The sequence below is a fragment of the Dyella sp. 05T440 genome, assembly GCF_056395965.1.
Map to the genome: position 1 here is coordinate 1 of NZ_JBFTKN010000018.1, position 57,671 is coordinate 57,671.

At 63.4% G+C, this 57,671-nt stretch carries 49 protein-coding genes (1 of these 49 running past the window's edge); 12 read left to right on the forward strand and 37 right to left on the reverse strand.

What is annotated here, in order from left to right; all coding sequences use genetic code 11:
• Positions 1–504 precede the first annotated feature (504 nt).
• The 11 genes from AC1DE1_RS18740 to AC1DE1_RS18790 all read right to left on the reverse strand — a co-directional run bounded on the left by AC1DE1_RS18740 (position 505) and on the right by AC1DE1_RS18790 (position 14,989).
• On the reverse strand, positions 505–1,983 hold the full coding sequence (locus AC1DE1_RS18740) for an efflux transporter outer membrane subunit (RefSeq protein WP_477176880.1): 1,479 nt from the start codon (positions 1,981–1,983) through the stop codon (positions 505–507).
• Positions 1,970–3,166, reverse strand: a complete 1,197-nt coding sequence (locus AC1DE1_RS18745) for an efflux RND transporter periplasmic adaptor subunit (protein ID WP_441604998.1) — start codon at positions 3,164–3,166, stop codon at positions 1,970–1,972. The genes AC1DE1_RS18740 and AC1DE1_RS18745 overlap by 14 nt, the downstream gene beginning before the upstream one ends.
• Positions 3,159–6,368 (reverse strand): efflux RND transporter permease subunit, encoded by a 3,210-nt coding sequence (locus AC1DE1_RS18750; protein WP_477179259.1) that lies wholly within the window; start codon positions 6,366–6,368, stop codon positions 3,159–3,161. Before AC1DE1_RS18750 ends, AC1DE1_RS18745 begins: the two co-directional genes overlap by 8 nt.
• A gap of 157 nt (positions 6,369–6,525) precedes the next feature.
• Positions 6,526–7,959, reverse strand: coding sequence for a sensor histidine kinase (locus AC1DE1_RS18755; RefSeq protein WP_441605000.1), 1,434 nt, complete (start codon positions 7,957–7,959; stop codon positions 6,526–6,528).
• Positions 7,956–8,654, reverse strand: a complete 699-nt coding sequence (locus AC1DE1_RS18760) for a response regulator transcription factor (RefSeq protein ID WP_441605001.1) — start codon at positions 8,652–8,654, stop codon at positions 7,956–7,958. Before AC1DE1_RS18760 ends, AC1DE1_RS18755 begins: the two co-directional genes overlap by 4 nt.
• A gap of 112 nt (positions 8,655–8,766) precedes the next feature.
• Positions 8,767–9,624 carry an RNA polymerase sigma factor RpoH gene (gene rpoH / locus AC1DE1_RS18765; protein ID WP_046971328.1) on the reverse strand — a complete coding sequence of 286 codons (858 nt, stop codon included), beginning with the start codon at positions 9,622–9,624 and terminating at the stop codon, positions 8,767–8,769.
• Between the two features lie 184 nt (positions 9,625–9,808).
• Complete coding sequence (gene ung, locus AC1DE1_RS18770) at positions 9,809–10,510, reverse strand: uracil-DNA glycosylase (RefSeq protein WP_477176877.1); 702 nt, start codon at positions 10,508–10,510, stop codon at positions 9,809–9,811.
• Complete coding sequence (locus AC1DE1_RS18775) at positions 10,507–11,349, reverse strand: response regulator (RefSeq protein WP_477176876.1); 843 nt, start codon at positions 11,347–11,349, stop codon at positions 10,507–10,509. The genes ung and AC1DE1_RS18775 overlap by 4 nt, the downstream gene beginning before the upstream one ends.
• Before the next feature lie 139 nt (positions 11,350–11,488).
• Positions 11,489–12,475, reverse strand: coding sequence for a permease-like cell division protein FtsX (gene ftsX / locus AC1DE1_RS18780; RefSeq protein ID WP_477176875.1), 987 nt, complete (start codon positions 12,473–12,475; stop codon positions 11,489–11,491).
• Positions 12,472–13,149: a cell division ATP-binding protein FtsE gene (ftsE, locus tag AC1DE1_RS18785; RefSeq protein WP_441605005.1), complete on the reverse strand. Its 678-nt coding sequence runs from the start codon at positions 13,147–13,149 to the stop codon at positions 12,472–12,474. The genes ftsX and ftsE overlap by 4 nt, the downstream gene beginning before the upstream one ends.
• Positions 13,150–13,267: 118 nt before the next feature.
• Complete coding sequence (locus AC1DE1_RS18790; RefSeq protein WP_477176874.1) at positions 13,268–14,989, reverse strand: DEAD/DEAH box helicase; 1,722 nt, start codon at positions 14,987–14,989, stop codon at positions 13,268–13,270.
• 492 nt (positions 14,990–15,481) lie between these two features.
• Here AC1DE1_RS18790 and trxA point away from each other — a divergent pair, with 492 nt between their 5' ends.
• Together trxA and rho are read left to right on the forward strand one after the other, a co-directional pair.
• On the forward strand, positions 15,482–15,832 hold the full coding sequence (gene trxA, locus AC1DE1_RS18795) for a thioredoxin TrxA (protein ID WP_121883921.1): 351 nt from the start codon (positions 15,482–15,484) through the stop codon (positions 15,830–15,832).
• A gap of 192 nt (positions 15,833–16,024) precedes the next feature.
• Complete coding sequence (rho, locus tag AC1DE1_RS18800) at positions 16,025–17,782, forward strand: transcription termination factor Rho (RefSeq protein ID WP_477176873.1); 1,758 nt, start codon at positions 16,025–16,027, stop codon at positions 17,780–17,782.
• 78 nt (positions 17,783–17,860) lie between these two features.
• On the opposite strand, the gene AC1DE1_RS18805 is transcribed toward rho, so the two are convergent.
• Complete coding sequence (locus AC1DE1_RS18805) at positions 17,861–18,121, reverse strand: GlsB/YeaQ/YmgE family stress response membrane protein (RefSeq protein WP_441605008.1); 261 nt, start codon at positions 18,119–18,121, stop codon at positions 17,861–17,863.
• Positions 18,122–18,584: 463 nt separating this feature from the next.
• Between AC1DE1_RS18805 and AC1DE1_RS18810 the strand changes: the two genes are divergently transcribed.
• Positions 18,585–19,361, forward strand: coding sequence for a hypothetical protein (locus AC1DE1_RS18810; protein ID WP_477176872.1), 777 nt, complete (start codon positions 18,585–18,587; stop codon positions 19,359–19,361).
• Between the two features lie 88 nt (positions 19,362–19,449).
• On the opposite strand, the gene AC1DE1_RS18815 is transcribed toward AC1DE1_RS18810, so the two are convergent.
• The 4 genes from AC1DE1_RS18815 to AC1DE1_RS18830 form a co-directional block, all read right to left on the reverse strand.
• On the reverse strand, positions 19,450–20,067 hold the full coding sequence (locus tag AC1DE1_RS18815) for an OmpA family protein (protein WP_441605010.1): 618 nt from the start codon (positions 20,065–20,067) through the stop codon (positions 19,450–19,452).
• A 250-nt stretch (positions 20,068–20,317) separates the two neighbouring features.
• A complete protein-coding gene (locus tag AC1DE1_RS18820) occupies positions 20,318–20,566 on the reverse strand; it encodes a hypothetical protein (protein ID WP_441605011.1) in 249 nt (82 codons plus the stop codon).
• 95 nt (positions 20,567–20,661) lie between these two features.
• Positions 20,662–22,317 (reverse strand): methyl-accepting chemotaxis protein, encoded by a 1,656-nt coding sequence (locus AC1DE1_RS18825; protein ID WP_477176871.1) that lies wholly within the window; start codon positions 22,315–22,317, stop codon positions 20,662–20,664.
• A 134-nt stretch (positions 22,318–22,451) separates the two neighbouring features.
• Positions 22,452–22,847 (reverse strand): GFA family protein, encoded by a 396-nt coding sequence (locus AC1DE1_RS18830; RefSeq protein WP_477176870.1) that lies wholly within the window; start codon positions 22,845–22,847, stop codon positions 22,452–22,454.
• A 126-nt stretch (positions 22,848–22,973) separates the two neighbouring features.
• Between AC1DE1_RS18830 and AC1DE1_RS18835 the strand changes: the two genes are divergently transcribed.
• Positions 22,974–23,816 carry an endonuclease/exonuclease/phosphatase family protein gene (locus AC1DE1_RS18835; protein WP_477176869.1) on the forward strand — a complete coding sequence of 281 codons (843 nt, stop codon included), beginning with the start codon at positions 22,974–22,976 and terminating at the stop codon, positions 23,814–23,816.
• Positions 23,817–24,096: 280 nt separating this feature from the next.
• Here AC1DE1_RS18835 and rsgA read toward each other — a convergent pair whose 3' ends face one another.
• The 4 genes from rsgA to AC1DE1_RS18855 all read right to left on the reverse strand — a co-directional run bounded on the left by rsgA (position 24,097) and on the right by AC1DE1_RS18855 (position 27,187).
• Positions 24,097–25,146, reverse strand: a complete 1,050-nt coding sequence (rsgA, locus tag AC1DE1_RS18840) for a ribosome small subunit-dependent GTPase A (protein ID WP_477176868.1) — start codon at positions 25,144–25,146, stop codon at positions 24,097–24,099.
• A 389-nt stretch (positions 25,147–25,535) separates the two neighbouring features.
• Positions 25,536–26,054: a PH domain-containing protein gene (locus AC1DE1_RS18845; protein ID WP_477176867.1), complete on the reverse strand. Its 519-nt coding sequence runs from the start codon at positions 26,052–26,054 to the stop codon at positions 25,536–25,538.
• Between the two features lie 84 nt (positions 26,055–26,138).
• Positions 26,139–26,492, reverse strand: a complete 354-nt coding sequence (locus AC1DE1_RS18850; protein ID WP_477176866.1) for a YciI family protein — start codon at positions 26,490–26,492, stop codon at positions 26,139–26,141.
• Positions 26,493–26,542: 50 nt separating this feature from the next.
• On the reverse strand, positions 26,543–27,187 hold the full coding sequence (locus AC1DE1_RS18855) for a glutathione S-transferase family protein (protein WP_477176865.1): 645 nt from the start codon (positions 27,185–27,187) through the stop codon (positions 26,543–26,545).
• Between the two features lie 112 nt (positions 27,188–27,299).
• Here AC1DE1_RS18855 and AC1DE1_RS18860 point away from each other — a divergent pair, with 112 nt between their 5' ends.
• A complete protein-coding gene (locus AC1DE1_RS18860; RefSeq protein WP_477176864.1) occupies positions 27,300–27,887 on the forward strand; it encodes a TetR/AcrR family transcriptional regulator in 588 nt (195 codons plus the stop codon).
• Here AC1DE1_RS18860 and AC1DE1_RS18865 read toward each other — a convergent pair.
• The 3 genes from AC1DE1_RS18865 to AC1DE1_RS18875 form a co-directional block, all read right to left on the reverse strand.
• Positions 27,874–28,317: a hypothetical protein gene (locus AC1DE1_RS18865; protein WP_477176863.1), complete on the reverse strand. Its 444-nt coding sequence runs from the start codon at positions 28,315–28,317 to the stop codon at positions 27,874–27,876. The two genes, AC1DE1_RS18860 and AC1DE1_RS18865, sit on opposite strands and share 14 nt — an antisense overlap.
• A gap of 158 nt (positions 28,318–28,475) precedes the next feature.
• Positions 28,476–29,960, reverse strand: coding sequence for a hemopexin repeat-containing protein (locus tag AC1DE1_RS18870; protein ID WP_477176862.1), 1,485 nt, complete (start codon positions 29,958–29,960; stop codon positions 28,476–28,478).
• 569 nt (positions 29,961–30,529) lie between these two features.
• Positions 30,530–31,060: a DUF6630 family protein gene (locus AC1DE1_RS18875; protein ID WP_477176861.1), complete on the reverse strand. Its 531-nt coding sequence runs from the start codon at positions 31,058–31,060 to the stop codon at positions 30,530–30,532.
• A gap of 132 nt (positions 31,061–31,192) precedes the next feature.
• Between AC1DE1_RS18875 and AC1DE1_RS18880 the strand changes: the two genes are divergently transcribed.
• Together AC1DE1_RS18880 and AC1DE1_RS18885 are read left to right on the forward strand one after the other, a co-directional pair.
• The gene (locus tag AC1DE1_RS18880; protein ID WP_477176860.1) at positions 31,193–31,900 is read left to right on the forward strand and encodes a hypothetical protein; all 708 of its coding nucleotides are present in this window, start codon (positions 31,193–31,195) and stop codon (positions 31,898–31,900) included.
• Between the two features lie 220 nt (positions 31,901–32,120).
• Positions 32,121–32,957: a hypothetical protein gene (locus AC1DE1_RS18885; RefSeq protein ID WP_477176859.1), complete on the forward strand. Its 837-nt coding sequence runs from the start codon at positions 32,121–32,123 to the stop codon at positions 32,955–32,957.
• 394 nt (positions 32,958–33,351) lie between these two features.
• Here the strand turns inward: AC1DE1_RS18885 and AC1DE1_RS18890 are convergent, their stop codons facing one another.
• The 5 genes from AC1DE1_RS18890 to AC1DE1_RS18910 all read right to left on the reverse strand — a co-directional run bounded on the left by AC1DE1_RS18890 (position 33,352) and on the right by AC1DE1_RS18910 (position 39,040).
• Positions 33,352–33,606, reverse strand: coding sequence for a DUF2845 domain-containing protein (locus AC1DE1_RS18890; RefSeq protein ID WP_477176858.1), 255 nt, complete (start codon positions 33,604–33,606; stop codon positions 33,352–33,354).
• Positions 33,607–34,054: 448 nt separating this feature from the next.
• Positions 34,055–35,125 carry a DUF4062 domain-containing protein gene (locus AC1DE1_RS18895; protein WP_477176857.1) on the reverse strand — a complete coding sequence of 357 codons (1,071 nt, stop codon included), beginning with the start codon at positions 35,123–35,125 and terminating at the stop codon, positions 34,055–34,057.
• Between the two features lie 113 nt (positions 35,126–35,238).
• The gene (locus AC1DE1_RS18900; RefSeq protein ID WP_477176856.1) at positions 35,239–35,985 is read right to left on the reverse strand and encodes a TSCPD domain-containing protein; all 747 of its coding nucleotides are present in this window, start codon (positions 35,983–35,985) and stop codon (positions 35,239–35,241) included.
• 198 nt (positions 35,986–36,183) lie between these two features.
• Positions 36,184–36,780, reverse strand: coding sequence for a histidine biosynthesis protein HisIE (locus tag AC1DE1_RS18905; protein ID WP_477179260.1), 597 nt, complete (start codon positions 36,778–36,780; stop codon positions 36,184–36,186).
• A gap of 115 nt (positions 36,781–36,895) precedes the next feature.
• Positions 36,896–39,040, reverse strand: a complete 2,145-nt coding sequence (locus AC1DE1_RS18910; RefSeq protein ID WP_477176854.1) for an adenosylcobalamin-dependent ribonucleoside-diphosphate reductase — start codon at positions 39,038–39,040, stop codon at positions 36,896–36,898.
• A gap of 347 nt (positions 39,041–39,387) precedes the next feature.
• Here AC1DE1_RS18910 and AC1DE1_RS18915 point away from each other — a divergent pair, with 347 nt between their 5' ends.
• The 5 genes from AC1DE1_RS18915 to AC1DE1_RS18935 all read left to right on the forward strand — a co-directional run bounded on the left by AC1DE1_RS18915 (position 39,388) and on the right by AC1DE1_RS18935 (position 46,770).
• Positions 39,388–40,758: a Do family serine endopeptidase gene (locus tag AC1DE1_RS18915; protein WP_477178803.1), complete on the forward strand. Its 1,371-nt coding sequence runs from the start codon at positions 39,388–39,390 to the stop codon at positions 40,756–40,758.
• A 259-nt stretch (positions 40,759–41,017) separates the two neighbouring features.
• On the forward strand, positions 41,018–42,199 hold the full coding sequence (locus AC1DE1_RS18920; protein WP_477176852.1) for a LysM peptidoglycan-binding domain-containing protein: 1,182 nt from the start codon (positions 41,018–41,020) through the stop codon (positions 42,197–42,199).
• 11 nt (positions 42,200–42,210) lie between these two features.
• Entirely contained in the window at positions 42,211–42,906 is a 696-nt protein-coding gene (locus tag AC1DE1_RS18925) for an HAD family hydrolase (RefSeq protein WP_441605042.1), read from the forward strand.
• Between the two features lie 465 nt (positions 42,907–43,371).
• Positions 43,372–44,751, forward strand: a complete 1,380-nt coding sequence (locus AC1DE1_RS18930; protein WP_477176851.1) for a leucyl aminopeptidase family protein — start codon at positions 43,372–43,374, stop codon at positions 44,749–44,751.
• A 291-nt stretch (positions 44,752–45,042) separates the two neighbouring features.
• Complete coding sequence (locus AC1DE1_RS18935; RefSeq protein ID WP_477178804.1) at positions 45,043–46,770, forward strand: M1 family metallopeptidase; 1,728 nt, start codon at positions 45,043–45,045, stop codon at positions 46,768–46,770.
• 263 nt (positions 46,771–47,033) lie between these two features.
• Here AC1DE1_RS18935 and AC1DE1_RS18940 read toward each other — a convergent pair whose 3' ends face one another.
• The 9 genes from AC1DE1_RS18940 to mrdA form a co-directional block, all read right to left on the reverse strand.
• Positions 47,034–49,298: a carboxy terminal-processing peptidase gene (locus tag AC1DE1_RS18940; RefSeq protein WP_477176850.1), complete on the reverse strand. Its 2,265-nt coding sequence runs from the start codon at positions 49,296–49,298 to the stop codon at positions 47,034–47,036.
• A gap of 17 nt (positions 49,299–49,315) precedes the next feature.
• Complete coding sequence (lipA, locus tag AC1DE1_RS18945) at positions 49,316–50,317, reverse strand: lipoyl synthase (RefSeq protein ID WP_441605046.1); 1,002 nt, start codon at positions 50,315–50,317, stop codon at positions 49,316–49,318.
• A 10-nt stretch (positions 50,318–50,327) separates the two neighbouring features.
• A complete protein-coding gene (gene lipB / locus AC1DE1_RS18950; protein WP_477176849.1) occupies positions 50,328–50,996 on the reverse strand; it encodes a lipoyl(octanoyl) transferase LipB in 669 nt (222 codons plus the stop codon).
• A gap of 122 nt (positions 50,997–51,118) precedes the next feature.
• On the reverse strand, positions 51,119–51,406 hold the full coding sequence (locus tag AC1DE1_RS18955; protein ID WP_046971362.1) for a YbeD family protein: 288 nt from the start codon (positions 51,404–51,406) through the stop codon (positions 51,119–51,121).
• A 14-nt stretch (positions 51,407–51,420) separates the two neighbouring features.
• Positions 51,421–52,653 carry a D-alanyl-D-alanine carboxypeptidase family protein gene (locus AC1DE1_RS18960; RefSeq protein WP_477176848.1) on the reverse strand — a complete coding sequence of 411 codons (1,233 nt, stop codon included), beginning with the start codon at positions 52,651–52,653 and terminating at the stop codon, positions 51,421–51,423.
• Between the two features lie 58 nt (positions 52,654–52,711).
• The gene (locus AC1DE1_RS18965; protein WP_477176847.1) at positions 52,712–53,659 is read right to left on the reverse strand and encodes a septal ring lytic transglycosylase RlpA family protein; all 948 of its coding nucleotides are present in this window, start codon (positions 53,657–53,659) and stop codon (positions 52,712–52,714) included.
• The gene (gene mltB / locus AC1DE1_RS18970) at positions 53,656–54,684 is read right to left on the reverse strand and encodes a lytic murein transglycosylase B (RefSeq protein ID WP_477176846.1); all 1,029 of its coding nucleotides are present in this window, start codon (positions 54,682–54,684) and stop codon (positions 53,656–53,658) included. The genes AC1DE1_RS18965 and mltB overlap by 4 nt, the downstream gene beginning before the upstream one ends.
• A 155-nt stretch (positions 54,685–54,839) precedes the next feature.
• Positions 54,840–55,910 carry a rod shape-determining protein RodA gene (gene rodA, locus AC1DE1_RS18975; protein WP_441605059.1) on the reverse strand — a complete coding sequence of 357 codons (1,071 nt, stop codon included), beginning with the start codon at positions 55,908–55,910 and terminating at the stop codon, positions 54,840–54,842.
• 44 nt (positions 55,911–55,954) lie between these two features.
• Positions 55,955–57,671, reverse strand: partial view of a penicillin-binding protein 2 gene (gene mrdA, locus AC1DE1_RS18980; RefSeq protein WP_477176845.1) — the 3' portion only. Its footprint extends 293 nt past the window's final position; 1,717 of the gene's 2,010 nt are visible here — the last part of the coding sequence; the start codon falls outside the window, past its right edge; its stop codon occupies positions 55,955–55,957.

Sequence of the window (57,671 nt, forward strand, 5' to 3'; positions counted from 1 at the left end):
AAGCGCACCCTGTGCGCGACAGCCACGCTGCGGTGTACCGCTCCGTAGGTTTGTCGCGCACAGGGTGCGCTCCCACAGACAAGCGGCAGGCGCGGCAAAGGAGGGGGCGATGCCCGAAGCCAATGCGCAGCGAGGCCCCGCTCTAAGTCCTCAGCGATTCGGGCGCGTTGCGCAGCGCTTGGAAGTACCCGCTGTGTACCCTCGGAGGTTGTCCCGCCAGACGCGCCTCGAGCGATCGGGCTTATCCCAGCACGATGCTGCGGGCGTTATCAGGCCATTTTCTTTGGGTTACTTTTCTTTTGGGCCAGCAAAAGAAAAGTGACTCGAGCGGCGGCAGCCGTTCGAAACGCCCGCCGCGTAGGCGGCACCCTGGCCGCAACGCGACAACCAGAAACCGAGGCCCTGGATGACCAGCCATGCGGCTGTTGAAAAGCGCCTCCGGCCTGCGCCGGGATGACGAGCAAAAAATCACCCACACCGAATCGTCGAATCAAGCCTGAAGAATCACTTCAGGCCCTGCGCCTTCGCATCCGCGGTCAGATGATCCGGCGTGATGTCATCGCTCGTCCAGCCACCACCCAACGCCCGCACCAACTGCACGCTCGCCCGCAGCTGATTCGTCTGCAGCGATAACAAACTCAGATGCGCATTGAGCGCATCCACCTGCGCCGTCACCACGTCGAGATAACTATTGGCCCCCTGCTTGTACAACGCAGTGGAAAGCTTCAGCGTCTTGTCCGCGGCATTGGTCGCATCGTTCTGATCCACCAAGGCATTGCCGAAGTTATTGATCAACGACTGGTTGTCCTCCACCTGCTGGAAGGCAGCCAACACGGTACCGCGATACTGCGCACTGGCTTCGTCAAACGCCGCGTGCGCCTGCGCCACCTTGGCGCGACGTAGGCCACCATCGAACACGCTCAGCAACAGGTTCGGACCCAACGCCCACATCTGGCTCGGCGCATTGAGCAGGTTGCCCCAGGCGCCGCTGGAATAGCCGCCGGCCGCGCTCAAGGTCAGCGACGGGAAGAACGCCGAACGCGCCACGCCGATCTGCGAGTTCGCCTCCGCCGTACGGCGTTCGGCCGCGGCGATGTCCGGACGACGCTGCAACAGCGTCGACGGTATGCCGACCGGGACCGTTGGCAGAGCCGGCAGATCGGTCTTCGCATCGATTGCAAAGGTCGACGCCGACTGCCCCACCAACACGGCAATCGCGTGCTGCAACACCTCACGCTGCGCCTTGGCCTGCGAGAGCGCGGATTTGGTGGACGACAGCTGCGTCTGCGCGCGATCCACGTCGAGTCCGGAGACCGCGCCGCCAGCGTGCAGCGTGGTCGTTAGCTGCAGCGCGCGTTGATAGGCGTCCACCGTACTCTGCAACAGGTCGATCTGGCGATCGGCGCCCAACAGCTGCAGATAGGTATCGGCCAGCGTCGCTTCAAGGCTGAGGCGAGTCGAGGCGAGATCGGCTGCCGATGCCTGCACTTCTGCGCGTCCGGCTGCCACGTTGTCGCGTACGCGGCCCCACAGGTCCACTTCGTACGAGGCCTGCAGCTGGACCGAATTCAGGTTGTAGTACTCGGGCGACGTCGTGCCGTGCAGCGGCGAGTTGAGCGACTGGCGATTGCGGGTCGCACCCGCGCCCGCGGAAATCTGCGGAAACAGGTCAGCACGCACCTGGGCCAGCACGTCGCGCGACTGCCGATAACTGGCCAGCGCCGCGGCAAGATCGGCATTGTGCGCAATCAGCTGGTCCTCGAGCCCGTTGAGGCGATCGTCGCCGTACAGCTTCCACCAGCCTTCGCGCGGCAACTGGTCGGCCGGCTGTGCCGGCGTCCACGGGCCGTTTTGCTGCTGATACTGATCGGCCACCGGTGCGTCCGGTGTCTTGTACGTCGGCGCCATCGAACAGGCGCCCAGCACCAACGTAGCCGCCACCGTCACGGCGAGTTTCGTGGCGATGTACTTACGCTTTGTCATGAGGCTTGCCCGCCTGCGGGTTCTTCGCAATGCGCACTTCGTCGCCATCGGCCAGGCCGTCCGGCGGGTTGATGATCACGCGGTCATTGCCGACCAGGCCCGAGCCCACTTCGATGGTCTTGCCGTAGTCGCGGCGGATGGTGACCTTCTTGAAGTGCACGTGATCGCTCGCGTCCAGCGTGGCGACATGCAGGCCCTTGTCGTCGAAGATCAGCGCTTCGGCCGGCACGCGCAGACCCAGTGCGCCCGAACCGATCTTGAAGCTCACGCTCGCATAGCTGCTCGGCAGCAGCTTGCCGTCGGGGTTGTCGACCAGCAGCTGCACCAGGGTGGTGCCCGAGGTCGGCGTGATCGAGCGGGCGTCCGCTTCCACCTTGGCGGTGAACGACTTGCCCGGATACTCCGGCACGCTCAGCGTGGCTTCGTCGCCGCGATGGATGGCCGGTGCATACACCTGCGGCACGCGCACATACACGCGCAGCTTGCTGGTGTCGGAGACGGTGAACAGCGGCGTGCCGGTACCGCTGGTGTCAGCGGTGATCAGCGCGCCCACGTCGGTGTTGCGGGCGGTCACGCGGCCATCAAACGGAGCCACCAGCCTGGCGTACGACTTCAGCGCCTTCAGTCGATCGACGTTGGCCTGCGCCGAATTGGCCAGTGCCTGCTTGGCGGCGAGATCGCCGTTGAACTGGTCGACCGACTGCTGCGAGACCGAATCGGGATCGGTCTGGCGCAGTACCTGCCAGCGTTTCGCCGTGGTGCCGGCGAGCGCGGCATTGGCCTTGGCACTGGCCAGGTCGGCCAGACCCTGCAGCAGTTGCTGGTCGAGATCGGGCGTATCGATGACCCCGAGCACATCGCCCGCCTTCACCTGCGCGCCGATGTCCTTGTCCCACGACTTCAGGTAACCGCTGGTGCGCGCGAAGATCGGAGCGTTGGTGAACGCATCCATCTGCGCGGGCAGTTCCAGCGGCGAGGAGCCGTTGGCGGATTCGGGTTCGGAGATGACGACGGTGGGGATGGCCTGTTCGTCGGTCCACTGGTGCAGGTTGCGCGCCTGCACGATGCGGGTGGTCACGCCGATCACCACGATCGAGCCGAAGACGACGGCAGCGATCACGGCGGCCAGTCGCAGACGACGCGGCGACAAGTGGACCTCAGGAAGCTGGGTATGTTCAGACATGGGCGGGTACTCCGGCATGGTCAGCCGAATCAGCGTCAGGCGCGTGCTTGTAACGCGCATGCACAATGGAGAAAACGACGGGAACGAAGATCAGCGTGGCGGTGGTCGCAAACAGCAGGCCACCGATCACGGCGCGACCCAGCGGTGCGTTCTGCTCACCGCCGTCGCCCAGGCCAAGCGCCATCGGCACCATGCCGATGATCATGGCCAGCGCGGTCATCAGCACCGGACGGAAGCGCACGAAGCCTGCCTCGCGCGCCGCCAGCGTGGCGTCGCCGTGGATGGCCAGGCGCTCGCGGCAGAAACTCACCACCAGCACCGAGTTGGCGGTCGCCACACCCATGCACATGATGGCGCCCGTGAGTGCCGGCACCGACAACGTGGTGTGCGTGACGAACAGCATCCATACGATGCCGGCGAGCGCCGCAGGCAAGGCAGTGATGATCACGAACGGATCGGTCCAGGACTGGAAGTTCACCACGATCAGCAGATACACCAGCACCGCCGAACCCAGCAGGCCAAACAACAGGCCGAAATAGGCGTCGTGCATGGTCTGCACCTGGCCCAGCAGCGCCACGTTCGCGCCCTTGGGCAGGTCTTTCTTGGTGTCGTCCAGCACCTTCTGGATATCACCGGCTACCGCGCCAAGATCACGGCCCTGGATGGCCGTATAGATCTCCACCATCGACTGGATGTTGTACTGGCTCACGATGGTGTTGCGATGCGTGCGCGTGATGTCGGCCAGTGCGCCCAGCACCTGCGGATTGCCGCCACTCTTGGCGGTGATCGGCAGATTGCTCAGCTGCGCCAGCGAGTCCAGCTGGTACTGCGGCACCTGGGCGGAGATCGGATAGGTGACGTTGTTGTCCGGATTCAACCAATACGTCGGCGCCACCTGCGCCGTACCGGAAAGGTCGGCGATCAGGCTGTTGGTCACGTCGCCTTCGGTCAGGCCCAGCAACTGTGCACGCGTGCGGTCCACGTCGATGCGGAACGCCGGCTGCGCCTGCGACTGCTGCAGGCGTGCATCGACCACGCCGGGAATCTGGCGCAGCTTGTTGAGCAGGATGTTGGCGTACGCGAAGTCCTTCTCCAGGCTCCTGCCGCGGATCTGCAGATCGATCGGCGCGGGCGAACCGAAGTTCAGGATCTGGCTGACGATGTCCGCCGGCGGGAACGAGAACGTGGTGCCCGGGAACAACCGCGGCAGCCTTTCGCGCAGGACCTTCACGTACTCCGCGCTTGGGTGATGACCTTCCTTCAGCGAGATCTGGATATCGCCGTCGGACTCACCCACTTCGCCGGTATTGTTGTAGATCGTGTTGATCGAGCTGGAGTACTGGCCGATGTTGTCGATCATCGCGTCCAGTTCGTCCGGCGGTATCACCTGACGAATGGCCTTCTGGATATCCGCAAATTCCGCCGCCGTCGTCTCCACACGCGTGCCCACAGGGACGCGTGCATGCACCAGGATCTGGCCGCCATCGACATCGGGGAAGAAGTTGCTGCCCAGCCCCGGCAACAGCGCGAACGACAACAGCACGAAGGCGAGGAAGCCGATCACGAACACCTTGCGGTTTTCCAGCGCCAGATGCAGCACGCCGCTATAACCGGCACGGAATTTCTCAAAGCGATTGACGAAGCCCTGCTGGAAGCGGCCGAGCACCGTCTTCGGCGCCGGCTGCTCGATATGCTGGCCGTGCTCGTCCACCGTCGCCGGATGCGCCTGCAACAGGTACTTCGCCATGGTCAGCACGAGCGTACGCGACAGGATGAAGGAGAAGATCATCGCGAAGATCACCGCCTCCGCCATCGGCACGAACAGATAGCGCGCCACGCCCGGCAGGAAGAACATCGGCACGAACACGATGCAGATGCAGCACAGCGAGACGAATGCCGGCACGATGATCTGCGCCGAACCATCCACGATCGCGGTGATGACGTCCTTGCCCTGCTCCAGGTGCCAGTTGATGTTCTCGATGGTCACCGTGGCTTCGTCCACCAGGATGCCCACCGCCAGCGCCAGGCCGCCCAGCGTCATGATGTTGAGCGTCTGGCCGATCGCCGACAGCGTGAACACCGAGCCCAGCACCGCCAGCGGAATCGACGTGGTGATGATCAGGGTCGAGCGCCAGCTGCCCAGGAACAACAGGATCATCAAGCTGGTCAGCGCCGCGGCAATGATGCCTTCGCGGACCACGCCATCGATGGAGGCGCGCACGAACACCGACTGATCGCCGATCGGCTTGATGGTCAGGTTGTCCGGCAGCGAATCCTTCATCTCCACCAGCTTCTGGCGCGCGCCCGCCACGATGGCGAGGGTGGAGGTGGAGCCGTTCTTCAGGATCGACAGCATCGTCGAGCGCACGCCATCCACGTGCACGATGTTCGTCTGCGGCGGGGCACCGTCGCGCACATGGGCAACGTCGCGCACATAGATCGTCGTACCGTTGACCATCTTGACCGGCAGGTCTTCCAGTTCGTCCACGTGGGTGGCGGCGTTGTTCAGCTCCATCACGTATTCGTACTTGCCGATCTTCTGCGTGCCGATCGGGCTGATCTGCTGCTGGTTGGCCAGCGCGTTCGCCACGTCCTGGGTGGACAGGCCGCGCGCCTGCAGCGCCGCCGGATCCACGTCCAGCTGCACCTGGCGCGTCTTGCCGCCGAACGGATAGGGAATCGCCGCGCCCGGCACCGTCACCAGCTGCGGACGCAACTGGTTCAAGCCAAGGTCGCCCAGCTGCTGCTCGGACAGGCCCTTGCCGGATAGCGCCACCTGCAGGATCGGCACCGTGGACGCGTTGTAGTTCACGATCAGCGGCGGCGTGGCGCCGGCGGGCATCTGCTTCAGGATCGTCTGCGCAATCGCCGTCACCTGGGCATTGGCCGTGGCGATGTTCACGCCCGGCTGAAAGAAGATCTTGGTGATGCCCATGCCATTGATCGACTCCGACTCGATGTGCTCGATGTCGTTGACGGTCGTGGTGAGCACGCGCTCGAACGGCGTGTTCATGCGGCCGGACATCTGGTCGGGCGTCATGCCGGTGAACTGCCAGGACACGGCGATCACCGGAATATTGATTTCCGGAAAGATGTCGGTGGGCGTTCGTGCCGCCGACATCACACCAAAGATGAGGATGGTCAGGGCGAAAACGATGAATGTGTAGGGCCGCGTGAGCGCGATCCGGACGATGCCAAGCATGCGGGGGATTTCCGTGCGCGAAATGATGCGTCGCGGCAAATTTTCGCATGCAGCGAAAACTCTCAATAGAGCATGGAGGATGAAGATAATTTCATGTTCTACGTGGCGCCTGCATTGCGCACGCAGATGAAACTATCTTCATCTGGCCGATCGGCCCTCAGGCCGTCATCGGCGTGACTTCCGGCACGGAGCGGGACAGGCAGGTGCCGACTTTTTCGTCCGGCGCGAGTGCGTAGCAATACAAAGTCAGTCGCGCACCGTTGCTGCTGGCATCGCCGATGTCGAGCGCATAGCCGTGCAGACGCACGATGGCGCTGACGATGCTGAGCCCCAGGCCCGAGCCGCCGGTAGTGCGACTGTTGTCGCCGCGGTAGAAGCGACGCGTCACCGCGTCGCGCTCGTCGGCCGGAATACCCGGGCCGCTGTCGATCACGTCCACGCGCGGGCCACGCTTGTCCATGCTGGCGCGCAGGCTCACCTTGCCGCCCGCCGGGGTGAACTTGATGGCATTGCCCACCAGGTTCGCCAGCGCTTCGAACAGCAGATGCGCATCGGCGCGCACGGGCTGCAGCGACTGGATGTCGACCTCGAAGGTCTGGCCACGATCCTCGGCGACAGGCGCGTAGAACTCGTGCACCTGACGCAGCACCTGCCCCACGTCCACTTCGTCGAAGCAAGCGGCGCGATGACGGTCTTCGAGTTCGGACACACGCAGCAGCGCGCGGAACCGCGTCAGCACCTCGTCGATATCGACGATGCACGATTCCACCAGGGCCGATTCGGGCTCCCCATCAAGTTGCTGCTGCGTGCGATACAGGCGTGCGCGCAAGCGCGTCAGCGGCGTGCGCAGGTCGTGCGCGATGTTGTCGCAGACGCCCTTCACTTCATTCATCAAGCGCTCGATCTCGCCCAGCATCGTGTTGACGATGCCCGCCAGCTGGTCGAGCTCGTCGCCGCGCCGACTGATCGGCAGGCGCTTGGAAAGATCACCTTGCCGGATGGGATCGGTTGCATCCTGCAGCGCGCGGATGCGCTTCTCCGGACCGCGACGCAACAGGAAACCGCCGAGCAGGCCGGGAATGATGGTCAGTGAGATGCCCCAAAGCAGCGCACGTCGAACGATCGCGCCGATGCCGTCGATGGTGCTGATGTCCTTGGCAATGACGAGGATGTCGCCATTGGGCAGCGTCGAAGCCAGGCCACGTGCGCGCACACGCTCCGCATCGCGGTCGGAACGCGGCAAGCCATGCTTGAGCAGATGCACCTGTCCGTCGCGCAGCAGCGAGGTCGGCAGGTGGTCGATATTGCCCGCCACCGGCTGGTGATCCTTGTCGAACAACCCCACCGACATGATGCCGTGCGGGTCGATCGCGGCAGCCGCATCCACCGTGGTGGCGAGGCGGGCGGGATCGGTCGAGGCGATGTAATGCATGCGCTGCTGCAGCATCTGGTCGATGACGCTGTTGAGATAGCGCGTGGTTTCCCACTGGATCGCACCGACCAGCACCGCGCCCCATACGACGAACAAGGCGCCGTAGATGAGGATCAACCTCGAGGTGGTCGAATGCCAGCTGTTGGGACGTGCTTTCATGACACCACCGGGGCAGTTTCATTGGCGGCCGCGAGCATATAGCCGGTGCCGCGCACAGTGTGGATCAACGCCGGTTGGCCGGCGCCGTCGATCTTGCGCCGCAAACGCGCGATATGCACGTCGATCACATTGGTGCCGGGATCGAAATGGAAACCCCACACCGTCTCGAAAATCATCGTGCGGGTCAGCACCTGCCCGGAATTGCGCATCAGGAATTCGAGCAGGCGATATTCGGTGGGTAGCAGGGTCAGCGGCTGGCCACCGCGATACGCCACGTGGCTGACCAGATCCAGCTCCAGGTCGGCCACGCGCAGGCGCTGCACTGACTGCGGCTGGCGACGGCGCAGCAGCACTTCCGCGCGCGCCGACATTTCATCCGGCGCGAAGGGCTTGGTGAGGTAGTCGTCGCCGCCCGCGCGCAAGCCGCGCACGCGCTCGTCGACATCGCTCAAGGCGCTGATCATCAGCACCGGCGCATCGCTGCCGGCACGGCGCAATTCGGCCACCACGTCGATGCCATCCATGCCGGGCAGCATACGGTCCAGCGTGATCAGGTCGTAGCCGCCTTGTAGCGCATGCGCCAGGCCATCGCGGCCGTTGGCCACCCATTCCGCGAACATGCCGTGCGCGCTCAACTCCGCGACGATTTCTCGCGCGGTGGTTTCGTCGTCTTCGATGACCAGCACTCGGGGCATGACGGCACTACAAACGGGGATCCGGTGGTGAGAACGCGGGGACAGCCGTGTCCTCGCAAAGGCAAACGGCCCCTGGAGGGGCCGCTTGTCATCTTACGCCGACAGAGAAGAATCAGGCCGCGAACAGGCCGCGCATCTTCTTCATGGCGTTGGCCTCGACCTGGCGGATGCGTTCGGCGGAAACGCCGTACTCGTCCGCAAGATCCTGCAGCGTGGCCTTGTCTTCGTTCAACCAGCGGCGCTGGATGATGTCGCGCGAGCGCTCGTCCAGGTTCTTCAACGCCGCCGACAAGGTGTCGAGCTGGTTGTCGGCCTGGTCGGCATCGGCCACGTTGTCGTACGGGTCGGCGCCATCGTCGATCAGGAACGCTTCCGGTGCCGGCTTGGCATCGTCCTCGGCATCCGCCGGGGCTTCGAAGCCAATGTCACGGCCCGACAGACGCGATTCCATCTCGCGCACCGTCGCTTCGGGCACGCCCAGATCCTTGGCCACCGTGCGGACTTCTTCGGCGTTCATCCAGCCCAGGCGCTTCTTGCTCTTGCGCAGGTTGAAGAACAGCTTGCGCTGCGCCTTGGTCGTGGCGACCTTGACGATGCGCCAGTTGCGCAGGATGAACTCGTGCATTTCGGCACGGATCCAGTGCACGGCGAAGCTCACCAGGCGCACGCCCTGATCCGGGTCGAATCGCTTCACAGCCTTCATCAGGCCGATATTGCCTTCCTGGATCAGGTCGGCGATCTGCAGACCATAGCCGCTGTAGCCACGCGCCACGTGCACCACGAAGCGCAGGTGGGACATGACCAGTTTGCGGGCGGATTCAAGGTCTTCCTGTTCGTTGTAGCGGCGCGACAGCGCCTGCTCCTCGTCCTGGCTGAGCACCGGAATCCGATGGACCGCCGAGATATAAGCATCCAGGCTGCCGACGACACTCGGCACCGGCAGGTTGGCGGTCACCAAAGCTTGAGACATGGACGGAACCTCCTGTGAGGGAATCAGCTTAGCACTCGGGTATTACGAGTGCTAAAGGCCCCGAAAGGTTCCGGGACCTTTGATGTACTCAATAGTACAGGAATTTGAGGCACCTGTCCAGCAGGCACCCCGGGGAGGCTCCACTATGCGTATCGGGCGGTTCAGCAGCCGTGAAATGCCTGTTTCAGGCTAGTTCGGCCCGCATCGGCAAAGACCAGTCGATGGGCGGCTCGCCGCGGCTTTCCAGGTACTGGTTCGCCGCCGAGAAGTGCCCGCAGCCGATGAAACCGCGATGCGCTGATAAAGGAGATGGGTGCACGGAGCGCAAAATGCAATGGCGGCTGCCGTCGATCAGCTGGCCCTTTTTCTGGGCGTACGAACCCCACAGCATGAAGACCAGCCCTTCCCGCTCGCGGTTCAGCGCGTCGATCGCCGCATCGGTAAAGCCTTCCCAGCCCTTGCCCTGATGCGAGCCGGCGGTGGCCTGCTGGACGGTGAGCGTGGCATTGAGCAGCAGCACGCCGCGGTCGGCCCAAGGGGTGAGGCAGCCGTGGTCAGGCGCCCGGAAACCCAGGTCGCGCTGGATCTCCTTGAAGATGTTCAGCAGCGACGGCGGCGTGGCCACGCCCGGCCGTACCGAGAAACACAGGCCATGCGCCTGGTTCGGACCGTGGTACGGATCCTGGCCCAGGATCACCACGCGCGTGGCATCAAATGGTGTGTGGTCGAAGGCGGCGAAAATCTCCGGACCCGGCGGATAAATCACCTTGCCGGCCTGCTTTTCGCTGCGCAGGAAGTCGGACAGCGCGCGCATGTCCGGGCGCGCCAGATACTCGCCGATGCGGTCCTTCCAGGACGGCTCCAGCCTTACCGGATGTTCCGTCACGCCGCCTCGCCCCGCTCGCGCAGGTGCTGGGATACACGCAACTGGAACAGCAGCTTGGTCATCAGCAGTTTTTCCTCGATCGGCTTCTCGACCAGATCGTTGGCGCCGGCGCGCAGCAGCGCAGCCTGGTTGGCCGGATTCTCGTCGCCCGTCATCACCAGCACGGGCAGCCTGCCCTTGCTGTACTGATATTCGCGGCGAATACGCTCGAGCAGGTCGCCGCCGGTGAGCTCGCCCTTGAGGCTGACGTCGGTGAGCACGATGTCCGCGCCGACCTTGTCCTGTTCCTTGGCTTTGTCCAGCAACACCAGGGCGTCCTCGACGCTGACCACGTGATAGACGGTCAGGCCGTGCTTTTCGAGGATGCGGCGGGTCGCCAGCGCGACCACGCGGCTGTCTTCCACGTAGAGCACTTCGCCTTCGGCCGAATCGACGGGCTTCACGTAGCCACGGATGAATTCCGCCAGCGCCTGGAACCCCAGCGACTTGTCGAAATAATCGGTGACGTGCTCGCCCAGCGTGCGACTGTGCAGGCGACCGTCGACATCGCCCGAGACGACCACGATGGGCACATAAGCCTGGGCGGCGGATTCGCGCACATGGCGGGCGAGTTCCAGCCCGTCCATGTCGGGCAGGCGCAACGCGATGGTGATGAAGTCGAACGCACCGGCCTCCAACAGTTCTTTGGATTCGGCGCCACTGCCGGCACCCACCACGTCGCTGTCGGGCAGTTCGCTCTTGAGCACGCGGGAGATCAGCTGGCGCACGACTTTAGAGCCATCCACCACCAGCACCCTAGGCGCTGTTCCCACCACTCGACTGCTGAAACTTCCGCTCATCCCCAATCACCCACGTAGTGTCCAGCTGTACCCGCCGACGTCATGCCGGTGCTTCCCCGGTCACCCCGAGCGGGCATGCTGCACCATCCCCACCAAGCTTGCATGACAACATTGCTCCGGGCGTGAGCCGGCGCACGCTTCATGCCGCCTTGCGCAATTGCCAGGCGCTGACCAGGCGGGCGCCCAGCCAGCCGAGCACGGCCGCAGCCACCGGGACGGCAGCCAGCAACCATATCGGCAGCACATCGACCTGCAGCTTGCCGGCATACACCTGACCCAGGCGCTGCACCGGCTCGGCCAGCGCCAGCTCGACCAGCACGGCGAAGCCCACCGCCAGCACGCCGGCGAACAGCCCGTACCAGATGCCCGCATACAAATACGGACGACGCACGAAGGCGCGGCTCGCCCCCACCAGCATCAACACGCCGATTTCCTCGTGCCGGCTGGCGATATCCACGCGCACGGTATTACCCACCACCAGCAGCACGGCCACGGCCAGCAGTCCGGCAAGAATCATCACGATGCGTTCGCCGACGCCGAGCAGCGCTTCGAGACGCTGCCGCCACGTGCCGCCGTCCTGCACCTGATCCACGCCCGACATGCCGCGCATGTCGGCGACGAGGCGATCCACGCTGTCGGCACTCGCGCCCGCCTTGGGCTGCACTTCCAGCACGAACGGCAGCGGGTTGATGTCCAGCGTATGCAGCGCGCCGGAGAAGCCCTGCATCTTGGCCAGCTCGTCCATGCCCTGGTCGGGCGACTTCAGCTTCACGCCGGCGACTTCGCTGCGCTCGCGCAGCTTCTTGGCCATCATGTCGGCGGAGGAGACGCTCTGCCCCGGCTGCAGGAATACGCTGATGGTCTGGTTCTGGCCCAGCGCATCGCCCATCTTCTGCAGGTTACCCAGCAACAAATAGAAGGTGAGCGGCAGCGCCAGCGCAATGGCCATCACGGCAACGGTGAGCAAGGTGCCCACCGGGCGCGACATTAGTCGACGCAGGCTGGCCGCCGCACTCCAGCCGTGGTGTTCGCGCCAGCTCGCCACCGGGCGCGCCTTGGTGCGGATGCCGCGGCTCTGGTCGGAAAGCAGCGGGCTTTCCATCGGAAATTCGGACTGGTTGCTCATAGCACCTCCTGCGCGGCCACATCGGCCACCAGGCGACCGTGATCGAGCACGACCACGCGCTTTTTCATGCGCTTGATCAGTGGCAAATCGTGGCTGGCGATCACCACGGTGGTGCCGACGTTCTGGAACTCGGCGAACAGACCCATGATCTCCACTGCCAGGGTGGGATCGAGGTTGCCGGTGGGTTCGTCCGCGATCAGCAGGGTGGGCTTGGCGACGATGGCGCGGGCAATGCCCACGCGCTGTTGCTCGCCCGCCGAAAGCGTGGCCGGCAGCTGCCGTTCGTAGGCGAGCAGCCCGACCTTCTCCAGCGCGGCGCGCACGCGCTTGCCGCGTTCGTGGGGCGCCATGCCGCCGATCATCAGCGGCAGCTCGACATTGGCAAACACCGTGCGATCCATCAGCAGGCGATGGTCCTGGAACACCATGCCCAGGCGACGGCGCAACTTGGGAATGCCCGCGCGACCGACCTTGGCCAGGTTCTGCCCATCGAGGGTGACCACGCCGTGCGAAGGCCGCTCGATCAGGCCGAGCAATTTGAGCAAGGTGCTTTTGCCGGCGCCCGAATGGCCGGTGATAAAGGCCATCTCGCCTGTCGCCACCTCGAAGGAGAGCTGCGACAAGGCCTCGTGGCCGCCTTCATAGCGTTTGCTGACTTGGTCGAAGCGGATCACCGCGTGTCCCCAATCCCGAATGCGGCAAGGATAAGGGATGCACGCGTGAAGGTCAGTCGCTTTGTATCGCCATGCTGTCGCGGGTTCAGCCCGCGACAGCCTTTGGCAAGCGAGTCGATCAGTGGCCGATGAAGAAACGGCTCAGGCGGCGGAAGAAGCCCTGCTTCTTCGGCGCGTCCTGCGCGTCACCCACCTTGCTCGGCGTGATGGCCACGTGGCGCGACGGACGCGAGTGGTTGTTGTCGCCGTTGCTGCGCTCACGCGGCGGACGACGCTCGCCACGCGGTGCGCGCGTGCCGTCGGCGGCCGTGTTGGTGCCGCCCTCGACAGCCACCGCATCGCCTTCGCGACGACGGTTGCGACCGCCACGACGGCGGCGACGCTTGCGCTCGGCAGCCTCACCGGTTTCCGCCACGGCGGGGGCCGGCGCGGCCGGCTTGGTCACCACGACTTCGGTGCTTTCGCCAGCGGCTGCCTCGACGCGCGGCTTGCGCGGCTCGCGCGGCGGCCGGTCGCCACGCGGGCGATCGCCACTACGGCCACCGCCGCTGCGCGGACCCTTGCGGGGCGAGCCGTCTTTCTCGCGCTGCTCGACCTTGTCGCCAAAGGCGGCGCTGTCGGCAGCGACTTCGGCCATGTACTGCGCGTCCTGCTCACGCGGCTTGGGCATCACCAGCAGCTCTGCCTCGATGTTCGCCACCGGGATGCGCTGGCCGATATAGGTTTCGATATCGGGCAGGCTCATCGCGTACAGATCGCAGGCGAAGCTGATCGCATCGCCCTCGGCGCCAAGGCGCGCGGTACGGCCGATGCGGTGCACGTAGTCTTCCGCGTCCTGCGGCAGGTCGTAATTGAAGACGTGGCTGACCGCCGGGATATGCAGGCCGCGCGCGGCAACGTCGGTACATACCAGGATGTCGAGCTGGCCTTCCTGGAAACGCTGCAGCAGCTTCTGGCGCTTGAGCTGGGGCACATCGCCCGACAGCGCGCCGACGCGGTAGCCATAGCGCTTGAGACGATCGGTGATCTTCTCGGCCGCGGCCTTGGTGTTGACGAAGATGATGCTGCGCTCGGCCTTGGTGCGCTCGAGCAGGTTGAGCAGCAGCGGCATCTTCTCTTCCTTGGCGGGGAAGTAGACCAGCTGGCGCACGCGGTCGGCGGTGACGTTTTCCGTCTCCACTTCCAGCTTCTCGGCGTTGTGCATGTGCTCGTAGGCCAGCTCCAGCACGCGATGGCTGAGCGTGGCGGAGAACAGCAGCACCTGGCGCTGCTCGCGCGCCGGCAGGCGGCGGAAGATGAAGCGCACGTCCTTGATGAAGCCAAGGTCGAACATGCGGTCCGCCTCGTCGATCACCATCACTTCGACGGCGTCGAGGCTGAACACGTGCTGCTTGAAATAGTCCAGCAGACGGCCCGGCGTGGCGATGATGATGTCGCAGCCGTCCTTGAGCTGCTGGCGCTGCTTGTCGTAATCCACGCCGCCGTAGATCAGCGCGGTGCGCAGGCCGGTGTAACGGCCGATCGACTTGGCGTCCTTCTCGATCTGGATGGCGAGTTCGCGGGTGGGGGCGATCACCAGGGCGCGCGGATCGCTGTCCTTGCGCTCGGCCACGGCCGGCGTGGTCAGCAGGCGATTCATCATCGCCACCAGGAACGCGCAGGTCTTGCCGGTGCCCGTCTGCGCCTGGCCGGCGACGTCGCGACCCGTCAGCGCGACCGGGAGGGTCAGCGCCTGGATCGGCGTGCAGCGGGTGAAGCCCGCCTCGTCGAGGCCTTGCTGGAGCAGCGGATGGAGATCGAAATTGGTGAAAAAGGTATCGGTGAGTACAGTTTGGGACATCGTAAAGGGAGCTCGAGTGAGGCAGCGCCCTGGGGCAGCCGCCTGGATCCTTGCCGGTGAGACGCAACAAGGAAGGTGGATAGTCGGCGCGACCGGGACGTGGCGGCAGGCGCAATCCCTTTTGGATGGCGCGTGCCGGCGACACGTATCCCTGGCTGGACACCGTCGGGAGCGATGGTATTCGACGGCTCCGCTGCCATAGGTCAGAGGGATGGGCGGCCTAAACCACTGGCAGCCATAGGAATCTCTCTCACCTATGTCAACGGAGCCATCCATGTCCACCGCGAGGGGACAGCCCGTTCAGCATACCGAACAGGCCTACAGACTCCCTTGAATCGCTTGAATCGTGCCCCGAGTTACGTTGGAATGGAGGCCTGCCGCAACGGCACCAGACTTCCTTACGGCACGACCCCGCGCTTCATGGGCACCCCAGTGTAGCCGATGCTGGGCGCGCGGTCGTGAAGCCCCTACCCGCAGCCTTCGGAGACCCCGGTGAGCGACCTGATTACCCATGTAAGCGATGATGCCTTCGAGCAGGAAGTGCTCAATTCCGACACCCCGGTTCTGCTCGACTTCTGGGCGGAATGGTGCGGCCCCTGCAAGGCGATCGCGCCGATCCTGGATGAGCTGGCCAAGCAGTACGAAGGCAAGCTGCGCATCGCCAAGATCAACATCGACCACAACCAGAAGACGCCTCGCAACTACGGCGTCCGCGGCATCCCGACCCTGATGGTGTTCAAGAACGGCAAGGTCGAAGCCACCCAGATCGGCGCCGTCAGCAAGGGCGCGCTGACCCAGCTGATCGACAAGGCCATCGTGGCCCCGACTGCCAAGGCCGTCTAAGGCCTGTTTGTCCAAGGCCAATAAGGCCAACTCAGAAAACTTTTCTGAACTTTACCGGCCGCGGCGCTTTACGCCGCCGCGGACCGGGTGCTAGATTCGATCCACGTTCGTCGGGACTGTCCTGTCCCCCGCGCCATCCGCGCGACGCAACCCTCCCTCCTTTTTTCAACGGCGCCCCGCAGAGGTTTGCCCGTGTCCGATATCGAAAGCAAAGATTCCAACGACGCCAAGAGCGCCGACGCCAAGCCTGTGGCCGAACCCCGTCCGCGCGCACCGCGCAAGTCCGCTGCCGCCGCTGCTGCCCAAAAGGCCGAGAAGCAGGCCCAGCTGGACATGCCGCCGCTGCCGCCGATCGAGCGAGCCGCACCGCCAGCCGTCGAAGCCTATGCCCCGCCGGCTCCCGCACCCGCTGCCGATTCGGCACCTGGCGACGGCAACCAGCGCCAGCCGCAGGAAGCCCGCGAGGGCGGCCAGCAGCAAGGTGGTCAGCAGCAAGGCGGCAACCCGAATTTCAACAACCGCAACGACCGCAACGACCGTGATGGTCGTGGCCGTCGCCGCCGGCACGAGCGCAACCAGCCTCGCGGCCCCGGCGGTGGTGGTGGTGGTGGCGGCCAGCCGCACGCCCGCAACAACAACGGCCTGCCGGTGGACGACGAGTACGCCGATGCCGGCAGCAACGACCGCCTGATCAACCTGACCGAGCTCAAGCGCAAGAATGCGCTGCAGCTGCTGGAATTCGCCGAGTCCCTCGGCGTGCAGGAAGGCGTGGCGCGCGCCCGCAAGCAGGACGTGGTGTTCAACATCCTCAAGGCACATGCCCGCTCCGGCGGCGGCATCTGGGCCGAGGGTGTGCTGGAAATCCTGCAGGACGGCTTCGGCTTCCTGCGCTCGGCCGACGAGTCCTACCTCGCCGGTCCGGACGACATCTATGTGTCGCCCAGCCAGATCCGCCGCTTCAACCTGCGCACCGGCGACTACATCACCGGTCGCGTGCGTCACCCGAAGGAAGGCGAGCGCTACTTCGCCATGCTCAAGGTCGACGACATCAACGGCGATCCGCCGGAGGCGTCGAAGAACAAGATGCTGTTCGAGAACCTCACCCCGCTGTTCCCGCGCAAGGCTTTCAAGCTTGAGCGCGGCAACGGTTCCAGTGAGGACATCACCGGCCGCATCCTGGACCTGGTGGCCCCGATCGGCCGCGGCCAGCGTGGCCTGATCGTCTCGCAGCCCAAGTCCGGCAAGACGATGATGCTGCAGAACATCGCGCAGGCCATCACGTACAACCATCCCGACGCGCACCTGATCATGCTGTTGATCGACGAGCGTCCGGAAGAAGTGACGGAAATCGCCCGCACCGTGCGTGCCGAAGTGATCTCCTCCACCTTCGACGAGCCGGCCGTGCGCCACGTGCAGGTGGCCGAAATGGTCATCGAGCGCGCCAAGCGCCTGGTCGAGCACAAGAAGGACGTGGTGATCCTGCTCGACTCGATCACCCGCCTGGCCCGTGCCTACAACACCGTGGTGCCCAGCTCCGGCAAGGTGCTCACCGGTGGTGTGGACGCGAACGCCCTGCAGCGTCCCAAGCGCTTCTTTGGCGCCGCGCGCAACGTGGAAGAAGGCGGCAGCCTGACCATCATCGCCACCGCGCTGACCGACACCGGCAGCAAGATGGACGAGGTGATCTACGAAGAGTTCAAGGGCACCGGCAACATGGAAGTGCACCTGAGCCGCCGCATCTCCGAGAAGCGCGTGTACCCGGCCATCGACATCAACCGCTCCGGCACCCGCCGCGAGGATCTGCTGATCGAACCGGACATGCTTTCCAAGATCTGGATCCTGCGCAAGCTGCTGCATCCGATGGACGAGCTGGCCGCGATGGAGTTCATGCTCGACAAGATGAAGAACACCAAGTCCAACGACGAGTTCTTCAATTCGATGAAGCGCTGATCGCCCGTCGATAGTTCTACGCAGAGGCCGCCCCAGGGCGGCCTTTGTTGTTTATGGGCGCGACACGCTACGACGCCCTCAACGCATCCATTGTTTGAAGACGCGCAGCATCAAGAGCAAAGCGATGGCGCCCAGGATGGCCGTCACCACCGATGCGATATACCCATCGCCCACGCTGATGCCGGCGAGATGGGCGAGCCCGCCGCCAAGGCATGCGCCCAGCACGCCGATCAGGATGTCGATAAACAAACCGTAGCCATCGCTCTTCACCAGCACGCTCGCGAGGCAGCCGGCCAAGGCACCGAGGATGATCCATAAAAGCAGACTGTATTCCGCCACGGCCCGGCCTCTGATACGTCAAACCAGCGCAGCGATGTAAGCGCCACACCCGTGGGTGACCTTGCTGCGTGCCGAGGTTGCACCCCTCGAGGCTTTCCGGCGGGAAGCCAAGCGGCGGCCTAGGCTGTTTGACCTATTTTCGCGCCGCACAGACGCGCCACCATGAACCGGCCGCCCGGCGTTACCCAAGCAGATGCATCGTGATGTTGAGCCGGCAGCCGCCGCAGCACGCGATGTCCGAATCTGCTGGGACACTGTGCGGAGCCGGCCACCGATGTGTTCTCGTCCGTTGTCAGCGGCAGCCTGTTGCAAGGCTCGCGTGGCTCGTCACCCGCTCGCTCGCGTCACTCCCCTTCCCCATCGATGTCCTGCGCGCGCATCGCCATGGCGCCGATGCATGGCCGTGCCATTTACCGACTGATCGATCCAACACCCACCGGGGATTTCCCCACAGGAGCACGCGATGAAACGCAGCACGTTCGGGCTGGCACTCACGCTACTGTTTTCATGCACCACGGCGGCACTCGCTGCCGACAATACAAAGACCATGGTCGTGCGCGACTACACCGACACGGTGGCGCCGGCCGACCAGCAAGCCTATGAGGCGGGCATCAAGGCGTACAACCAGTGCCTCGCGCAGCACGGCTTCAAATACAACTGGGGCGCCTGGGTGCATGAAACGGGCGACACGTATTCCTACTCCTATGTCACCGACCCGGTGCCGTGGTCCGCGTTCGATGCGATGCGCGCGGCAGGGAAGGCTTGCGACGGCGCCATCCGCACGGGCGTCAATCCTCACCTGAAGAGCGAGATCAGCGCCTTCATGGAGGTGCATCCGGAACTTAGCCACATGGCCAACGGGCAGACCATCAACCAGCCTTATCTCGAAGTGATCAGCTTCAAGTTGAAACAGGGACACGAAGCCCGCGAAGCCTTCATCGACGTGGTGAAAAAGATCACCGCAGCGGCAGAGAAATCGAAGTGGCCGAACTACTACGCCACCGGCGAAATACGCGACGCGGGCGGCGATGCACCCGACTTCCAAGTGCTGATTCCCGCCAAGTCATGGGAGGAAATAGGCAAGGAACCGGCCACGCCGCTGTGGGCCATGGTCGAGAGCGTCTACGGCAAGCCCGAGGCACAGAGCATGCGCAAGTCCCTCAATGATGCCGTGCAAGAACAGAATTCGCATGTGGACAGCTACAACACCGACCTTACCTACAAGGCATCCGGCAAATAACCAGCCTGTGGTCCGACCGGTAAAAGCAAAGGCCGCCCACGGGCGGCCTTTGTTGTGTTGGCATGCGAGATACGCGAAAGCGCGTGGCTTAGCTGCTTCCTGTGCCCGCTGTACTCGCCGTGGTCCCTGCGCTCCCCGCAAAGTCCGTCACCAGCGAGACACGGCGATTGGGCATGCCCTGGTCGCCTGTCGCGCCCTTCACCACCTGGCGGTTTTTCGCCTTGCCGTAGCTCACCGCACGCACCTGGTCGGCATTGAGGCCGCCGGTCTGTACGAGGTAGTCGCGCACGGCTTGCGCGCGCTTGAGCGCCAGTTGCTGGTTGTAGCCGGCAGATCCGGCGGGGTCGGCGAAGCCTTCGGCGGTGATCACCGCGTTGGAGTGGTGATCGCGCATCACCTTCGCAAAGTCGTCGAGCCGTTGCTTGTCCTCATCACGCAACGTGCTCTGATTGGTATCGAAGTGCGCAATGGTGTCCACGCTGATGCGGCCCGCCATGGCCGTGATCTGGGTGTCGTATTGCGCAAACTTGGTGTGCATCTCCTGCGTGATCGCATCGATCTCTTGCTGTTGCTTCTGATCGTTGCTGCGCAGTTCTGCCACGGTGGCATCAAAGTCGGTTTTCTTGACGTAGCCGGTGCAGCCGCAAAGCGCGACCACGAACAGTCCGACCAGGCCACGACCGATACGAGCGCTGGTACTTGCCATGGGGTTCTCCTCTCGTTAGCGGTGCGCAATCACTCGCCGCATTCACGGCGAGCGCATTCGCTCAAGGAGTATGCACGGCAGGCGTCAAGCTGGCGCCAATGCGTAAAATTACGGGTTTGGACGTCTATTCACAAAACCGGGTCACGCGAAGACCGCAGCCAGGTCTTTCATGGCCGCAGTCCATCTCACCATGCGCCAAAAATCCAAAACACCGCATGAATACGGGCGGCAGAATGGGCACCTACGGGGCTCACGACCGCCCCGCCACCTTGCGGAAACGACGCTCCTGCACGATCCACATGCCCAGGCCATAGCCGGCGCCCGCCAGCGCGCCCCACAGCAGGGCGGACTGCGCAACGGTCAGGCGCGGATGCGGGATCACGTACGTCATGATCAGGAACATGGGGAGGCCATAGAGCAGCACCCCATTCAACAGCACATACCGCAACCGTCCCTGCGCGCGGATCCTGGCCCAACGATCGAATTCCCTGGTCTGCATGCGTGCCCCCGTAAGCCTCGCTCTGAAAGTAGAACGATGCTTGAAACGCGCGAGCGACCCATGGGTTGAATGCGGCCATCGGATTCGTTCAGAACTCAGAACTCGGTCCACACCTGATCAGCTGCAGCCAGGCCCGGCGCTGCGCTCCGTGACCTGAAGGACATCGTTGTCCCGGCTGCCCTTGCGCCAGAGGGTCGCGCCGCCGGCTCGCATGGCGCCGCGACCTGCAGGCTGAAATAGGCCACCTGATGGATCAGCACCTGGGACAAGTCCAGCGTGTTGCGGCTGGCGGCACTGGCCTCTTCCACCAGGGCGGCGTTCTGCTGGGTGACTTCGTCCAGCGAGAGCACGGCGTTGTTTACCTGCCCGATGCCCGCCGACTGTTCTTCCGAGGCCGCGGCGATCACCTCGACGATGGCGCTCACCTCGCGCACTTCGTCCGCGATGTCGCTCAATGCGCTGCCCGTGCGCTGCACCAGTGTGGCGCCCTGGGCGACCTTGTCGGCGACGTCCTGGATCAGCGATTTGATGTTCTTGGCCGCGGCACCGCTGCGCTGCGCGAGCACTCGCACTTCCGAGGCGACCACGGCGAAACCGCGGCCCTGCTCGCCGGCACGGGCCGCTTCTACTGCGGCATTGAGCGCCAGTAGGTTGGTCTGGAAGGCTATCTCGTCGATCAGCACCACGATCTCGCCCACTTGCTTGCTGACTTGCGTGATGGCGGCCATCGCATCGACGGCGGAATTCGCGACGCCGCTACCCTCGTCCGCGCGCTGGCGCATGCGCATGGCCATGCCACGCGCCCGGCTCGCGCCTTCGGCGTTCTGCTTGACCGTGCTGGACAGTTCTTCCATCGATGCGGCCGTTTCTTCCAGCGAGCTCGCTTGCTCCTGCGTGCGCTGCGACAAATCATCGTTGCCGTGCGACAGGTCGCGTGCGGCGGACGTCACCTGTTCGGCGACGTCGCGCACTTGCGTGACGATGTTGGCGAGCTGGCGATCCATGGCGTCAAGCGATCGCAGCGTGTCGCTGAATTCATCGTTGCCTGCGATCACCGTCGCGTTATTGAGCCTGCCTTGCTGGATCGCATTGGCCAGCTTGCGGGCTTGCTCGAGTGGACGCGAGATGGCGCGTATCAGCGCGATGGCCGCAGTAACCAGTAAACCCAGAGCGATCGCCAGCACGGCCAGCGCCAGCTGCCAGGTCTGAGTGAAGCTGGCCGCGGCGGCTTGCCTGGAGTCAGCGGCCTGCTTCGCGTTGATCATCCTCAGGCGATCGATCAGTGCCGTGGCTCGGCCCATGGCGTCAGCCACCTTGGCCAGATGCAGCTGGCGTGCCTGATCGGTCTTGCCGGTATCGAGCATCTCGGCTTCGCGGCTCACCTCAGGCCCGACGTCCGCCATCAAGCTGGCCAACTCTTTGGCTACGGTGCTCTCCTCCGGGCTCGAAACCATGGCTGGGTAGTACGTTCTCCAAGCTGCCGCCAGGCGCTCGTGACCGAGCTTGATTCGCGCCGACGCATCCCGCCGAGAGGGATCGATCAGCGATTGATTGAGCGCCTGGCGATCATCCACGATCGCCGCACGCATGGCACTGACCGTGATGATCGCCATCACGTTGTTTTGATACATGTCGTCGACCATGGCATGCGTCTTGCGCACACCAGCCAGGCCAACCACGCCGACGACGAGCGAGAGCACCAGGGCAAGGCCCATGGTCGCGATGATTTTCAAACGAATGGTGACACGCATGCTGCCGACTCCCCGATGGATGACTCACCCTGTAGGGGAGATCGGCGGAGCAAGGGGCATCCTTGATGGGAGCTTTGATGCGCTACGCGGTAGGCATTTGCCGACGCAGCTCCCGCGGATTTTAAGCTAACGCATCACGCCATGTGTTCGATGCCATCCGGCAACGTGACCCACGGATGCATGCACTCCTCGTACACCGAGATGCTCGGCGCGGGAAAATCGGGATTGGAGAACGCACCCACCGGCACGCCCACCAGACCCTCGACCGAGTCCAGCCGGTAGTACACGGTGGCACCGCACTGCGGGCAGAAGTAGAACGTGGCCGAGCCGCCGGTTTCGCCATGCCGCACATAGGCCGTCGAGTTACCGCGTATCACCACCGCGCTCTCGTGAAAACGCGCCTGCACGCCGAACACGCTGCCGGTGCGCCGCTGGCAGGCATTGCAGTGGCAGATGGAGACGCGCAGGGGTTCCTCGGTGGCCCGGAGCATCAGCTGGCGACAACTGCAGGTGGCAACGCGCTGTGGCATGGCGGGCTCTTTGAGGGCGGTGAAGACGCGGATCGACGCGCGCACTATACGCGGCCCTGTGCGTCCGGGCTGCCCCGCCAACGAACGCTCATGCTACGGTCGGCGCACTACCCGCGGAGCCCTTCCATGTCCCCGTCCCGTGCCTGGCTAGTCGCCATCTTCTCCATCCTGTCCACCATCGCCAGCCTGCCGCTCGCCGCGCAAAGCCTGCGCGTGATGAGCTTCAACGTGCGGGTACCCGTGGCGGCCGATGGCCCCAATCGATGGGAGGCACGACGCGACCTGATGGTAAGCACCATCCGCGAACAACACCCTGATGTGCTCGGCACGCAGGAGCTGCATCAGGAACAGGGCGACTACATCGTCTCCAAACTGCCCGAATACACCTGGTTCGGCATCGACCGCCACGGCGGCCACAGCGACGAGCATATGGGCGTGTTCTATCGCAGGGACCGATTGACCCTGAAGGACTCCGGCAATTTCTGGCTGTCGGATACTCCCGAAGTACCGGGCAGCATCACCTGGGGACATCCCTATCCGCGCATGGTGACCTGGGCTTTGTTCGAAGACAAAACCACGCACCGCTCCTTCTACTACTACAACACCCACCTGCCCTATCAGGAGCAGGACGAACCGGCGCGCGTCAAAGGTGCCAAGGAAATGCTTGGCCGTCTTGCCAAGTTACCGGCGAACGCGCCCTTCATCCTGACCGGCGATCTGAATACCGATGCCAGCAGTCCGACGTATGCGCTGCTGACCAAGGCGTTGGTCGATACGCGCGCTGTTGCGGCCAAGGTTGAAGGGCCGGAGAAGACGTTTCATAACTTCACCGGCAATCCGACGGAACGCATCGATTTCATCCTTGAGCGGGGCTTCAAGCCGACACGCTTTGCCACGCTGACCACTCAGAAGGATGGGCGGTATCCGTCGGATCATTTTCCGGTGGTGGCGGATTTGAGCTGGGAATAACGTCGAGCTCGCACCTTGTAGGAGGGCACCCTGTGCCCGACTGCGGTGCGCCACAGGTGGCCTGTCGCGCACAGGGTGCGCTCCCACAAGGGGATCGCTTGGCCGAGGGCCGCCTCAGCTTTTCAGCGATTGCTGATCTGCGCAGGAATCAGGGCCATGCCACCCAGCTCGAGAAATCCTTGTGGGAGGGCACCCTGTGCCCGACTGCGGTGCGCCACAGGTGGCCTGTCGCGCACAGGGTGCGCTCCCACAAGTGAGCGCTGCTCGCTGGAGCGATCCATCACCGCCCCAGCCTCTCCCGCTTCGCCTTCATCACCTGCTTCGCCATCGCACCAAACTGACGACTTTGCTCACGCTGCTCGCGCAAGGTCTGCCTGGTGCGCATCGCTTCGCGCTGCAGCTTGCGATAGTTGTCGACGCGTCGTGCATCGAGCGTGCCCTCAGCCAGCGCTGCTTCCACCGCACATCCAGCATCGCCGTGGTGATGGCAATCACCAAAACGACATTGCGAGGCAAGCGCCGCGATGTCTTCGAACACCGCATCCAGTTCCGGATGCGCGGTGGCAAGACGCAGCTCACGCATGCCTGGCGTATCGATCACCCATGCCGCGGAAGCGGTGGGAAACATCTCCCTCGCCGTAGTGGTGTGACGCCCGCGAGCATCGTCTTCGCGTATTCCCCAGGTCCGCTGCGAAGCCTCGCCGATCACCCGGTTGGTGAGCGTGGACTTGCCCACGCCGGACGAGCCGACGAAGGCCACCGTCTTGCCCGGTGCCAGCCACGGCGACAGCTGCGACACCGATGCATCATCCAGAGCGTTCACCGCAACAACGGCCACGCCAGGCATCAACTGCTCCGCCTCGGTCACATAGCCCGACACCCCTTCGCCGAGATCCGCCTTGGTCAGCACGATCACCGGCGTCACGCCCGCATTGAGCGCCAGCGTGAGATAGCGCTCCAGGCGCGACGGGTTGAAGTCGTCATTGCACGACGACACCACAAACAGCACATCCAGATTGGCCGCGATCAACTGGCGCTGATGATCGCCACCCGCGGCGATGCGCTCGATCAGCGACTGGCGATTCAGCACCCGCAGCACGCGATCCGCATCGTCCGCGAGCCATACCCAATCACCCACCGCCGCGCCGCTATCGAGATGATGCGGCAGCACCACGGACGCCTGCCCACGCGAGGACAACACCGTCAGCCCGCTGCGATGCACCGCCAGCACACGCGCGGGATAACCTGCCTCGAAATCGGCCAAGGTCAAGGATTGTGCGTACTCAGCGCGCCAGCCGAGCTGGTGCAGCGAAAACGTCTCTAAAGACATGGGAAACACCCTGGAAACAAGGAAAACGACGGCCACGCGTGAGCGGCCGAACGAAGTGCCGGGGTGCGAAACGAGGAATGAAGCGCATGCCAGCCGAGGGCTGGCAGAAACATCAGAAGCGCGTCGACCCGGCAGAGGCTGCAGCTACAACAATCATTGTTCTTTCCTCCTAAGGCTGGGTTGACGGGACGCGCAGAGTAGCCACGCACAGCGGCCGTTGCAAGTACTTATTTTCGTTAGACGTTACGCATAAAAGAGCGCCCACCCCGGTATTGCAACACACGTGCCGACCCTGGGTTTTCAAAAACGCACGCCCGAAAACGCCGAAGGCCAGCTCATCGGCCGGCCTTCTGTATCGATGCTGTGACAGCGCCTCGTGACGCCAAGCGCTACATCTGCTCCACCGGCAACACCCGGCGACGCGAGCGCTCCCGCAGCGAACAATCGCGCAGCGTATCGGCCATCGCCTCCAGATCCGGGATGCCATACAAGTACACCGACGTCATGCCCGCATCCGACGAATGCAGGTGCACGGTGCTATAGCCGAGCAAACGCTGCCCCAGCGGCTTGTGCAGGTCGATGTGGTCAACACGGAACAATTCCAGGTTGTCCTGCATCTTGGAGAACAGCCCGCGCTCGATGCGCACGCGTTGCGTGGTGATGGTGAAACGCGTGGAGAGGCTGCGTATCCAATAGACCAGCAAGGCGATCCCGAGGGTGATGACGATCAGCACGTACTGTCCTGCCGAATACACCACCGCCGGATGTCCCTCGAACAGAGTCCGTTCCGTCGTGGCCTCACGCGCCGCCACATAGGCATCGATATCCGTACCGCAGAATCGGCACTTGTGCGCCGTGGCCATGATCATCTCGCCACAGGCCGGACACGGCTTACGCTGCTCGTCCATCTCACACCCCACTGGTTAGTCCCGTGAGGATTATGCGGCCTGCGGCGGCAAACTGGCTGAGCGAACGGATAACCCCGCCCCGGCTTACCCTGGCAGCGGCAGGCACTCCATGATTTCCACCGAATCGCCCGGGAAGATCGAAAAATGCGGGTGGCCCTCGAACAGCTTGGCCGCCGCCTCCTGCGATTCGGCCCGCACCACGGTGTAACCCGTCATCTGATTGCGGATGCCTTCGATGCCGCTCTTGGATGTACGCAGCGTTTTGCCGAGCGGCGCGCCGACGTCGACAATGGCCTCCTTATGCACCTGCACCCAGGCGCCCCAGGCCTGGATGCCCTGCTGGACCCGCGCCTGTCGCTCCGCTTCGCTGAGCTCATCCCAGCCCGATGCCTTATGCGTCGCTTCCGAGCCGATATAGACCGCGAGAAACTGTTTCATGGTTGCCTCCAGGGTGGATGGACGGATGGTGCCAGGGTCGCGTTGCAGTACTACGCCAGTGCGTCGGCTTTCTTCGCGGTTGTGGCTGGCCAGGGATCGGCCCAGGCCGGCAAGCGCATCAGGCCATCGAGCCAGCGCACCACGTTCGGGTAATCACCAAGCGGCATGTGCGAATGACGCCATTCGCACGCCATCGACGCGAGCTGGAAGTCAGCGATGGTGAGGCGGTTGCAGGCCACAAAGTCGCGGCCCTCAAGGTGCTGGTCCAACACGGCGGCAAACCTCTTCAGCTCGGGAATCACTGCCGCGATCTCGGCCTCGTCAGGCTCGCCGATATGGAAAGTCGCCTTCACCACATGCTCGAAATAGAACGGCGCCACCGCACTCGCCCAATGCTGGTCGTTCCACGAGAGCCAGCGCAGCACTTCGACCTGTTCGGCGGGCTTGTGCGCGGGCCACATGTCCGAACCCTGCTTGATGCACAGATACGCCATGATCGCGGACGACTCCCACAGCACCGTATCGCCGTCGACCAGGGTGGGCACCTTTCGATTGGGATTGAGGGCCGTATAAGCCGGCGTCTTCAGACCGCCGCCCATCAGGTCGAGCTCGATGCACTGCGCCTCGATGCCCAGGTGCTTGACCAGCGCCAGCACACGGCGCGGCGCCTGGGCCTTGATCCAGTAGATCTTCATGCCTTCCTCCGCTGCTTGGTTGGGTTACCGGCGCCCACCTTACCCCGCCGCAAAATATGTTAAAGAACATAATTTGAGGGCCTGCTATACCTGTCCCACGGAGGTTGCAGCCATGCCTTACAGTCCCGAACACAAGGTGCAGACGCGGGCACGCGTGGTCGAATCCGCGCGGCGCCTGTTCAATCGCCACGGCTTCGAACAGGTGACCATCGACCAGGTGATGGCCTCCGCCGGGCTCACCCGCGGCGCGTTCTATCACCACTTCGACAGCAAAGACGAACTCTACGCCGCCGCCGTCGCCAGCTTCACCACCTGCAATCCGTTCGCCGTGAAATCGGCGCAATCGGCGCCGGCCATCGACGATCCCAAACAGATGGCGCGGATGTTGATCGATCTCTACCTCAGCGATGAAGTGCTGGAGAACATCGACATGCATTGCCCGCTCTACGCACTGCCTTCGGACGTGGCGCGTGCCGGGCTGGAACCGCAGCAGGCGTATACCGACCTGATCCGCGGCATGCGGCACATCTATCGCGTGGCGCTCAACGGCGTGCGCGATGCGGACCGGCGCGCCGACGCCATGGTCTCGCTATGTGTGGGCGGCATGGTGCTGGCACGCACCACCAACGATCCGCAGTTGCGCAAGTCGCTGCGTGCTTCGGCGCGGCATCAGGCGCTGGCGTTGCTCAAGACGGAGTAGCGTCGGCGCCGCTGTCCCTGGGCACGTTCGCGTCGATCCAGTGGATGATGAACTCATCGAGCGCGACCCGCTCGGGAACGTCGATACCTGCCTCGCGCACGAACGCGTTCGCCGCCTTGATCAGCGACTGGCGCGACACATTGCTCGCCTGGCGCGCAGCCGCCTGCTTCTGGCGCAACTGCACGATATGCGGCGAGGGTTTCCCCGGCTTGGCGTACTTCTGATAGCGGCGCAGTTCGTCGGCGGCCAACGTGGTATCGAACGCCGCCTGCAAGGTGGCTTTGCGAGCCTGCAGAAGTGCCATCAGAGCTTCCGTACGGGCACCGGCGTTGCCCTGCCCCGGCAGCACGCGTGCGAGTGCATCGGGAGCCTCGGTTCCCTGCAAGGCTGCAAGAAAAGCGGCATAGGGGAAGGGTGCGGTCGTAATCATGGCGATGGCCGGATGCAGATGGCCTCGCACGATACGCGCTTGCGCCACGAACTGCGATGAAGCCGGTCGTATGGCTTCATCCGTCGCAAGCGGCTCGCTTTTAAGGAAACGCCTGATATCGCCGCGCAGGCAGGTCAAGCAAGCCGACCGTCATCGATTCACAGCTTGTGCTGCGCACCCTTGGGCAACACCAGCTTGTGCTCGATCTTGCCGACACGATGGATCACCTTGCCGCCGGCACTGAGTCGGAACGACTGGGTGAAGTTGTGGCTAGGCGTATCGGGCAGAAGGCTATAGGCGCTATTGGCCGCCTCCACGGTCTTGTACGTCCAGTCCACGCACTGCGGCTCGGTGTTCAAGATCGACATCAGATTGGCGGCCGAGTAGGTCATAGTGCCCGCGCCTGAGGAAAGCATGGTGGTGGCGCCGTTGATGTCGCCCACGAAGTTGACCTGAAACGCCACGATGGGCGCGAGATTCTGTGCAGGCTGACCGCTCAGCGATACGGTCTTGTTGCCTATAGTGTGGCCGTGATTGTCGATCAGAGTGAAGGTGACACCGTTGATGTTGTCCGCGGCATCATTCGACAGGCTGATGATGATCTGATAGCCGGCAGGCAAGGTATTGCTCGGCAGATTGGCCAGCCGCTGCAGGATATTGATCACCTGTTGCTGCTTGTTGTGCCAGTTGTCCACGATGCACAACATGCCTGGCGACGTATTGTCGGGAATCAGCAGCACGCAATACTGCTGCGCGCCGTCGTATGCGCCGCTGGCCGAGTACGCGTTCAGTTGAAAGCCGAAGCCATTGCTGCCCGTGATGTCGGTGTCCACGATGATGTGCACCGACAGCCCGCGCAAATGATTGCACGAGACAAACCAGGGAAAACCGGGTATCGCGCGTATCTTCTGCTTGACCGCCTCACTCGCCGACACCCGCGGCCCCGGGCTATACAGGAAGTAATTCGAATTGCTGCCCAGGCCCGCCTGTGGAATGGCTGCATATGGGCCTGCGCTGTTGAGCGCCGCGCTGATGCCGTTGCGTCCGAAATTGCCCCAACCCCAGTTCGGCGAAATGGGTTTCGGATAACCCGCATCCACCGTACCCGCACCTTCATCGGCGCGCGTGACGCGTATGTACTGATCGCCCGCAAAGAAGTAGCAACGCGAGCCGCTGTACAACGCCGCGTCGATGCCGTTCTCGCCGAACGATCCCCAGTTCCACACCGAGATGGGTCGCGGATAACCCGCGTCCACCGTGCCGGGCCCGGTTTCGCCGCGGGTCACGCGTATGTATTGCTTGCCTGAGAAGAAATAGCACTTCGAATTGCTGTATAGCGCCGCATCGATGCCATTGGCCCCGAACGCACCCCAGCCCCAGTTCGGCGCAATCGCCCGCGGATAACCCGGGTCGATCGTACCGGGCCCCGTCACGCCACGCGTGGTGCGAATGTATTGGCTACCCGCAAAGAAATAGCACTTCGAACCACTGTAGAGCGCGGCGTCGATGCCGTTGGCACCGAACGATCCCCAACCCCAGTTCGGCGAAATGCCGCGCGGATATCCGGCATCCACCGTGCCCGGACCGGTGTCGTCACGCACGACGCGGATGTATTGGTTGCCTGAAAAGAAATAGTCGTACACGGCAGCTCTCCAGCTGAGGCGCGCGGCCTCTTGCGAGCAGATATCCCGTTGACCCACGGTCCGCATGCTGCGGAGGAAGAGCGTCGAGCACGCAAACGCCCTGTTCGAATCACGGCGGAGATTAGCGCCGGCGCCGCGCATGCTCCATAGCGCATAAGCGCTGTAGTCAGGCGTTTTACTTAGACCGTTTGATCGGCGAAAACCCCGCGAGGCCATGCGCCGCGAAATGGCCTCGGCATCAGCAAGAACATGCGATGCAACTGCGATGCCTGGCTATACGTATCTCAACGAAAGCGAGTATCTCGGTATCGGTGGCCGTTGAAAGGGTGAGGCACGTCAGTCGCGCACAGGGTGCGCTCCCACAAAGGCTTTTCTTGGTGGGTGGTGTTTCATGGTGGGTGGTGTTTCGTTGTCGGCGACATGTCGATGTGGGAGCGCCTCCCCTGTGGGAGCGCACCCTGTGCGCGACGCTCTTCATCACGCCCCTCGATTCAAATCACGCCCCACACCGGCCACAGCACAACCCAGGGCTGTTACTCAAACGAGAACACCGCACATGCATTCCGCACTCAACCGATCTCGTTACCGCGATGCAGATGAATCCCCAACTCCGGCGCCAACTCCCGCATCGGCTCGATATCCCGACTCAGTGACATCCACCCCGCCACGCTGTCATCGTCCGTATCGCGCACCCATAGCGTGTAACCGTGCGGCGCGAGATTGTCGTAAGCAACACCAAGCAAATCCGCGGTGTCGATATCGGCATGGAACTCATCCTCGTCCGTATCGCCATCCCAATCGATGGTCAGATTCCAGCGCGCCGCCAGCTCATCAATCGCCTGCACCAGCGCCCGCGTGTCGCCGGCATCCACATGGAACGTGGCCCGCCAATCCGCCACCTGCCCCACCACCTGCGCCACATCGATCTCATCCTCCGTCAGCTCCGCCACCGCCTCGCGATACCCCGCGAACTGCTGAAACGCCGCGTCGTCATCGCCAGGATTGATCAACAGCAGAAACTGCCAGACGCGCGCGTCGAGCGAGTCGTCGTCATCGTCGAAGGGCTGGGTGGTGTCGAAATCGTCGTCGGAGGAGTTCATGGCGGGGCCTTCCAAGGTCAGGAAGGCATCATCTCACTCAAGCAGGCTGCCGAGAACTGGCAGACGTAAGCCTTTTGGCAGCTCCACGACATGCGAGACGTGGCATATGCTTCAGGGACCAGAGGGGGAGCTATGGAATCGGCGACGCTGACTTTTTCTGCTTTGAACGAGCGCATTGACGCTTTGCCCGACCACGAGAGCCTGGCAATTGCTCCGAAAAAACGTGAACTTTGGGGTTACGTTATAGGATTCGGCGCCTGGTTCATTGGCCTAGTCGCAGCCAAGGTACTTCCAAGCACCATGACGACTGTCGTCTTCACGGCGAGCATGCTGGCCGTCGAAGTCGTCGCACTGGCTATTGCGCTTTTCCCTCGACGGCCTTGGCGGTTTTCCACCTTCGCTTCGGAGCGGCGCGACTTTGCGGAGCAACTGGACTTTGACCAGGGTCACTATGAAGAGCTCGTTGAGTGGCTAGGCACGTTCCCCAAAGAGCGGCTAGAGGCCATGGCGAAGTACGCAGCACAGCGTCACGAGCGGCTGAAAGACAAGTACCCGCTCATTGCTGGCGGACTTGAGAAGCTAGGCGCCCTTCCGGTCTTAGCAGCACTCTACCTGCAGTTCAAAGACCTCCAATGGCCACCTCACCCGACTTGGCTAGAACTCGTTCTCGGTCCTGCCTTGATCTCGCTCTACTGGGGCAGCTTGCTGCTCGCGAGTGTGCGCTTTCGCGCTCAATTGTTTAGCGTGTTGCTGACCCAGGCAGCTGAGTCCGCGAGCACAGCCAATCAACCTGATTCAGTGGCCGAATACCCGTCGATGAGTGAGCTAGCTATCGTCTAGCGAAATCTCCTCCCAGCTCCGCTGCGCGCCCAGAGCTCACCTTCCGAGGAGTGCACTCCGTTTCTTGAGAGTGACCCAAACAACTCTTCGGCATGTCTTCTCGGCGGTGGATGCACCTCAACGACTTACAACTTAGGACCTATCGTTCCCCTCCAACACCGGGTGCTAGCGTTGCGCGCCACATCAGCGCTTCGCATTCCCACCTAATTGGAGACGGGGCATGACGACCCTCTACGCTTGGGCCACGCCGGCTTTCTCGAGCGACTCGCCCGTCGATCACACATGGGTCACCGACTACGACAACCGGGTTGACCCATACCCGAAGATCGCGGCTGTAGAAAAGGCTCAGGCAAACTACTGGTACTGCTGGGGCAAATTTCATATCCAGGGCAGCAGCTCGGAACAGCCCAACGGATATCTCGGCAGCGCCAGCGGCGACTTCGCATTGGCGCAGTGCCTGTGCCTTCCCAACAAAGAGTCGGACAGTATCCCTCCGCAAACCCGACCCAATGCCTGCGGCACGATTTACTACTACGGCCTGGATGGGGTCTGCCATCAGCTTGCCAATCAGGTGCTCTGGGCCACGGGTGGCACGAGCACGACGCCGTTGACGGTGGCGTTGGCGCGGGGCTACCGTGCCAGCAGCTTTATCTATGGCGCGTACGGCATCCTGCATCACGACTGGAACGCCAATATCTCGCGCTGCGCGGCTCCTCCTTCGTCTCCAAGTGCGGTCAACACCATGGACGCCAACGACGACTTCGCCATCCACGCCGAGCGGGTGCTGGCTTCGCTCAATGCGTCGGAGAAGCTCGCACCCCTGCTGGCATTGCGTGACAGCGCGCGGAAGGAGCAGCTGGCCCAGAGGGAGGCCGTTGTCAAAGGAGAGGTCATGCCATCGGCAGAGGCTCTGAATGCGCGCAACCAGGCCTACTTCCAGCGCGCGGCGGCGTTGCTGAGCAGCACGGAGTTCGAGGCTGTCTTTGGATTCGCACCCAATCGGACGATCGATCTGGTCGATCCGACGATTGCGCGCCAGCCAGCGGGCAAGGCATAACCGGACAAGGGTGCGGGGCGGACTTTCGAACGGGTTTGATGCGGTAAGAAACGTACCGCCGCGTACGTTCAACCGCCGCAAAGCACTCGATTACGCGGCAGCCGGCAGCGAATCTTCTGAAAGTGCACGCCAAACGATATTTCGTTCGATATGCGTCGTGTTTTTACGACTTACTAAGACTCTTCTGATGGTGGCGCAACAATCGGTCGCTTAATCTGAACCTGCTCCCGAGTTGTCAGGACAACCCGGCCAAGCATGCGACCGCCCTACTGGCGGAGCACCAACGGCCCGTCGAGCGACGGGACTGGCTGGACTGATGGGCGGTCGCGTTTGCGCCGCCCATTTCCTTTTTTGGCCTCAGCGAAAGCCCTTGCGTTGCCAGCTTGTCAGGCAATCAATCGTGAACCGTCTCAAAGCTCACGACCCGGCCGCCCACCACGGTGATGACGATCGTTCTGCCGTCTTGCGGGTACTGCCATTCCTCGCCGACCGCGAGCTGGTTGCCTGGGATGGCCCCTCCCTGCCATTGCTTGAATGCGCGCACCCGCGGCTCGCCCATCAACTCCAGTACCCGCGCCGCGCTGTCGCCGACGGACAGTACTTTGTTGCCAACGCGCAGCGATGTCCCAGCGTGAACGGCAGCACTCATGAGTAGCATCAGAATAATCAGGTACCGAAGAAGTCCTTCGGTAGCGCGACATCGCGAATGAAGCGAATCCCTGCTTCGCCGGGTACAGCTTCAGAACCGTCCATATTGTTCCCCTGTAAGTAGTCCGGCGCCGAAAGACCCTCATAGGCTCCGGCAAGTCATTTGCGTCCCCTGACGTGATCGGCACAGGCCGCGCCTAGATCCATATTCCGGTGGGATTCTTCAGTATGGCGGCCGGTTTCGCCATATCACTTGTGGTGGGCCACCGACATTTGCAGGGGTCCTGCTTACGCTCACTTGTGAGGGAGCATTGTTGGCGACCGGGCCGCCTGCACGTTGTATCCGTCGGCACACCCACCATGGCCGAGGTCATCTGCACGGTCACCGGAAACGAGGTTAGGTTCACTTCCAAGACCGTGAGAGGTGAACCTGATCCCGTTCGTCGTCGCTATCTGACGGAGACACTTTTTTTCTTTGAACTCTTCTTTCTTGTTGAAGCAAGCAGCAACCGACGCTCTGTCTCGGCTAGGAAAGCTTTACCCGCACTGGAGACATAACTTCTACGGTAACGCACTCCGGTCACCTTTTCATTCTCAACGAGCCCATGAGTCTGGAGCTTTGGGCACACGTTATGATAGAAGAACAAGGAAGCCTCCGACGCGTCCGACGCGTTAGTTATCCCGTTAATCAATATGTCCTTGTTATTAAAAAATAGATCAAAGAGGCTTTTTGACGCATTCTCTCTCTTGATTAGATTTGGAGGGATCTTTATTTGAATTGATTCAAGGATCTTTCGCGTCTCATCGTATGTAGTGACCTTTCCAACTTTATCCACAGACATCGTCATACTTGACCGCTTTTCGAGTCTATCGATAGTGTCTCTAAGAGAACGATTTTCTTCCGATAACTTTGAAATCTCGTCGAGCAGGGGCTTCGTATCGGCGACTTCCGCGCCTGAAATCCAACCCTTCATATCTCTCGATGACGAGAGGTCCGCCAGACTCTCGTGGACGCTCAACCTAATGTCTTTTTGGTCTTTAAAGAAAGATGAAATATTGCAAAGAACCTTCTCCCTGAAGAGAGCCAGTTCCTTCGGATTATTTCTTTCGATGAATGAACTTCCGCCGTTGCGCACCTTTTGCTCTAGTGCATCTTCGTCAATGACAACCGCAAAGAGAGGCTTGCCTTGTTGAACGGCATAATTATATTCAAGTTCGGTATAGCTAACTCCAGACGTCCGCTCGATAGAACCGTAACGGCCGCCAAGGATCAACATATATACATCGGACTCATCAATCCACTCATTAATAGTGGCCATCTGCGAACGATCCCCGGCGGTAAACAGTTCCATGCCGGCTGGTATATGGCCCGCCTTCAATATGGCAGCCACAGCGGCTTGACGCTCTTCAACAAGGTCCGTAAACGTGCTCGAAATGAATACCTGAAGTTTCCGCTTCAAAGTGCCTCCTAATTTAACTATCGCGCCCAGCCCGGCAAAAGCGGTTTCTTTTACCGGCATTCACCAATTGAACCAATATAATTGTCAGTAGATGTCCAACATTGTATTGACCAGGCTTTTTTGAAATAAAAAAGGCGGCCTTGTGGCCGCCCTCTTCTATATTCAATTAGCTCTCACCCGCACTTGCTATACCCACAATTCAAACAAGTCTGGCACCCATCCATCAGCACCAACGCCTGCGTATTGCACTTGGCGCAAAGGGTGGCCCCCGGAGGGAAGCCGGTGGAGGATTCGGTGGCAGCGGTTTCGGTGGTGGCAGCGGCAGCCTTCTTGCCGCTCGTCACCGCCTCATAGGCGGCGCGCTTCTCGGCGACCAGCTTGCGGGTGGACTCGTCCATTTCCGGGTCGTGGATCAGGCCGATCATCTTCATGTGCTGCTCGATGACGGCGCCGATCTCGGCGACGATGGAGGGCATGTAGACGCCGCCGGCCTTGAAGTAGCCGCCGCGGGGGTCGAAGACGGCCTTCATCTCTTCGACCAGGAAGGTGACGTCGCCGCCTTTGCGGAACACGGCGGAGAGGATGCGGGTGAGCGCCACGATCCACTGGAAGTGGTCCATGTTCTTCGAGTTGATGAAGATCTCGAAGGGGCGGCGCTGTTCGTACGGGGTGCCGACGTTGAGCACGATGTCGTTGATGGTGACGTACAACGCGTGCTCGAACAGCGGTGATTTGATCTTGTAGGTGGAGCCGACCAGCGTCTCGGGACGCTCCAGGCTCTCGTGCATCTGGATGATTTCCGCCTTGGGCGCTTCCTTGGAAGCTGCCGGTGCAACGGCGGGCGCAGCGGCGGACGCGGCCTTGTCCTCGGGCTTTACGACGTTGTAGCCCTTGATCTTCTTTTCGATCTTGATCGCCATGGTGTGTTCTTCCGACGGGATTGGCGGCGCGGCGGTTCGTGGTGCTACAGACCGGCGTCTTGGAGGTGGTCGCGCTTTTTCGCGCTGGAGGCGCTGGATTCCAGCTTCCGCTGGAATGACGAGCTTAAAAAACAATGACGAGCTTTTTGGAACGATCCGGCCCGGCGTGTTCAGCGCCGGGCCGGGTCGCGTTACGGCTTACTTACGGCGTGCGGCTTTCTTGGCGACCTTGCGGACGGCCTTCTTCACGCTCGCCTTCTTGCTGGCAGTGGACCTCTTGACCGCCTTGGCGGCCTTCTTACCGGCGACCTTGCGGACCGCCTTCTTAACGGCGGCCTTCTTGGCCGTCTTTTTGATGACCTTCTTGACGGCCTTCTTGGCAGCGGACTTGCGCACTGCCTTCTTCACGGCCTTCTTGGCGACCTTCTTGGCGGCTGCCTTCTTGACCGCCTTCTTGGCGACCTTCTTGGCGGCTGCCTTCTTGACGGCCTTCTTGGCGACCTTCTTGACGGCAGCCTTCTTGACGGCCTTCTTCACGGTCTTCTTGGCAGCTGCCTTCTTGACGGCCTTCTTGACTGCCTTCTTGGCGGTCTTCTTGCCGGCAGCCTTCTTCACAGCCTTCTTTGCAGCAGCCTTCTTGGCCGGAGCAGCCTTCTTGGCCGCGGCCACCTTCTTCTTGGCGCGAGCCTTCTTGGGCTTGGCTGCCGCGGTCACTTCGACCACGGGAACCTCGACCGGCGCGTCTACGACCTGGGCGGTTTCTTCTTTCACATCAAACTCGGTATCGATGGACATGCGTGTTATCCCCTCCGACGTGGATTCTGGACTTTATGTTGAGCCTTGCCGCAAGGACACTACGGTATTGCTCTTGGCAGTGGGCTGACACCCGAGATCAGGCATCGCGGATAGTTTAGAACTTTCCGTAATACCCTTCCTTCAAGGCATCGAACAGGTTGGCGGCGGTATGCATTTCGCCGTCGTATTCCACTTCTTCGTTGCCTTTCAGTTCGACAACACTACCGTCCTCCAATTCGAAGCGGTAGAGGGTGCTCTCAAGGTCGGCTTCTTTAACGAGCACACCCTGGAACGCCGCGGGGTTGAAACGGAACGTGGTGCATCCCTTCAAACCCTGCTTATACGCGTAAAAATAGATGTCTTTGAAATCTTCGTACGGGTAGTCGGTGGGGACGTTCGCCGTCTTGGAGATGGACGAATCCACCCACAGCTGCGCCGCCGCCTGGATGTCGACATGCTCCTTGGGGGAGATGTCGTCGGCCGAAACGAAGTATTCGGGCAGCTTGGACTTGGCGTCGTCCGAGTAGGGCAAGGCATCGGCATTGATCAGCGCGCGGTAGGCCAGCAGCTCGTAGCTGAAAACCTCGACCTTCTCTTTGGTCTTGCGGCCTTCGCGGATCACGTTGCGCGAGTAGTGGTGCGCAAAGCTCGGCTCGATGCCGTTGCTGGCGTTGTTGGCCAGCGACAGCGAGATGGTGCCGGTGGGCGCGATCGAGCTGTGGTGGGTGAAGCGCGCGCCGGTTTCGGCGAGCTCGGCCACCAGGTTGGGCGCCACGCTGGCAATGCGCTGCATGTAGCGGCTGTACCTGGCGTGCAGCACGCGGCCGGGGATGGAGTCGCCAACCTTGTAACCGTCGGTGGCCATTTCCGGACGCTTGCGCAGCATCTCGCCGGTGACGGTGTAGTCACGGGTGAGCACGGGAGCCGGGCCCTTTTCCTTGGCCAGGTCCAGCGCCACTTCCCAGCCGGCGACGGCCATCTCGCGGGAGACTTCTTCGGTGAAGGCCACCGACTCGGAGGTGCCGTAGCGCATCTTGAGCATGGTGAGCGTGGTGCCCAGGCCGAGGAAGCCCATGCCGTGGCGACGCTTGGAGAGGATCTCGTGGCGCTGCTGTTCCAGCGGCAGGCCGTTGATCTCCACCACGTTGTCGAGCATGCGGGTGAAGATCTTCACCACTTCGCGGTATTCGTCCCAGTCGAAGCGGGCCTTGGGGCCGAAGGGGTCGCGCACGAAGGTGGTGAGGTTCACCGAACCCAGCAGGCACGAGCCGTACGGCGGCAGCGGCTGCTCGCCGCAGGGGTTGGTGGCGCGGATGTGCTCGCACCACCAGTTGTTGTTCATCTCGTTGACCTTGTCGATCAGGATGAAACCTGGCTCGGCAAAGTCATAGGTGGACACCATGATCATGTCCCACAGGTGGCGCGCACGAATGTGCCCGTACACCTTGCAGGCCACCAGGCCGTCGTCGCGGCCCACGTAGTTCTCGTGGGTGGGCCACTCGCGCCAGACGATCTTCTCGGCGTCGGTGAGGTCGACTTCGTCCTTTTCCTTGACGTGCACCGGGAAGACGAGCGGCCAGTCGTGATCGTGCTCCACCGCCTGCATGAAGCCGTCGGTGATCAGCAGCGAGAGGTTGAACTGGCGCAGGCGACCGTCTTCGCGCTTGGCGCGGATGAATTCCTTCACGTCCGGATGGCTGACGTCGAACGTGCCCATCTGCGCGCCGCGACGGCCACCGGCCGAGGACACGGTGAAGCACATCTTGTCGTAGATATCCATGAAGGACAGCGGGCCGGAGGTGTACGCACCGGCGCCAGACACATACGCGCCGCGCGGACGCAGCGTGGAAAACTCGTAGCCGATGCCGCAGCCGGCCTTCAGCGTGAGACCGGCCTCGTGCACCTTCTCCAGGATGTCGTCCATGGAGTCGCGGATCGTGCCGGACACGGTGCAGTTGATCGTGGACGTGGCGGGCTTGTGTTCCAGCGCGCCAGCGTTGGAGGTGATGCGGCCGGCGGGGATCGCGCCACGGCGCAGCGCCCAAAGGAAGCGTTCGAACCAGTGTTCGCGCAGCTCCGGGGTGGCTTCCACATCGGACAGGGCGCGGGCGACGCGCTGGTAGGTTTCGTCCACGCTGCCATCGACCGGCGCGCCGGACTTCGCCTTCAGGCGGTACTTCTTGTCCCAGATATCGTAGGACGCAGGCTGCAGCGGAATGACGGTATCGCGGGTTACGGCTGGTGCACGCGCGGTGCTCATCGGCTTCCTGACCTCTCGGTTTGGCCTCACGGCCCCGTGTTGGTGTTGTTCTATTCGGCTAAGCCGCTCGTATCGGGTCGCGCCTGAAAAGCAAAAGCCGCGCGTAGAGCCCGATCCTTGCGTTCCCTGCCCGACCCTTCGGCTACTCCCCCCTGAGAGTGCCCTGTGACACCAGCTCTTGGGTTTAGGCCCGGCCTAGTCACACAAGATGTTGTGGTCGCGAACGAGGGAAAGTTACCGCTGCCCTTTCGCCTTGTAAAGTAAATTCGTCAATACCAAACGGTGGAACCGCCGACGCCGCGCCGAGTCGAATGACCAACGATTCGACCCACGCACAAGGAGTCCCCATGTTTCTTCGTTTCGTCCGCCGACTGGCCGCCGCGGTTTTGGTGTTGATTGCCGCGACACCCTTCGCCAGTCACGCCGCGCTACCCGTGTCGATCGATGGACAACCACTGCCTTCGCTGGCGCCGATGCTGGAGAAGGTGACGCCGGCGGTGGTGAACATTTCCACCAAGACGCGGGTGCAGGTGCGCGATCCGTACTTCGACGATCCGCTGTTCCGGCAGTTCTTCGGCTTGCAGGGTTCGCCGCGTTCGCGGGTGGAGCAGAGCCTGGGCTCGGGCGTGATCGTGGATGCGGCCAAGGGCTACATCCTCACCAACAACCATGTGGTGGGCGGCGCCGACGACATCACGGTGACGCTGCAGGACGGGCGCGACTTCAAGGGCAAGCTGGTCGGCACCGATCCGGACACCGACGTGGCGGTGGTGCAGATCCAGGGCACGAATCTGCAGGCGCTGCCGATGGCCGATTCCGCGCAGCTGCGCGTGGGCGACTTTGTGGTGGCCGTCGGCGATCCATTTGGCCTGGGGCAGACGGTGACCTCGGGCATCGTGTCGGCGCTGGGCCGTTCGGGCCTGGGCGGCACGGGCTATCAGAACTTCATCCAGACCGATGCCTCGATCAACCCGGGCAACTCCGGCGGCGCGCTGGTGAACCTGCGCGGCGAATTGGTGGGCATCAACACCATGATCTTCTCGCCGTCGGGCGGCAACGTGGGCATTGGTTTTGCCATCCCCACCAATCTCAGCACGGAGGTGATGAAGCAGCTGATTGCCCACGGCAAGGTCAACCGCGGCAACCTGGGCGTGGAAACGCAGGACATCACACCGCGCATCGCCAAGGTGCTGGGGCTCAAGGACAGCAACGGCGCGGTGGTTACGCGCGTCAACTCCGGCTCGGCGGCGGACAGTGCGGATATCCAGGTGGGTGATGTGATCACCGCGCTCGATGGCAAGCCGCTGCGCAACGCGCAGGACCTGCGCAATGCCGAAGGCCTGCTGCCGCTTGGCAGCACGGTGACGCTCGCCGTGCAGCGCAATGGCGCCGTGCGCAACGTCAGCGCCAAGCTGGTGCCGGAGAAACTCGCCACGGTGGATGGGGCCAAGCTCGATGCACGACTGACCGGCGTGACCTTCAGCGAGCTCCCGCAGAACCTGCGCTCGCAAGGCCTGGGCGGTGTGGGCGTGAGCACCGTGCGTGCAGGCAGCCGCGCGGCGCAAGCGGGCCTGCAGGCGAACGACGTGGTGATCGGCATCGGCAACCTGCGTATTCCCGACCTGCGCACCCTGCAGCAGCTGGCCGGCGTCAATCCGCGGCAGCTGGTGCTGGTGGTGTCGGGCGATGATGGCGTGCGCTACGTAGATATCCGTTGATGTCACTCCCCGCCGCGACAAGGCGGCTCATGTCGCAATGGAGCTGCGACAGGCCGCTTTGTCGTGACATGCGGGAACGGGGGATAAACGCGACTGGCGATGCGTGTCCGTCGTCGCGTTTTTCCATGATGCAAGGGCAGGAATTCGCTTGCGGTTTGCCCGCAGGCTGGCTGAAATAGCCGAGTTACACCTTTCTTGCACGCACGCCCAGCTAAGGCGGCCTGCGAACCATCATCATCATTCGAGGTTCCCCACCGCCATGTCATCACGCATTTCCCGCCTGCTCATCGTTGCGATGCTTACCGCATTCGCAACCACCGGCGCCCTCGCGGCCGCCAAGACCACCAAGACCACCAAGAAGCCGTCCACCCCGACCGCACCGGCACTCGTGTGGCGCGGCGACTACGCCACCGCCCGTGGCGTGGTGGAAGACGTGAGCAAGGCCTGGGAAAAGAGCGGCAAGGGCCGCATCGAGATCCAGCCGTTCAACACCGCCTCGGGCCTGGACGCCGTGGCACACGGCCTGGCCGACATCGCCGGCAGCGCGCGCAACAGCGCCGGCGGCACCGAGACCGACCTGGTGTTCACGCCGGTCGCGTTTGACGCGCTGGTGATGATCACCCATCCGTCGAACGGCACGGGCAACCTCACCGTCAAGCAGCTGCACGACATCTACTTCGGCAAGATCACCAACTGGAAGGACGTGGGCGGCAAGGACGCGCCGATCAACCTGTATGCCGTGGCCAGCCCGGGTGACGGCGTGGAATACAGCCTGCGTCGCCTGATCTTCGGTCGCGGCAACCAGCCGGTGGCCGCACCGCGTCTGTACGTCAACACAGCCAAGCTGGAAGAAGCCGTGACGCTCGACCCGAATGCGCTGGGCGTGACGACCCTCTCGGGCGTGGCCAGCAACAGCAAGGTGAAGATGGTCAGCGTGGACGGCGTGCGTCCCAGCCTGTCCACCGTCACCGATGGCAGCTACGTGCTGTACACCCCGCTGTATCTGGTCACCAACAAGGAAAGCCCGAAGGCTGCGCAGATCACTGCCTTCATGGAATTCCTGCACACCGACGAAGTGCGTGCGCTGGCTCGCTCGCACCAGCTGGTCCCGTACACCGATGCACCGCAGCTGGCCCAGAACGACAAGACCCGCCGCGAGAAGCTGCTTGCCGAGAACGGCATCAAGATGGACGTGGTCGCCGATCCGATCCCGACGGCAACGCCGGTGACCGCGCCGACCGCACCGACGGCCGCTGCCGTAACCTCGCCGACGGCTGAAAAGGGTGGCGCTACCGGCCAGACCTACACCGTCTCCAAGGGCGACACGCTGGGCGTGATCGCCAAGAAGTACTCGGTGTCGGTGGCCGATCTCAAGAAGTGGAACGACCTGTCCAGCGACAACGTGAAGATTGACCAGGTGCTGAAGGTCAGCGGCAACTGATCGCACCGCACGTGCGCATCCGCGCCCTGACGCTCGACCTGGACGACACCTTGTGGCCGGTACTGCCGGCCCTGGAGCGCGCGGACCGCGATCTGGATGCGTACCTGCGCCAGCACTATCCCGACGTCGCGCGCGCATGGCCCATCCCGGCCATGCGCGCGCTGCGTGCCGAGGTCGCCGCCGAGCGCACCGACCTGGCCCACGACTTCACCGCGCAACGCCACATCACCATGCAACGGGCCTTCACCGCCTGCGGCATCGACGAGGCACCGCTGGAAACGCTGTGGGAGGTTTATTTCTCCGCGCGCAACAGCGTCGAGCTCTATCCCGACAGCCTGCCCGCCCTCCAGCGCCTCGCTGGACGCTGGCCGGTGGTCAGCCTCACCAACGGCAACGCCGACCTCGATCGCATCGGCATTCGCGAACACTTCGCGCACCACATCTGCGCCCGCGATACCGGCATCGCCAAACCCGATGCACGTATTTTTGTGGCTGCCGCCGAGCACCTCGGGCTGCGGCCTGAAGAAATCCTCCACGTTGGCGATGATCCGGAACTGGACGTCGTCGGCGCCCGCGATGCGGGCCTGCGCACCGCGTGGATCAACCGCCACGGCCATCCCTGGCCCGGCCTCCTCGGCACCGCACCTGACCTCGACCTGCGCGATATGAGCGCGCTGGTGGATTGGCTGGAAGCGCAGGGTCAGTAGCGAGGCGTCGCGACTCTCCCGTAGCGCACCCTTGTAGGAGCGCACTTGTGCGCGACCGTCACGCTGGGGTGTACCGCTCCGTTGGCTGGTCGCGCACAAGTGCGCTCCTACAAGGGTGTGGGAGCCCCATGCGGCGCGACCGCCTTTTCTGTGGGAGCGCACCCTGTGCGCGACAAGCCTACGGAGCAGCACACCCCAGCGTGGTCGTCGCGCACAGGGGGTGTGGCAAGCCCATGCCGCGCGACCGCCTTCTCTGTGGGAGCGCACCCTGTGCGCGACAAGCCTACGGAGCGTCACACCCCAGCGTGGCCGTCGCGCACAAGGTGCGCTCCCACAGAGGTAGGCGCCAGGCGGGGAAGCCAGGCTCCCACCCAAATACCGTCTCGCCCCAGCTCCCAAAAGCGCGCATCATTAACCATCACCAAAAGCCCACCGCGCCCGCACAGCCGCCGCGCAAGGAATTCCATGTCCGTCCTGATCGAACGCAAAGCCGGCGAGCGCCAGAGCATCGCCATCGAGACCACCGACACCCCGCATTTTGCCGCCACTAAACGCCGCCTCAGCGCCGCGCAGCGCCGCTGGGTGGCCGACTCGGGGTTCGAGGCCGCGCCCGGCACGTTTGCGCTGATCGCCGATGAGAGCGGCAAGCTGGTGCGCGTGCTAGTGGGCGTCGACGCCAGTGATGCGCTAAGCGCGCTCGGTGCGCTGCCCCGCACGCTGCCGGAAGCCACCTATCACCTCGCCAGCGAGGGTGTGCTCAAGGACACCTTGCAGGCCGCGCTCGGCTGGGCCCTGGGCGCCTACGAATTCACCCGCTACCGCAAGGCGCGCCGCGCGCCGGCCAAGCTCGCCATCGCCGCCGCGGACCTCGCCACGCTGCAGCCGCTGGCCGAGGCCACCACCCTGGTGCGCGACCTGGTCAATACGCCGACCGAGGACATGGGGCCCAAGCACCTCGCGGACGCCGTGAAGCAGCTGGGCAAGACGCACAAGGCCAAGGTGCGCGAATGGGTGGGCGATGAATTGCTGACCGCCAACTTCCCCACCATCCACGCCGTGGGCCGCGCCAGCCATCGCTCGCCGCGACTGATCGAACTCAACTGGGGCAAGAGCAGCGATCCGAAGATCGCCGTGGTCGGCAAGGGCGTGTGCTTCGATACCGGCGGCCTGGATCTGAAGCCCGCCGACGGCATGCGCTGGATGAAGAAGGACATGGGCGGCGCCGCCCACGCAATCGCACTTGCCGGCCTGATCATGCAGGCGAAGCTGCCGGTGCGCCTGCAGCTGCTGATTCCCGCCGTGGAAAACGCGGTGTCGGGCGCGGCGATGCGTCCGGGCGAAGTCATCACCACGCGCGCCGGCATCACCGTGGAAGTGGACAACACCGACGCCGAAGGCCGCCTGGTGCTGTGCGACGCGCTCACCTATGCGGGCGAGCAGAAGCCGGATCTGATCATCGACTACGCCACCCTCACCGGCGCCGCACGCATCGCGCTCGGCCCCGACGTACCGGCGCTGTTCGCCAACAACGATGACGCCGCCGACAGCGTGATCGCCGCCGGCCGCGCCGTGAACGATCCGCTGTGGCGCCTACCGCTGTGGCGCCCGTATCGCAAGATGCTGGAGTCCTACATCGCCGATATCGCCAACTCCGGCGCGTCGCGCCACGCTGGCGCGATCACTGCGGCACTGTATCTGGAGCGCTTCGTTCCCGAGACCACGCCGTGGCTGCATCTGGATACTTATGCGTGGAACGACGGCGACCGCCCCGGTCGGCCGCGTGGTGGTGAGGCGCTCGGATTGCGTGCGTTCTTTGCATTCCTGCAGCAACGCTACAAGCGCTGAGTCGGTACCGATATCGACACCAAGAAGGCGACGCACTGCGTCGCCTTTTTTTGTGCGCCTCCGGGGAACCCCTCTGTGGGAGCGCACCCTGTGCGCGACGCGGCGGTGATGCTGCCCGTGCGAGCGGTCATCGCCCCGAAAAAAATCCTGGAATGAGAGACCGATGGTGCGCCGCGGTCGCGCACAGGGTGCGCTCCCACAGGGTGGGCGTGCGCATGGCTCTTGATCCGGCTCGGTGACATCGCTCCGATCCACTGGCATCCTCCGCCGAGCTCACCACAAGGCTTCCCCATGACGCGTCTGCGCCCTCTGACACTCGCTCTCTGCCTCGCGCTTTGCGCGGCCACCCACGCCGAAGACGCGAAGCCATCCGAACAGCCCCCACTCACCGAACAAACGCTACGCTCCGGCGGTCAAATGCCCGCCGAGCAGCAGCGCGTGAACTTTGATCACGCCGAGCTGCACTTCACCGTGGATATCGCGCAGCAGAGCATCGATGCCGACGCGCGCCTCAGCTTCAGGGCGCGCGAAGCAACCGACACCCTGCTGCTCGATCTCGATCCGCATCTCGCCATTTCGAAGCTATCCGTCAACGACAAGGCGTTGGCCAACGACAAGTGGAGCAATCCCGATGGCCGCCTGCGCATTGCACTGCCCAAGCCGCTCGCCAAGGGCGAGAAGGTCGTCATCGATATCCGCTACGGCGGCAAACCGCACGTAGCCAAGAAGGCGCCGTGGGACGGCGGCTTTGTATGGAGCCACACCGACGACGGCCAACCGTGGATAGCCACGGCCGTAGAAGGCGAAGGCTGCGATCTGTTCTGGCCGTGCATCGATCATCCGCAGGGCAAACCCGACCTGGTGGATACCTATGTCACCGTGCCAAAAGCGCTGGCCGCGCCAGGCAATGGCGTGCTGGTCGACATCAAGGAGCATGGCGACACGCACACCTATCACTGGCGCGCAAAACATCCGACCACCTATGCCCTCTCGCTCAACATCGGTCCGTTCGATGTGTTGAAAGGCGATTACCGCAGCCGCTACGGCAACACCATCCCGATGCAGATGTGGTACCTGCGCGGCCATGAGGCGCAAGCCAAACAGCTGTTCGCCGAGTTCCCGCGCATGCTCGACTTCTTCGAGCGGGAGATCGGGCCCTATCCGTTTGGCGACGAGAAGATGGGCGTGGTGGAAACGCCGCACTTGGGGATGGAACACCAGACCATCAACGCCTACGGCAACGGCTATCCGCGCAGCGAGTACAGCTTCGACTGGCTGCTGCAGCACGAGTTCTCGCATGAGTGGTTCGGCAACCAGCTGACCAACGCCGACTGGGACGACATGTGGCTGCATGAAGGATTCGGCACGTATATGCAGCCGCTGTTCGGCCAGTACCTCTTTGGCGACATGCCGTATTTCTCGATGCTGCAGAACGAACGCAGCCTGGTGAAGAACGCCTATCCCATCGTTGCTGGCCACAGTCAGTACGAGGAGGACGTGTACAACGCCAAGCAAGGCCCGGGCAACGACATCTACAACAAGGGCTCGCTGATGCTGCACACCTTGCGGCAGATGATTGGCGACGAGGCGTTTTTCGAAAGTATTCGCCGGCTCGTGTACGGACGCCCCGATCCCAAGCCCGGCAATTTCACGCCGCACTACGCCACCACGCACGACTACATCGAGATCGTGAACCAGGTCAGCGGCCGCGATCTCAACTGGTTCTTCGATGTGTATCTGCGCGAAGCCGCGCTGCCGAAGCTGGAGACGCGTCAGGAAGGCAACATGCTCACGCTGCACTGGCAGGTGCCGCACGACAAGCCGTTTCCGATGCCCGTCGATGTGCAAGTGGGCGACAAGCTGCTGACCGTCCCCATGAATGGCGGCAACGCCAGCATTGCCGCACCTGCCGGCGCGCTGGTGATCATCGATCCCCGCAGCAAGCTGCTGCGCGAGATGCCGCATTTCGCGGATTACCAGCAGTGGAAGAAGGAGCAGGCGGAGAAGAAGGCGAAGTAGCCAGCGCGAACGCTTCGGCCTTCGTCTCCCTTGTAGGAGCGCACAAGGTGCGCTCCTACAAGAGATGGGCTCGCGCAAACGTTGGGCCGGACACCTCCCTTGTAGGAGCGCACTTGTGCGCGACCACCTGACGGAGCGGTACATCGCAGCTCTGCGGTCGCGCACAAGTGCGCTCCTACAAAGAGCTTCCGACATGAGGCGACTGAAACCTCCAAAAGAAAAGGCGGCCGTTGGCCGCCTTTTCTTCATCAATCTCAAACCCGTCAGTGCGCCGCGGGCCCCTGCTGCGGCTGCGCCTTCCCCGGCGCCGCGGCGGCCGTGGTGGCACTCATATTCGAGTACTTGCCACCATACGGCAGCACTTCCGCCGCCAGCTTCGCATCGCCCTTGATCAGGCCAGCCGCGTCGAACAGGATGTGCGCGGTTTCGTCGAGCTGCGGATCGGCTGCCTTCTTGGCGTCCTTCTCCTGCTTCAGTTCGCTCTTGAGGCTGCGCTCGTTGGCGTTGAGGCCATCGTCCACCGCCAGGGTGTCGTCATCATCAGCCGCATTGCCGTCGATCGCCTTGTGGCGGGCGCGGAAATCGGCCTGGATGGCGTCCAGATCCTTACGCTCGGTTTCGCGCTGGGCGAAGTTGAGCGAGATGGTGGTCTTGTCGCGCATTTTGCGGTACTGCGCCAGCTCGTCGAGCATCAGCTTCCAGCCCGGCGACTTGGCGGTGCGCGCGTCGTGCCTGGTCTGCAGCTGGTTCAAGTACGCCTTGAGGTCGGCAACCGGCTTGTAGTCGGCCGGCGCGATCTGCGTCCACGGCAGCGCGTTGTCGTAGGTCGACTCGCCGAAGTCCTTCTCGTCGCCGTTCTTGGGGAACTGGATGTCCGGCGTCACGCCCTTCAGCTGGGTGGAGCCGCCATTGATGCGGAAGAATTCCTGGATGGTCATCTTCAGCTCGCCGAACTGCGGCTTCTCGCTGTTGTTGCGGGTGAAGCGGTCCAGGTCCACCAGGTTCTGCACGGTGCCCTTGCCGAAGGTCGGCTGGCCGATGATCAGGCCACGGCCGTAGTCCTGGATCGCCGCGGCAAAAATCTCCGAGGCCGAGGCCGAACCACGGTTGACCAGCACGGCCATCGGACCGCTCCAGGACATCCCCGGCTCGTCGTCGCCCTGCACCTGCACTTCGCCGCGCGCATCGCGCACCTGCACCACCGGGCCCTGGTCGATGAACAGACCGGTGAGCTCGTTGGCTTCGGCCAGCGAACCGCCGCCGTTGTTGCGCAGATCCATCACCACGCCTTCCACGCCCTCGGCCTTGAGCTCGCCGAGCAGCTTGGCCACGTCACGGGTGGCGCTCTTGAAATCCTTGTCGCCTTCGCGGCGCGCGCCGAAATCGGAATAGAAGCTCGGCAGGTCGATCACGCCGATCTTGCGCGTGACGCCGGCGTCCTTGATCTCGATGACCTTCTTCTTGGCAGCCTGCTCTTCGATGCTCACCTTCTGGCGAACCATGCTGACCAGCTCGTGCTTGCCGTCCACGCCCGCATCGGCCGGGAGAATCTCCAGGCGCACGGTGGTGTCCTTCTTGCCGCGGATGCGCTTGACCACGTCATCCACGCGCCAGCCGATCACGTCGACCATCGGGCCGCTGGTGCCTTCGCCGACGGCGACCACGCGGTCGCCCACGTGCACCTTGCCCGACTTGGCGGCCGGGCCGGCCGGCACGATCTCGCGGATCGCGGTGTACTCGTCGCGCGTCTGCAGCACGGCGCCGATGCCTTCCAGCGACAGCTTCATGGAGATGTCGAAGTTTTCCGCCGCACGGGGGCCGAGGTAATCGGTGTGCGGATCGGTGGACTCGGCATAGGAGTTCATGAAGGACTGGAACGCGTCCTCGCCATCGAGCTGCTTCACGCGGTCGATGTAGCCGGCGTAGCGCTTGTCCAGCGTCTTGCGGATGTCGTCGTCGGTCTTGCCGGCAAGCTTCAGGCGCAACCAGTCGTTCATGGTGCGCTCGCGCCACAAGGTGTCGAGCTCGCCCTGGTCCTTGGGCCACTCGGCCTTCTTGCGGTCGTAGTTGTAGCTCTCGTTGGTGCTCAGGTCGAAGCCCTGCTTGAGCAGGCCGCGCGCATAGGTCATGCGCTCGATCGCACGCGTGATGTACAGGTTGAACATCGAGAACGGACCGGTCAGGTCCTGGTTCCAGATGGCATCGTCCATCTGCGTTTTCAGCGGCGCGAACTTGGCCAGGTCGGCCTGGGTGAAGAACACCTTCTCGCCGTCGAGGCTGTCGACATAGGCCTTGTAGATCTTCTGCGACATCGCATCGTCGAGCGGCTTCGCGTCGTAATGGAAGCGCGTGAGGAAGCGGGCGGAAAGCTGCGCCGCCTGTGCCTGCGTGACGGAAGGCTTGAGCGGCAGCGTGGAGAACTTGCGCGGCGCGTTGTCACCGGCGAGATCGGCAGCGGACTGCGCGTGGACACCGACGCCGGTGACGGCAAGGGCAAGCAACAGGGCAAGCGAGGGGCGCAGTTTCATAGGGTCTCGGGAAGCTCTCAGGCGTGCTCGGTGACACCTGCGGCGTGAGCCTGCAGGTCAGCGTGGTAGGACGAACGCACCAGCGGACCGGACGCGACGTGATGGAAACCCATCGCTTCGCCGGCTTCGCGCAGTTCGTTGAACTCATCCGGCGTCCAGTAACGGACCACCGGGTGGTGATGCGGCGTGGGCTGCAGGTACTGGCCGATGGTGATCATGTCCACATCGTGCGCACGCAGATCACGCATGGTCTCCAGCACCTGCTCCATCGTCTCGCCCAGGCCCAGCATGATGCCGGACTTGGTCGGCACCTCCGGATGCTGCGCCTTGAAGCGCTTGAGCAGGTCCAGCGACCACTGGTAGTCCGCGCCCGGACGCACTTCGCGATAGAGGTGCGGCACGGTTTCCAGGTTGTGGTTGAACACGTCCGGCGGGAAGTCCTTCAGCACTTCCAGCGCGCGCTCCATGCGGCCCTTGCCGCGGAAGTCGGGCGTGAGGATTTCGATCTTGATGTCCGGCGCCGCATGACGCGTCGCGCGGATGCACGCGGCGAAATGCTCGGCGCCGCCGTCGCGCAGGTCGTCGCGATCCACCGAGGTGATCACCACGTACTTCAGGCGCATGTCGCGGATGGTCTCGGCCAGGCGCGCCGGTTCCAGCGGATCGGGTGCGGCCGGACGGCCATGCGCCACGTCGCAGAACGAGCAACGGCGGGTGCAGACCTCGCCGAGGATCATGAAGGTGGCGGTGCCCTTGCTGAAGCACTCGTGGATGTTCGGGCACGAGGCTTCCTCGCACACTGTCACCAGCGAGTTCTCGCGCAGGCGCGATTTCAGCTGCTGCACGGCGTTGCCCTGCGGCAGGCGCACGCGGATCCAGCTCGGCTTGCGCAGCGTCGGCACGGTCGTGTCGAAGCCGGCGCGGTTGAGCCCGATCTTGTCGTTGCCCAATTGCTTCTCGACACCGGTGGTGCCGACAACGCTGATCGGGATAACTTTGGAAGTGGAGATTTCGCTCATGTAGGCCAGCTCAGACCGCTACGCGAGCGGGTAGTTCAGGGAGTATGGGGGGCGCCGCCTCGGCGACGAATCCGAACTGGTGGCAGAACTCCTCCACCAGGGCGTCCTCGACGTCCGAAAGGCGCGACGGACCACCCAAGTCTAGCACTTGCGTGACCGCCAAGTCCTTGTAACCGCACGGATTGATGCGGTGATACGGCTCAAGATCCATGTTCACGTTGAAGGCCAGGCCGTGGAAGCTGCAGCCCCGCCGCACGCGCAGGCCCAGCGCCGCCACCTTGGCGCCTGCCACGTAGACGCCCGGAGCACCTTCGAGGCGCTCGGCGCCGATGTTCCAGTGGCCCATGGTGTCGATGATGGCCTGCTCGATCTTGTTGACCAGCTCGCGCACGCTGACCCCGACGCGACGAAGGTCGATCATCGGATAAGCCACGATCTGGCCCGGGCCGTGATAAGTCACCTGGCCGCCGCGATCCACATGGATGACCGGGATATCGCCCGGTGCCAGCACGTGTTCGGTCTTGCCGGCCTGGCCGAGCGTGAACACCGGATCGTGTTCCAGCAGCCACAGTTCGTCCGGGGTGTCAGGCCCCCGGTTGTTGGTGAATTGGCTCATCGCCTCCCAGGTCGCCTCGTAGGGCTGGCGACCGAGACGACGAACTTTGAGCGGCAGGGACATGGGGAATGGCCTGGGGACGGAAGTGATTATCTGCGGTCGTGAGACCACCCTTGCAAGGGCTGGAAGTCACTGAAAGCCGGCGGGCGTGGCGGCCCGCCAGGCTTGGGCGTCTCGAACCGGCGTTACAGCGTGTAACGGATATCCGGATCGGCCCGCAGCGAGGCGTGCGCCTCGTCGTACTGCTCGCGCGACTCGGCGCGGAAGCTCACCGTCACCGAGATGAAGTTGCCCTCGCGCGAGTGACGGTGCTTGACCGTCTCATGCAGCACGTGCACGCCGATGCCTTCGAGGATCTGCGGCACGCGGGCCTGCAGATCCGCACTGGCGTTGCCCATGGCGGTGATCTCGAATTCGCCGGGGAACTGGAAGCCCTGGCCCTCTTGGGCCTCGATGGAGTCGATATCGCGCATCAGTGCCACCTCCCTCACTTCTTTTCGTCAGGCTTCTTGTCGCTATGGAACCACAGCATGATGCTGTCCCACAGGCGGCCGAAGAAGCCGGCCTGCGGTGCATCGGCCAGCGCCACCAGGGGCACGTTCTGCACCGGCTGGCCATCGAGCGTGACGCGCAGCGTACCGACCTGCTGGCCCTTGGTGAACGGTGCCACCAGCGTCGCCGGCACGTCCAGCGTGGCCTGCAGCTTGTCGTAGTCGCCGCGCTTGACGGTGACCAGCACGTTGTCGCTCACGCCCAGCGGCAGCTGGTTGGACTGCCCCTTCCACAGACGCGGCGTGGCCAGCGGCTTGCCGCCGTCATACAGCTTGTGCGTCTCATAGAAACGGAAACCGTAGCTGAGCAGCGCCATGGCCGCGTCTGCACGGGTCTTCTCGTTGGTCGAGCCCATCACGATGGCGATCATGCGCGAATCGCCCTGCTTGGCCGAGGCGGCGAGGCAGAAACCCGCGGCAGCCGTGTGGCCGGTCTTGATGCCATCGACGGTCGGGTCACGCCACAGCAGCAGGTTGCGGTTGTGCTGCTTGATGCCGTTCCACTCGAAATCCTTGATCGCCGAGATCGCATAGTCCTCGGGGAAGTCGTGGATCAGCGCGCGCGAAAGAATCGCGATATCGCGTGCCGTCGAGTAATGGTTGGCGATCGGATAACCCGAAGCATTCTGGAAGTTCGTGTTGGTCATGCCCAGCTGCTTGGCATAACCGTTCATCAGGCCGGAGAACGCCTGTTCCGACCCGGCCGTGTGTTCGGCCAGCGCAATGGCGGCGTCGTTGCCGGACTGGATGATCAGGCCGTACAGCAGGTCCTTCAGCGGCACCTGGCTGTTGAGCTTGAGGAAGCTGGTGGAGCCGTCGGTGCCCGCACCGCCGCCGCGCCACGCGTTCTCGCTGATGGTGACCGGGTCGTTCATGTGGACCTTGCCGTTGGCGACTTCGGCAGACACCACATAGTCGGTCATGATCTTGGTGATCGAGGCCGGCTCCACGCGCAGGTCCGGCTCCTTCGAGGCGAGCACCTGGCCAGTGGCGTAATCCATCAGCACCCAGCTCTTGCCATCCACATCCGGCGGCGGAGGCACCGGGGCCTCAGGCATCACCGGGCGCGGCACCGGGACGGGCTTGGGCGGGGTCTGCTGGGCAACGGCCGTGCCAACGACCAGGGCGGCCACGGCAAGCGAGGAGAGGGTACGGCGGATCAGGTTCATCGTTCGATTCGGTCCAATGGCTATCGCGACGCCGAAGCGCCGCAAGAATTTCAATACGTCAGTCTACCGCGACCTGCGGCCGGGGCAGCCCCATGCCTTCGATTCGCGTGGTCACATCGTCGGCCTGGTCGACGCTGGCGAGCGGGCCGACCCGCACGCGGCGGATACTGCGGCCGTTGATTTGCGCATCCACCACCTGTACCGGCGCAAAATTCGCCGATCGCAGCTGCTGCGCGACGCGCTCGGCGTTGACCACGTCGGAGAATGCGCCCACCTGCAGAAAAATACCTGGCCCGGGGCTGGCAGGTTTGGGCGGCGGCGGTGGCGGCGGCAAGGCCTGGGCGGTCAGCGGCTGCGAGGGATCGATCGCGCGCACTTCCACCAGCCCCGTGCCCTTGGGCCATACGCCGATGCGCACAGCAGCCGCATAGGACAGATCGATCACGCGGTTCTCGTGGAACGGGCCGCGATCGTTGATGCGCACGATCACGCTCTTGCCGTTCTCCAGATTCGTCACGCGCGCATAGCTGGGGATCGGCAGCGTCTTGTGCGCAGCGCTGAACTGGTACATGTCGTAGTCCTCGAGACTCGAGGTCTTGTACCCGTGGAATTTGTTGCCGTAGAACGAGGCAATGCCACGCTCCACATAGCCGTTGGGCGAAGCCAGCACGTTGTAGCTCTGGCCAAGCACGGTGTATGGCGACTTGTTGCCGTACAGGGCGCGCGGCTCCACTTTCGGTACGGGCTCGGGCAGCTTGGCGATCACTTCCGGCGGCGGGCCTTGGGGCACGCTGTCGGTGTCGTCGCGATAACGGCTGCTCTGCGGGCGGCTGGTGTCGTCATTGACGCCGCCGCGCGACGACGAGGACGAGCCGCCGCTGCTACCCGACGAGTAAGGCCCACGCGACGACCCGCCGGCTTGACTCGAAGAGGGACGGGTTTTGCCGCCACTGCAACCGGCCAGCAGCGCCATCAACAGAAGTGGCAGCGCAAGCCGCCAGGTCATTGCGTGGCATCCATCCCGGTGTTCCCCTGGCCGTTGGCCCCCTCGGCAATCGCCTGCGCCAGCTGGTGCACCGCCAGCGCGTAGAGCGGACTGCGGTTGTAGGTGGTGATCACGTAGAAATTCTGGAAGGTGTACCAGTACTCCATGCCATCCGCGCCCTGCAGCGACTGCAGGCTGGTGGGCTGCCCAGGATTGAGCGACTGCACGGGCGCGTAGCCCCACGCTTCGAGCTGCTCGAGCGGCCATTGCGGTTTGGAGTCCTTGACGGCTATGGGCTTGGCGGCGCCATCGGCCCGGGCAGGCGCGGCCACCAGGCCACCGGTCTGCCAGCCGTGCTTGGCGAAGTAATTGGCGACGCTGGCGAAGATATCGGGCAGCGAGTTCTTCAGATCGATGCGGCCATCGCCATCGGCGTCCACGCCGAAGTCGCGGATGCTTTCGGGCATGAACTGCCCCCAGCCCTGCGCGCCCGCGTACGATCCGGTAAGCGTATCGACGGGACCGGCCAGGTGGTTCTCCGGCAATTCCAGCAGCACCTTCAGCTGCTGGCGGAAATACGTGGCACGCGGCGGGTAATACAGCCCCAGCGTCACCAGCGCATCGAGCACCTTGTATTTGCCGGTGATGCGGCCGTACGAGGTTTCCACGCCGACGATCGCCACGATGTACTCGGGCGGCACGCCATACTGCTTGCCGATACTGTCCAGCAGGGCGCGATGCTCGCGATAGAACGCGATGCCGTCGTTGATGCGCTGGGGCGTGAGGAAGATCGGCCGGTAATCTTTCCACGGCTTGGCTTCGGCCGGACGGCTGATCGCATCGAGGATGCTCTGCTGCTTTTTCGCGCCATCCAGCAAGGCATTGAGCGAGGCGCTGCTCTTGCCCGTATCGCGGGCGACTTCGCTGACCAGCTGATCCTGACCAGGATGGGTTTGCGCGAAGACCGGCGTGCATGCCGCGGCGAAAAACAGGCCCAGCGTGGCGATAAGGCGACGAGTCGGGAGCGACGCGGGAATCGAGGGCATGTATGACTTCGCTGTCGAAAACGGCTACGGACGAAGCCTAGCATGCGATGCGGAGAAAACAGGCGTTTTCGCGACAACCGGTCGCGCACAGGGTGCGCTCCCACAAAGGGGACCCATACTGTGGGAGCGCACCCTGTGCGCGACTGGTTGTGCCTCTACCGATGAATCTTCCGATTCGCATAAATCGACATCAGCACGCCAAAGCCCGTCAGCAGCGACACCGCCGACGTACCGCCGTAACTGATCAGCGGCATCGGCACACCCACCACCGGCAACATGCCGGCCACCATGCCGCCGTTGACGAACACATACACGAAGAAGCTCATGCCGATGGCGCCGGCCAGCAGCCGCGAATAGGTGTCGCGCGCTTCCATCGCAATCCACAGGCAGCGGCCGATGATGAAGGCATACAGCAGCATCACGCCGATCACGCCAACCAGTCCAAACTCCTCGGAGAACACGGCGAAGATGAAGTCGGTGGTGTGTTCGGGCAGAAAATCCAGGCGCGACTGCGTGCCGTGCTGCCAGCCCTTGCCGACCACGCCGCCCGAACCCACCGCAATCTGCGACTGGATGATGTGCCAGCCGTTGCCGAGCGGATCGGACTCGGGATCGAGCAGCGTGCGTACGCGATTGCGCTGGTATTCGTGCAGGAAATGCCAGGCCACTGGAATCATGCCGCCGACCACAGCCAGCAGGCTGCCGATCTTCCACCAGCGCATGCCCGACAGGAACAGCGCGAACGCGCCGGCGGCCGACACCAGCAAGGCGGTGCCGAGATCGGGCTGTTCCGCAATCAATCCGGCCGGGATCGCGATCAGGATGCCGACCACCACGATGTCCTTCCAGCTCGGCGGCAGCTGCCGCGGATGCAGGTACCAGGCCACCATCATCGGCATGGTGAGCTTGAGCAATTCGGACGGCTGGAACGACATGATGCCCAGGTTGAGCCAGCGCTTGGATCCGCTGCGGACCTCGCCGATGCCGGCGACCACCAGCAGCAGGAACACGCTGCCGGCGAACAGCCACGGCGTCCACGTGCGCAAGGTCTGCGGCGGAATGCGCGAGATCAGCATCACCAGCACACCGCCCATGGCAAAGCGCGCCGCCTGCCCGCCGATCATCGCCATATTGCCGCCACTGGCGCTGTACAGCGTGACGAGTCCCACGCCGGCCAGCGTGATCAGGCCCAGGGCGAGCGGGATGTCCATGCGCGGCCGCTTCATCACGCGGCGCACGAGGTTCACCAGGCTTACCTGCAATTCGTCGATCACGGGTTGCCTCCGTCGTCGGGCGTCGCCGAGCTGCTGCTTTCGGCGGGCATGGCGGACAGGTCGGCAGGCGTGGCTACCGGCGTGTCTTCAGGTAGTTCCGCTGCGCTCGACGGCGGGGCCGGGCCACCTTCTGGCGTATTCGACGGCGGCACAGGGCCACCTGTGGAGGCAAGCCATGCCTCCATCACCTTGCGCACGATGGGGCCAGCATCGGAAGCGCCCCAGGCGCCCGATTCCAGCATGGCCACCACAGCGATGCGCGGTGCTTCTGCCGGCGTATAGCCGATGAACCAAGCACGGTGACGTGTCGCCAGATACGCCAAATTCTTGTTGGTGTCGTAGTCATTGCTGCGACGAGAAAAGCGTTCCGCCGTGCCGCTCTTGCCCGCCACCAAATAAGGAAAGCCAGTGAACTGTCCCTTGGCCGTACCGCCGGCTTCGTTGACCACCGCCAACATGCCCTGATTCACGACGTCCCAGTCGTGCGGTTTGTGGATGAGCGACGGACCGGAAGGCGGATTCGGCAAAGGCACAGGACGCTCCTTCACGGCAGAGGTCGCCATGACCAGGCGCGGCGCGTATGGCGTGCCATGACCGGCGAATGTTGCCGTGGCGTGCGCAAGCTGCAGCGCGGTGACGGTCCAGTAACCCTGGCCAATGCCGGCAATGATGGTTTCGCCTTGGAACCATGGAAACTTGCTGCGCGTCGCCTTCCACTCGCGCGACGGCAGAATGCCTTCGGATTCACCCAGCAGATCGATGCCCGTCTTCTTGCCGAAGCCAAGACTGCCCATCCAGCCGGCCAGGCGATCAATGCCCATGTCCAGAGCGAGGCGATAGAAATAGGTGTTGGTCGACTTCTGAATGGCGCGCACCATATTCACGGTGCCATCGCCGCCACGTGTGTCATCGCGATAACAACGCTGCTGCCCCGGTATACAGAACTCACCCGTCGACAACACCGTGTCCTCGGGACGACGAACACCGAGCTCTAGACCACCCAACGCCAGGAACGGCTTCACCGTCGAACCCGGCGGGTACGCACTCTTGAGCGCACGATTGAGCAGCGGCTTGTCTTCGGCATTCATGTAGCCGGTGTAGTCGGCCTTGCTGATGCCGTTGACGAAGAGGTTCGGGTCATAGCTCGGCACGCTGACCATCGCCAGCACCTGGCCATTGCGCGGATCGATCGCCACCGACGAACCCGGCCGACCCTGGAAGGCGTCATTGGCGGCCTTCTGCACACGCATATCGATGCTGAGGTAAAGATTCTTGCCCGGCGTGGGTGCGTGGGTTTCCAGTACACGCTGCACGCGGCCGTCGGCGTTCACTTCGACCAACTCGTAACCGGGCTCGCCGTGCAACATGTCCTCGTAGGAACGCTCCAGGCCGCTGCGGCCCACGTGGCTCGTACCTTTGTAGCGATCCGGATCAAGCCGGTTCATGTCATCGGCGTCGATGCGGCTCACATACCCCACCACATGCGCGAACAACGGACCGTACGGGTAGCGACGGGTCAAATAAGGCACCACGTCCAGGCCTGGAAAACGCCAGCGATTGATGGCGAAACGGGCAATGTCGTCTTCGGTGAGATGCAGTTTCAGCGGCACGCTGTCAAAGCGACGATTCTGCTTGAGCTGCTTCTTGAAGGCGTCGATGTCGCCGTCGTCCAGCGGTATGACCTCGCGCACGGCGGCCAGCATGGCCGGCAAG

Excerpts from the sequence above, each read along its gene's own strand:
- AC1DE1_RS18740 (WP_477176880.1), bottom strand. The coding sequence starts at position 1,983 with ATGACAAAGCGTAAGTACATCGCCACGAAACTCGCCGTGACGGTGGCG.
- AC1DE1_RS18745 (WP_441604998.1), bottom strand. The coding sequence starts at position 3,166 with ATGTCTGAACATACCCAGCTTCCTGAGGTCCACTTGTCGCCGCGTCGT.
- AC1DE1_RS18750 (WP_477179259.1), bottom strand. The coding sequence starts at position 6,368 with ATGCTTGGCATCGTCCGGATCGCGCTCACGCGGCCCTACACATTCATC.
- AC1DE1_RS18755 (WP_441605000.1), bottom strand. The coding sequence starts at position 7,959 with ATGAAAGCACGTCCCAACAGCTGGCATTCGACCACCTCGAGGTTGATC.
- AC1DE1_RS18760 (WP_441605001.1), bottom strand. The coding sequence starts at position 8,654 with ATGCCCCGAGTGCTGGTCATCGAAGACGACGAAACCACCGCGCGAGAA.
- rpoH (WP_046971328.1), bottom strand. The coding sequence starts at position 9,624 with ATGTCTCAAGCTTTGGTGACCGCCAACCTGCCGGTGCCGAGTGTCGTC.
- AC1DE1_RS18775 (WP_477176876.1), bottom strand. The coding sequence starts at position 11,349 with ATGAGCGGAAGTTTCAGCAGTCGAGTGGTGGGAACAGCGCCTAGGGTG.
- ftsX (WP_477176875.1), bottom strand. The coding sequence starts at position 12,475 with ATGAGCAACCAGTCCGAATTTCCGATGGAAAGCCCGCTGCTTTCCGAC.
- AC1DE1_RS18790 (WP_477176874.1), bottom strand. The coding sequence starts at position 14,989 with ATGTCCCAAACTGTACTCACCGATACCTTTTTCACCAATTTCGATCTC.
- AC1DE1_RS18810 (WP_477176872.1), top strand. The coding sequence starts at position 18,585 with ATGAAACGCAGCACGTTCGGGCTGGCACTCACGCTACTGTTTTCATGC.
- AC1DE1_RS18815 (WP_441605010.1), bottom strand. The coding sequence starts at position 20,067 with ATGGCAAGTACCAGCGCTCGTATCGGTCGTGGCCTGGTCGGACTGTTC.
- AC1DE1_RS18820 (WP_441605011.1), bottom strand. The coding sequence starts at position 20,566 with ATGCAGACCAGGGAATTCGATCGTTGGGCCAGGATCCGCGCGCAGGGA.
- AC1DE1_RS18825 (WP_477176871.1), bottom strand. The coding sequence starts at position 22,317 with ATGCGTGTCACCATTCGTTTGAAAATCATCGCGACCATGGGCCTTGCC.
- AC1DE1_RS18830 (WP_477176870.1), bottom strand. The coding sequence starts at position 22,847 with ATGCCACAGCGCGTTGCCACCTGCAGTTGTCGCCAGCTGATGCTCCGG.
- AC1DE1_RS18835 (WP_477176869.1), top strand. The coding sequence starts at position 22,974 with ATGTCCCCGTCCCGTGCCTGGCTAGTCGCCATCTTCTCCATCCTGTCC.
- rsgA (WP_477176868.1), bottom strand. The coding sequence starts at position 25,146 with ATGTCTTTAGAGACGTTTTCGCTGCACCAGCTCGGCTGGCGCGCTGAG.
- AC1DE1_RS18845 (WP_477176867.1), bottom strand. The coding sequence starts at position 26,054 with ATGGACGAGCAGCGTAAGCCGTGTCCGGCCTGTGGCGAGATGATCATG.
- AC1DE1_RS18850 (WP_477176866.1), bottom strand. The coding sequence starts at position 26,492 with ATGAAACAGTTTCTCGCGGTCTATATCGGCTCGGAAGCGACGCATAAG.
- AC1DE1_RS18855 (WP_477176865.1), bottom strand. The coding sequence starts at position 27,187 with ATGAAGATCTACTGGATCAAGGCCCAGGCGCCGCGCCGTGTGCTGGCG.
- AC1DE1_RS18860 (WP_477176864.1), top strand. The coding sequence starts at position 27,300 with ATGCCTTACAGTCCCGAACACAAGGTGCAGACGCGGGCACGCGTGGTC.
- AC1DE1_RS18865 (WP_477176863.1), bottom strand. The coding sequence starts at position 28,317 with ATGATTACGACCGCACCCTTCCCCTATGCCGCTTTTCTTGCAGCCTTG.
- AC1DE1_RS18875 (WP_477176861.1), bottom strand. The coding sequence starts at position 31,060 with ATGAACTCCTCCGACGACGATTTCGACACCACCCAGCCCTTCGACGAT.
- AC1DE1_RS18880 (WP_477176860.1), top strand. The coding sequence starts at position 31,193 with ATGGAATCGGCGACGCTGACTTTTTCTGCTTTGAACGAGCGCATTGAC.
- AC1DE1_RS18885 (WP_477176859.1), top strand. The coding sequence starts at position 32,121 with ATGACGACCCTCTACGCTTGGGCCACGCCGGCTTTCTCGAGCGACTCG.
- AC1DE1_RS18890 (WP_477176858.1), bottom strand. The coding sequence starts at position 33,606 with ATGAGTGCTGCCGTTCACGCTGGGACATCGCTGCGCGTTGGCAACAAA.
- AC1DE1_RS18895 (WP_477176857.1), bottom strand. The coding sequence starts at position 35,125 with ATGCCGGTAAAAGAAACCGCTTTTGCCGGGCTGGGCGCGATAGTTAAA.
- AC1DE1_RS18900 (WP_477176856.1), bottom strand. The coding sequence starts at position 35,985 with ATGGCGATCAAGATCGAAAAGAAGATCAAGGGCTACAACGTCGTAAAG.
- AC1DE1_RS18905 (WP_477179260.1), bottom strand. The coding sequence starts at position 36,780 with ATGTCCATCGATACCGAGTTTGATGTGAAAGAAGAAACCGCCCAGGTC.
- AC1DE1_RS18910 (WP_477176854.1), bottom strand. The coding sequence starts at position 39,040 with ATGAGCACCGCGCGTGCACCAGCCGTAACCCGCGATACCGTCATTCCG.
- AC1DE1_RS18915 (WP_477178803.1), top strand. The coding sequence starts at position 39,388 with ATGTTTCTTCGTTTCGTCCGCCGACTGGCCGCCGCGGTTTTGGTGTTG.
- AC1DE1_RS18920 (WP_477176852.1), top strand. The coding sequence starts at position 41,018 with ATGTCATCACGCATTTCCCGCCTGCTCATCGTTGCGATGCTTACCGCA.
- AC1DE1_RS18930 (WP_477176851.1), top strand. The coding sequence starts at position 43,372 with ATGTCCGTCCTGATCGAACGCAAAGCCGGCGAGCGCCAGAGCATCGCC.
- AC1DE1_RS18935 (WP_477178804.1), top strand. The coding sequence starts at position 45,043 with ATGACGCGTCTGCGCCCTCTGACACTCGCTCTCTGCCTCGCGCTTTGC.
- AC1DE1_RS18940 (WP_477176850.1), bottom strand. The coding sequence starts at position 49,298 with ATGAAACTGCGCCCCTCGCTTGCCCTGTTGCTTGCCCTTGCCGTCACC.
- lipA (WP_441605046.1), bottom strand. The coding sequence starts at position 50,317 with ATGAGCGAAATCTCCACTTCCAAAGTTATCCCGATCAGCGTTGTCGGC.
- lipB (WP_477176849.1), bottom strand. The coding sequence starts at position 50,996 with ATGTCCCTGCCGCTCAAAGTTCGTCGTCTCGGTCGCCAGCCCTACGAG.
- AC1DE1_RS18955 (WP_046971362.1), bottom strand. The coding sequence starts at position 51,406 with ATGCGCGATATCGACTCCATCGAGGCCCAAGAGGGCCAGGGCTTCCAG.
- AC1DE1_RS18960 (WP_477176848.1), bottom strand. The coding sequence starts at position 52,653 with ATGAACCTGATCCGCCGTACCCTCTCCTCGCTTGCCGTGGCCGCCCTG.
- AC1DE1_RS18965 (WP_477176847.1), bottom strand. The coding sequence starts at position 53,659 with ATGACCTGGCGGCTTGCGCTGCCACTTCTGTTGATGGCGCTGCTGGCC.
- mltB (WP_477176846.1), bottom strand. The coding sequence starts at position 54,684 with ATGCCCTCGATTCCCGCGTCGCTCCCGACTCGTCGCCTTATCGCCACG.
- rodA (WP_441605059.1), bottom strand. The coding sequence starts at position 55,910 with ATGAAGCGGCCGCGCATGGACATCCCGCTCGCCCTGGGCCTGATCACG.